The organism is Mesorhizobium sophorae, from assembly GCF_002270415.1.
GTDB classification, from domain to species: Bacteria; Pseudomonadota; Alphaproteobacteria; order Rhizobiales; family Rhizobiaceae; genus Mesorhizobium; species Mesorhizobium sophorae.
Window position 1 is genome coordinate 674,105 of sequence record NZ_NNRI01000022.1, and the last position, 56,751, is coordinate 730,855.

Below are 56,751 nucleotides of genomic sequence, written 5' to 3' on the forward strand. Positions count from 1 at the left end.
GCGCAACGCTGTGGCAGACCGGTAACGAAAATGCGGGCAGGCGATTGGTCTGCACACAACGACGGCAAGGAGAACATAGAAAAAAAAGCACTGTCACCGTAATTCGACAGTCGACAGATCAGTCAGGCCTGGGGTATGAAAATTTCGGACGGCAGCTTTACAAACATCTCTCTACCGACAACATCTTTAATATAGTTATCATCTAGCGGCAGGTCGCCGTTCTCGTAACTGCCCTTGATCGCCTTTATTCCGTCGATCCCAACTGTAACCAAAGCGATAGAGAAAGCGTTAAGTATAACTCCCGCCTTATCTCTAAATATTTCCGCTCCCTTTTTCGGGACAAGTGAGTAGAACTCGTCATAAGATATGTAGCTGTCTTCTATCTGAAGCCAATCAACATTAGACGACACTTTCCACCAGCCAACATTTTTTTCAATTCCTATAGTATTAGATCCGGCCAGCATCAAATCGCTCACGAATCTCGCAATGAGATTTTCTGGAACGTACGTATCTCCGATATACATCCTTGGATTGCTGGCTATATGTCCTAGCGCGTCCGTTATTATTTTCAGGTCAGATTCTGAATACGATTTGACCACCGGACGGCTCCACCTATGTCTCACGTTTATACCCCCAACGGGGAATTACGGTGACAGTGCACTATTTTCTTGTTCAGTGCCGACTTAGGCTCAGCGTACCGTCGCTGTAGATCATGCGGCCGGCGCGGAAGGTGGCGCGGACGCGTGCTACCGGGTGGCGGTCGGCGACGGCGAGATCGGCCAGAAGTCCCGTCTCGATGGCGCCTCGGTCGTCTAGTCCCAATGCCTTGGCCGGATTGGTGCTGGTCAGTGCGGCCGCCGCCACCAGGCCACCTTCATCCAGCGCCGCCAGGCTGAGAACAGCCGGCAGGATCGAGGCCGGGTGGTAGTCGCTGGCCAGCATATCGAGCAGTCCCGCCTCGTAGGCGTGCCGGGCGGAAAGATTGCCGGAATAGGAATTGCCGCGCAGTGCATTGGGCGCGCCCATGACGGTGTGCATTCCGAGCCTGCGGGCTTCTTGCGCCGCCTCCAGGGTCACCGGGAATTCGCTGAGCGCAGCACCCAGGCCATGGACAAATTCCACTTTCTCCAGCGTGTCGTCGTCATGCGAGGCGAGCACGATGCCGCGGGCGCGGGCAAATGCCGACAGGTCCTGCAGCGTGCTGAGGACGTCGCCATGTCCGTTTCGGCCGGCGATGCGCTGGCCGACGATCTCGGATGCCTCGGCAACGGACATGCCGCGCTCCTTGGCGATGCGGGCGATGTAGAGTTCGACGTCGCGGTACTGCCCTTGTCCGGGTGTATGATCCATCAGCGAGATCAGGTGCAGCTTGCCGGCGTCCATCAGCCTTTGCAGCACGCCGATGGCCGCGGCGAAAGTCACCTCGAACCGCGCATGGATGCGATGATCGACCAAAAGGTCGTCCTTCAGTCCAGCGATGGTCTCGATGATATCAGACGAATGCTCTTCCGAACGCAGCACGCCGCTGGTGACGCTGGCGCCGATGAAGGAGAGCGCGGCATAGGCCGTGGTCACGCCGCAGGAGGCCAGCTTCTTGTCGAGCTCGGCAATGCCGATCGTCATCGGCATGTGGACGCCGAGGCGCGGCTCCACTTCCCTCTCCACCATGTCGCCATGCATGTCGATGAAACCGGGCAGCAGCAGGCGGCCTCCACCCACGATATCGGCGTTCTCGACAGGCTCGTCGCGGACCTCTTCGATGCGGCCGTTTTCGATCCGGATGGCGCCATTGGCAATGACGCGGTCGCGCAGGACGATTTCGAATTCACTCAGCCACATCTCGTCTCTCTTTGGCTCTATCTCTGGGTTTGAGCATGATCTTCCCCGAAACGGATTCGCTTTGCGGGATCAAGCTCCAGGTCGGCGCGTTGCTGGGCACAGGGGTGGTGCGGGTCCTGGAAGACCTGGTCGGCCCCTGTTCCACCACAAGCCCCTGCGCAGGCATAACCCGGTCGGCTATCGTTCTGATGACACAGAAATCATGCGAGGCCAGGGCCATGGTGGTGCGGCAGTGCAGCCGTTTCAGCTTGCCATGCGCAGCGAATGTTGCGCTCGCCGGGTTATCCCGCATTGCACAATTCCTTCGCTTGGGCACAATGCAGGCATGGTCCGAACCGCACTCGCCGTCCTGGTGATCGATGAAAACCGCATCCGCGCCGCGATCATCGAGGCGGGGTTGCGCGAGGCCGGCCATGAGCGGGTCACCGTCATCCATGATGTGACCGGCATTGCACGGCGGATCGCCGAGATCGAACCCGACGTCATCGTCATCGATCTCGAAAACCCGAACCGCGACATGCTTGAAAACATGTTCCAGCTGTCGCGCGCGGTGAAGCGGCCGATCGCCATGTTCGTCGACCGTTCCGACCAGGCCGCGATCGAGGCGGCGGTCGATGCCGGCGTTTCGGCCTATGTCGTCGACGGCCTGCGGCAGGAGCGCGTCAAGCCGATCCTCGACATGGCGGTCAGCCGTTTCAACGCCTTTTCGCGCATGGCGCGCGAACTGGAAGAGGCGCGCAGCGAGCTCGAGAGCCGCAAGGTGATTGATCGCGCCAAGGGCATCCTGATGAAATCGCGCGGCCTCAGCGAAGAGGCCGCCTACACGCTGCTGCGCAAGACGGCGATGAACCAGAACCGCAAGATCGGCGACATCGCCCAGAGCCTGGTGACTGCCGCCGGCTTGCTGGGACCGGCGGAGGACGAATGAGCATGGGCGCCGAGCATCAGATCACCGCCGGCTTCATGCCGCTGTTCGACAGCGCCGTGCTGGTCGCGGCAGGCGAGCTTGGCTTTGCCGCGCGCGAAGGCATCGACCTCACGCTGCACCGCGAGACCTCCTGGGCCAACATCCGCGACCGCATCGCCATCGGCCACTTCCATCTCGCGCATATGCTGGGACCGATGCCGCTCGCCTGCAATCTTGGGCTGACGCCGCTCGCGTCAGAGACCATCGTGCCGTTCTCGCTCGGTCTCGGCGGCAACTGCGTCACCATTTCCAATGCCGTCTGGGCCGGCATGGCAGCGCATGGCGCCGAGCCCGATCTCGATCCGGCGCGCGCCGGTGCCGCACTTGGCGCGCTCATCCGCGAGCGCGCCGCTGCGGGGCGCGACCCGCTGCGCTTCGCCGTCGTGCATCCGCATTCCGGGCACAATTACGAACTGCGCTACTGGCTCGCCGCCTGCGGCATCGATCCAACGCGCGAGATCGAGATCGTCATCGTGCCGCCGCCCTTCATGGCCGACGCGCTGGCCACTGGGCGGATCGACGGCTACTGCGTCGGCGAGCCCTGGAACAGCGCGGCGGTGGCCGCCGGCACCGGCCACATCGTCACCGTCAAGGCGCAGATATGGCGCAACAGCCCGGAGAAGGTGATCGGCGTGCGCAAGGTCTGGGCCGAGCAGTCGCCCGACGCGTTGGCGGCGCTGCTGCGCGCGCTGCACCACTCGGCGCGCTGGTGTCAGGATCCGGCCAACCATGGCGAACTGGCCGCGGTGATGGCGCAGTCCGGCTTCCTGGGCCTGCCTCCCGCGGTCCAGATGCCGATCCTGACCGGCCATCTCCAATTGGGTGGCGGAGCGGCGCTGGATATCGAAGACTTCTTCCTGCCCTTCGACAAGGCAGCGAACTTTCCGTGGAAGAGCCATGCGCTGTGGTTCTACACGCAGATGGTGCGCTGGGGGCATGTCGAACACACGCCTGGCAATCTCGCTATTGCCCGCGACTGCTACCGCCCAGATCTCTACCGTTCGGCGCTGAAGCCGCTTGGCGTCGCACTGCCTGGCGCCAATTCGAAGGTCGAGGGTGCACTGCGCATAGCCACCGCCGTCGGCGCGACAGGCGCCGGCCTGGTGCTCGGTCCCGATGGTTTCTTCGACGGCCAGATCTTCGATCCCGACGAGATCGAAGGCTACATTGCCGCCCAGCAATCAGCCCGCGCGGAAGTCTGATTATTTCCGCGCCATTCTTGTGCATTGCACAAAAATTGTGCGTGCGATTGCTCTAATGAACAATCTTTGGCCTGCTCGCCATATCGTCTGTTGCGTAGGCGAACGGCGCGTTTCATTGATTTCATTGTTATTTTTCCTTTCTCTCGAAACTGGCATGGTTCATGCTTTGAAATAACCAGGCCTCCTTGGGGTCACGGAATAGGCGTCCAATGACGGGCGCCCACAGGCAAAGCTGCCGCTCAGGTCAAGACGCGATCCGGATTTCCGGACGCGAAGGCCTGGCCGGCGGCTTTTTTGTTTTCACGCAATCGGTGGCACCGATCCCAAGCGGTGCCAGGCGGAGACGACGATGACAATACGGATCGGAACGGCCACGACGCTGAAGGATTTCACCCGCCGCGACTTTCTCGTCAGCAGCGCGCTGACGGCGGCGCTGTTCACCGCCGCGCTCCTTTTATTTCCCGCCGGCGCCAACACCGAAAGCAAGGACCTGGCCGCGGCAGGCTCGGTCTCGTTGCACGCATCGGGCCGCACCGCTGATCATTGACCCACAAAACATCCGCGGCGCCTCCCACGCCGCAAACCGGAGCCAGACAATGACCGCAAATCCCCCAGCCGCGCCCAGCCAGGACAGTGCTCCCCGGCAGGCGCTCGTGATGTCCACCATCGCCTTCACCGTCTGCTTCGCGGTGTGGACGATCTTCTCGATCATTGGCGTGCGCATAAAGCAGGAACTCGGGCTGAACGAGACCGAGTTCGGCCTGCTTGTCGGCACGCCGATCCTGACCGGCTCGCTCGTGCGCATGGTGCTCGGCGTCTGGACCGACCGCTATGGCGGACGGCTGGTCTACACCGCGACCATGCTTGCCGCAGCGGTCGCGACCTTCCTGCTGGCTTTTGCGCACACCTATGGGCAGATGCTGGTTGCCGCGCTCGGCGTCGGGCTCGCCGGCGGCTCCTTCGCCGTCGGCGTGTCCTATGTCTCGCGCTTCTTCCCCGCGGACAGGCAGGGCACGGCTCTCGGCATCTTCGGCGCCGGCAATGTTGGGGCCGCGGTCACCAAGTTCCTGGCGCCCTTCGTGCTGCTCTCCTGGGGCTGGCAGTCGGTGGCGCTGATCTGGGCCGCCGCCCTCGTCGTCATGGCCGCCATCTTCTGGTTCACCACCGGCGACGATCCGGTCATCCGCGAACGACGCGCCGGCAAGGCGACACCCACGAGGAGCTTCTGGCAGGAATTCGCGCCGTTGAAAAACCTGCAGGTCTGGCGCTTCGCCTTTTACTACTTCTTCGTCTTCGGTGCGTTCGTGGCGCTGTCGCTGTGGCTGCCGCGTTACCTGATCGGCGTCTACGGTTTCGGCCTTGCGACCGCCGGCATGATCGGCGCCGCCTATTCGATTCCCGCGAGCGTCTTCCGCGCCTATGGCGGCGTGCTGTCCGACCGGATCGGCGCCCGCACCGTGCTCTACTGGACCTTCGCGGTCAGTGCCGTCGCGACTCTCGTTCTGTCTCTCCCCTCGGCAGACTACGTCGTGCGCGGCATTAGCGGGCCGATCGCCTTCCATTTCGAGATCGGCCCGCTCGCCTTCATCGCCGTCGCCTGCGTGCTCGGCTTCTTCATGAGCCTCGGCAAGGCCGCCGTCTACAAGCATATCCCCGCCTACTATCCGCAGAGCGTTGGGGCGGTCGGCGGCGTGGTCGGCATGATCGGTGGGCTCGGCGGCTTCATCCTGCCGATCGCCTTCGGCGCGCTCAACGACCTCACGGGCGTATGGTCGAGCTGCTTCATGCTGCTCTTCGTCATCGTCGCCACCTGCCTTGCCTGGATGCATGTCTCCATCCGGCGGATGGAGCGCACTGCATCCGCCGATGCTTCACCCCTTTCCTACGCGGCAGAGTGAGACCGGGCATGACCGAGAAACTCGTCATCATTGGCAACGGCATGGCGCCAGGGCGCATGCTGGAGCATCTGCTGGAAAAGGCGTCCGACCGATACGAGGTCACCATCTTCAACGCCGAGCCGCGCGTGAACTACGACCGCATCATGCTGTCGCCGGTGCTGTCGGGCGAGAAGGATTATGAGGAAATCATCATCCATGGTGACGGCTGGTACATCAAGCACGGCATCACCCTCTACAAGGGCCACAAGATCATCGCCATCGACCGGGCGGGGAAGACCGTCACCTCCGATCACGGTGTCACCGAACCTTACGACAAGCTCGTCATCGCCACCGGTTCGGTGCCCTTCATCATCCCGGTGCCGGGCCACAATCTGCCCGGCGTGCTGACCTATCGCGATCTGGACGACGTTCGGGCGATGATGCTTGCCGCCCAGTCCAGGGCCAAGGCCGTGGTCATCGGCGGCGGCCTGCTAGGCCTGGAGGCGGCAGCCGGGCTCAATGCGCAGGGCATGGACGTCACCGTGCTGCATGTCATGCCGACGCTGATGGAGCGCCAGCTCGATCCGGCCGCCGGCTACCTGCTGCAGCGCGCGGTGGAACAACGCGGTATCAAGGTCATCACCAAGGCCAACACGCAAGCGATCACAGGCAACGGCAAGGTCGAGCAGGTGGAACTCGCCGACGGCACCGTCATTCCGGCGACGCTGGTGGTCATGGCCGTCGGCATCAGGCCGAATGCGGCGCTGGCGAAAGAGGCGGGCATTGCCGCCAACAGAGGCATCGTCGTCGACGCCGGCATGCGCAGCAACGATCCCGACATCTACGCGCTCGGCGAATGCGCCGAGGTCAACGGCATGGTCTACGGACTGGTCGCACCGCTCTACGAAATGGCGCGTGTTGCGGCGAGCCAGCTTGCCGGCGACGAGACCGCTGCTTTCGTCCATTCGGACACGCCGACCAAGCTCAAGGTCACCGGCATCGAGCTGTTCTCGCTCGGCGACTTCGCCGATGGCGATGACCGCCAGGAGATCGTGCTGCGCGACGCCTCGGCCGGCGTCTACAAGCGCCTGGTGCTGAAGGACGACCGCATCATCGGCACGGTGCTCTATGGCGAGACGGCTGACGGCGCCTGGTTCAACGACCTCAAGAAGAAGCAGACCGATATTTCGCCAATGCGCGACACGCTCATTTTCGGCCAGTCCTACCAGGGGGGTGCCCCGCTGGACCCTATGGCGGCCGTTGCAGCCTTGCCGGATGATGCGGAAATCTGCGGCTGCAACGGCGTTTGCAAGAGCAAGATCACAGGTGCGATCACTGCCAAGGGCCTGACCTCGCTCGACGATGTGCGCGCTCACACCAAGGCGTCGGCCTCCTGTGGCTCCTGCACCGGGCTGGTCGAGAAGCTGATGGTGCTGACGCTCGGCGACACCTACAACCCTGCGGCCGTGCAGCCGATGTGCGGCTGCACCACGCTCGGCCATGACGAGGTGCGCCGGCTGATCAAGGCCAAGCACCTGAAGACCATTCCCGCCGTCATGCAGGAACTGGAATGGGCGACCTCCTGCGGCTGCGCCAAATGCCGGCCGGCGCTCAACTACTATCTCGTCTGCGACTGGCCGGACGACTATGCCGACGACTACCAGTCGCGCTTCATCAACGAGCGCGTCCACGCCAACATCCAGAAGGACGGCACCTATTCGGTGGTGCCGCGCATGTGGGGCGGAGTCACCAATGCGGCCGAACTGCGCGCCATCGCCGATGTCGTCGACAAGTTCGAGATCCCGATGGTCAAGGTCACCGGCGGCCAGCGCATCGACATGCTCGGCATCCGCAAGGAGGACCTGCCGGCGGTGTGGGCCGATCTCGGCCAGGCCGGCTTCGTCTCCGGCCATGCCTACGCCAAGGGCCTGCGCACGGTGAAGACCTGTGTCGGCTCGGACTGGTGCCGCTTCGGCACGCAGGATTCGACGGGCTTGGGCATCCGCATCGAGAAATTCATGTGGGGCTCGTGGACCCCGGCCAAGGTCAAGATGGCGGTGTCGGGTTGCCCGAGGAACTGCGCCGAGGCGACCTGCAAGGATGTCGGCGTCATCTGCGTCGACAGTGGCTACGAGATCCATTTCGCCGGGGCGGCCGGTCTCGACATCAAAGGCACCGAAGTGCTCGGCCTAGTCAGGACCGAGGACGAAGCGCTGGAGCATATCGTGGCGCTGACGCAGATGTACCGCGAGCAGGGCCGCTATCTCGAGCGCATCTACAAATGGGCCAAGCGCATCGGGATCCCCGAAATCAAGCGCCAGATCATGGACGACGATGCCAAGCGCAAGGCCTATTTCGACCGCTTCGTCTTCAGCCAGAAGTTCGCCCAGGTCGACCCGTGGTCGGAACGCGTGTCCGGCAAGGACAAGCACGAATTCCGGCCGATGGCGACTGTCGGTTTTGCGCAGGCGGCGGAGTAGGGCCGATGGAAGCGTTTCTTCCCACCCCCCTCTGGCCTGCCGGCCATCTCCCCCGCAAGGGGGGAGATCGGATGCTGTTTCGGCTTTCGCCAATCTCCAACGTTGCGGAGTGGGCGCTGTCAGTGCAACTGCCAATCTCCCTCCCTGCGGGGGAGATGGCCGGCAGGCCAGAGGGGGGTGGCTGGGCGCCTTCAGATCGAGCAAAGGCGAGGATGGCGACATGAACTGGATCGCAATAGGCTCCCTTTCGGACATCCCCCGCCGTGGCGCGCGCTGCGTCGACACGCCGGAAGGCAAGATCGCCATCTTCCGCACCGCCGACGATCAGGTCTACGCCATCGAAGACCATTGCCCGCACAAAGGCGGGCCGCTGAGCCAAGGCATCGTGCACGGGACGGCAGTGACCTGTCCCCTGCACAATTGGGTGATCTCGCTGGAGACGGGCAGGGCGCTCGGCGCCGATGAGGGCGCGGTGCGCACCATCCCGGTGCGGGTCGAAGGCGAGCGTCTGTTCATTGCGCTGGAAGCGCTGGCCAGCCGAGCGGCCTGACACATGGAGATTGACGCTGCGCGCGAGGTGAGGACCACCTGCCCCTATTGCGGGGTGGGCTGCGGCGTGCTGGCGAAGGTCGCCGCGGACGGGCAAGTGTCCGTCCGCGGCGACCCCGACCATCCGGCGAATTTCGGCCGGCTCTGCTCCAAGGGCTCGGCACTGGCCGAGACCATCGACCTCGACGGCAGGTTGCTTTATCCCGAAATCCACGGCCGTCGCGCCGGCTGGGACGAGGCGCTCGACCTCGTCGCCTCGACCTTCTCGCAAACGATCGCCGAGCACGGCCCCGATGCCGTCGCCTTCTACGTCTCCGGCCAGTTGCTGACCGAGGATTATTACGTCGCCAACAAGCTGATGAAGGGTTTTGTCGGCTCGGCCAACATCGACACCAACTCGCGCCTGTGCATGGCCTCGTCGGTCGCCGGCCACCGCCGCGCCTTCGGCTCCGACACCGTACCGGGAAATTACGAGGATCTGGAGCTTGCCGACCTCATCGTGCTGGTCGGCTCCAATCTCGCCTGGTGCCATCCCGTGCTCTACCAGCGCATCGCCGCGGCCCGGGAGAAGCGGCCGGAGATGAAGATCGTGCTGGTCGATCCGCGCCGCACCATGACATCGGACATCGCCGACATGCATCTGGCGATCGCGCCCGATGGCGACGTTGCTTTGTTCACCGGGCTGCTCGCCTATCTCGGCCAGCACAACGCGCTGGACCGCGCCTACATCACGGCGCACACAACCGGCTTCGGGCAAGCGCTTTTCGCAGCATCGGAACTCGACCTTGCCGGCATCGCCGCCGCTACGGGGCTGAGCGAGGACGACCTTGGCCGTTTCTACAGCCTGTTCGCCGCGACCTCCAAGACCGTGACCGTCTACAGCCAGGGGGTGAACCAGTCGTCTTCGGGCACGGACAAGGTCAACGCCATCATCAACTGCCATCTCGCCACCGGCCGCATCGGCAGACCCGGTGCCGGGCCGTTTTCGGTGACTGGCCAGCCCAACGCCATGGGCGGCCGCGAAGTCGGCGGCATGGCCAATATGCTCGCCGCCCATATGGAGATCGAGAATCCCGACCATCGTGACCGCGTGCAGCGCTTCTGGACTGCTCCGGCCATTGCCGAAAGGCCGGGCTTGAAGGCGGTCGAGATGTTTCAGGCGGTGGCCGACGGACGCATCAAGGCGCTGTGGATCATGGCCACCAACCCGGTCGATTCGATGCCGGATGCCGATGCCGTCGAAGCGGCGATCAAGGCCTGCCCGTTCGTCGTGGTGTCGGACGTGCTGGCCAGGACCGATACCATCCGCCACGCCCATGTCCGGCTGCCCGCCGCCGCCTGGGGCGAGAAGGAGGGCACCGTCACCAACTCCGAGCGCCGCATCTCGCGCCAGCGCGCGTTCCTGGACCTGCCCGGCGAGGCGCGGCCCGACTGGCAGATCGTCGCCGAAGTCGGCAAGCGGATGGGTTTTGCCGAGGCATTTTCCTATGCGTCGCCGTGGGAGGCGTTTGCCGAACATGCCGCGCTGTCGGGGTTCGAGAATGACGGCGCGCGGGATTTCGATATTGGCGCTTATGCCGGGACTGATGCGGACGGGTATGAGGAATTGGCCCCGTTCCAGTGGCCAGCGCCGAGCCCAGCCACCCCCCTCTGGCCTGCCGGCCATCTCCCCCGCAAGGGCGGAGATCGGATGTCGCACCGGCTTTCGTCAATCGCCAACTCTGGAGAAAGAGCAGGGACGCCGAAACTGCCAATCTCCCCCCTTGCCGGGGAGATGGCCGGCAGGCCAGAGGGGGGTGTTCAAGCTGGACATCAGCCAGAGGAGCGCGCTCAGGCCGCAAGTGGCTCTTCCAGCACCCGCTTCTTCGCCGACGGCAATTTCTACACACCCGACCGCAAGGCGCGCTTCATCGCCGTCCGTCCTGCCGTCGAGACCCGCACCAGCCCAGACTATCCGCTGATCCTCAACACCGGCCGCATCCGCGATCACTGGCACACCATGACGCGGACCGGGAAAAGCCCGCGGCTGTCCCAGCACATTGCCGAGCCCTTCGTCGAAATCCATCCGGCGGATGCGCAGCGCTTCGGGATCGGCGACGCCGACATCGTGCGCGTTTCCAGCCCGCGCGGCGACGTGCTGGTGCGCGCGCTGGTGACGGCACGCCAGCGCCGGGGCAGCCTGTTTGCGCCGATGCACTGGACGGATCAGTTCTCGGCAAAGGGCCGGCTCGACGCGCTGACCGCGCCGCTGACCGATCCGGTGTCCGGCCAGCCGGCGCTGAAGCATGTCGCCGCCCGCATCGAGAAATTCGCCGCAAAGGCCTTCGGCTTCGCGGTCATGCGGCAGAGGCCGGAACCTGATACCGCGACCTACTGGGCCGCGGCCAAATGCAAGGGCGGCTGGCGGGTCGAACTCGCCTTTGCCGATGACGAGATCGACTGGGCCGGCTTCGCCGGGTCCTTGTTCGGTGCGCGCCCGGGCGCCGAAATCCTCGCCTATCATGACCGCGATGCCGGCCAGCATCGCATCGCGGCTTTCGACGGCGATCACTTGTCCGGCGCCTTGTTCGTGGCGCCCGGCCCGGTCGCGGTGTCGCGCGGCTGGGCGGCGGACCAATTGAACGCCGATCATGTCGATCGGCGCGCCAGGCTGGCGATCGTGGCCGGGCGGCCGGGCGGGGTCGACGTCGATCGCGGCGCCATCGTCTGCTCCTGCTTCGGCGTCGGCGCCAATCAGATCGCGCAGGCGGTGCGAAGCGGCTGCGCCAGCGTCGAGGCGATCGGGGCAGCCCTGCATGCCGGCACGAATTGCGGCTCTTGCCGTGCCGAGATCAGGATCATCGTCGCCGCACAAATCCTTCAAGCCGCCGAGTGACCCGTGCCAGCCGTGCCGCGAAGGCGGTGCGGGGACCGCACACTGCGGGGCTCGAGCTGTTCCTGGCCAAATGGGCCTGCGCGATGGCGTCAATTGGGCTATGGTGGTGCCAAGCGTGCCGCCTCATCGGCGAGCATGAGTCGTCTTCCAGTCAGGGTCACCCAATGGCAAATCCCCCGCGCCGACCGACAAATCCGATGACGGCGGCCGAAGCCGCCTTCAAGCCAGTCAAGAAGCCGGTTGCTCCGCCTCGCGAGCCCGCGGCCGCTCCAGGTGTCAGGGAGCTTGTTTCGATCAGGATCGATCGAACCGTGCTGGACCATTTTCAGGCCGATGGCCCCGGCTGGCAGGACCGGATCAACGACGCATTGCGGCAGGCAATCGAAGGCAAGCCGGTCGCCAGCGGTTCGGACGACGACTAGAGCGGTTCACCGTTTCACGGAAACGCCGAACCGCTCTATCCCTTTGTTTTGACGCAATTCCGGACGGAAAACCGTTTCACACTTTTCCTGGAATTGCTCTAGCTCACGCCGCTTCGAAGTGCAGGATATAGAGTTTCCGCGTCGGTTCGTGGATCGTCCACTCGCCTTTCCAGCCTTTCGGCAGCACCAGCATTTCGCCGGCACTAACCTCCTTGCTATGGCCATCGGGACCATGCAGCGAGACCCGGCCCGACACGATGTGACAGGTTTCGGAATTCGTGTCGCGCGACGCGGTGAAACGGCCGGGCGTACACGCCCAGACGCCGACTTCCAGCGTCCCGTCCGGCGAGGTCCACAATGTCCTCGACGCTTCGAGCTGATCGCCGCTGATCGAGGTCGGCTTGGGCTCGGGCTCGCCGAGATCGATCGAGGCGAGATGGGCGAAGGTCTGGAAGTTGGTCATGGCAGTCTCCGGGCAGGCACTGAAATTTTCAGCTCGATATGCGAGGTCGCAGGGCTCAATGCCCGGTGATGCGGTCGGCGATGGCGGCCAGTTTCGAGGTGTGCTGGAGGCCGGCTTCCTCGCGCTCGTCGGCGACGCGGTAGAGCTGGTACATCGAGTGGACGCCGACCCAGCGCATCGGCTCGGGTTCCCACTTGCTGACCTGGCGGTTGACCCAGGGCAGGCGGGTCAGTTCGGTGTCGCGGCGCAGGATAAGGTCGCGCAGCGTCCGGCCCGAAAGGTTGGAGCTCGACACGCCGAGGCCGACATAACCGCCGGCCCAGCCGATGCCGGTCTCAAGGTCGAGGCCGGCCGTCGTGCACCAGTCGCGCGGCACGCCAAGCACGCCGCACCAGGCGTGGTCGATGCGAAGCTTGCTGGTCTGCGGCAGCAGGCGGGTGAGGATCGCGTGCAGGCTTTCGATGGTCGCCTGCTGTGTCTGGCCGCGCACATCCGTCTGCGATCCGTAGCGGTAGGGCACGCCGCGCCCGCCCATGGTGATGCGGCCTTCGCGGGTGCGCTGGGCATAGCAATAGGCGTGTGCTGCGTCGCCCAGGAGTTCGTGGCCGTCCCAGCCGATTTCGTCCCACAGCGATTGTGGTAGCGGCTCGGTGACGATCTGCGCGCTGTTGAGCGGAAGCCAGAGCCGCTCATTGCCTGATATTCCGGCCGTGAACCCCTCCGTGGCGCGGATGATGATAGGCGCGCGCACCGTGCCGCGATCGGTGGTGACCTTGCCCTTCTCAATACCCGTCACGGTCGTCTGTTCGTAGATCGGCACGCCGAGGCGCTCGACGGCTTCGGACAGTCCACGCACCAGCTTGGCCGGCTGCACGCGCGCGGTGCCGTGGTGGATGTAGCCGCCAAGCACGTTCCGGATGTTGATGCGGGCCTTGGCCTCTGCCTGGCCGATCAGGCTGACGCGGTCCTGAGGCACGCTCCAGCCGATTGCATCCGCATAGGCGGCCTTGATCCGCTCCAGCTGCGGCGGGTTGGTCGCAACCGTCAGATTGTCGACGCGGCGAATGTCGGCATCGATGCCTTCGGCCTCGGTCACCGCGATCACCTCGTCGACCGTGCCATGCATGGCGGTTTCCATGTCGATGACGGCGCCACGGGTAGATGTCTGCAGGTATTTCTCGCGCGCCCAGCTGAAGCCGCCGGACAGCCAGCCGCCATTGCGGCCGGACGCGCCGAAGCCGGCGAATTCCCGTTCCACCATGGCGATGCGGATCGAAGGATCGGCCTTCTTCAGATAGTAGGCCGTCCACAAGCCGGTATAGCCCGCGCCGACGATGCAGACATCGGCTTCGAGGTCGCCCGGCAGTGGCGCACGATAGGCTGGCAGGCCGATGTCGGCATACCAGAACGAGATGTTGCCGTTGACTTTGGCGTCCATGTCTAAAAATCCTGCGGGGGAAAGAGCGATCAGGTCATCGTCATGTCGGCGCGGTCGTCGTCGGCAAGAAGTTTTGCATCGACGACCGACCAACGCAGATCGACCGCGTCACCAATCGAGAAAGGCGTGGCCTCGAGCGTCGCGCGCACGATGGCCACGGAACCATCGCCCAATGTCACCTGGTATTTCGAACCCGAGCCCAGATAGATCGCTTCGCTGACCTGGCCAGTGAGGCTGTTCTGTCCGGCGGCTGCAGGCGTGTTGGTTCTGGCAAGCGAAAGCTTTTCCGGCCGCAGCAGGACCACCGGCTTCTGGCCGCCGGCGAGCTTGCCGCCGGCAACGACCTTCTGGCCGGCGATCGTCAGGCTGGTCTCGCCGCCCGACGTCTGGGCATCGCCACGCAAACTGGTCGATTCGCCGATGAACTTCGCCACGAACAATGTCGCCGGTTCGTCGTAGAGCTGACGCCCGGTTCCAACCTGTTCGATGCGTCCCTGGTTGAACACGGCGATGCGGTCGGACAGAACCAGCGCCTCTTCCTGGTCGTGCGTCACATAGACGAAGGTGGTGCCGAGCTCACGGTGAATGCGCTTGATTTCCAGCTGCAGCCATTCGCGCAGTTTCTTGTCGAGCGCGCCGAGCGGCTCGTCCATGAGTAGCAGCGGCGGATCGAAGACGATGGCGCGGGCCAGCGCCACGCGCTGCTGCTGGCCGCCGGAAAGCTCGGCGGGATAGCGATGCGCGAAGTCGGCCATCTTGACCATGTCCAGGGCGCGCGCCACGTGGCGATCGCGCGCCTGCTTGTCCATGCCGCGCAGGGTGAGCGGATAGGCGACGTTCTTACCGACGGTCATGTGCGGAAACAGCGCGTAGTGCTGGAAGACGACGCCGATGTTGCGCTTGTGCGCCGGCAGCGCGACGATGCTTTTGCCGCCGACGGCGAGGTCGCCTGAGGTCAGGTCGGTAAAGCCGGCCACGACGTTGAGCGTGGTGGTCTTGCCCGAGCCGCTGGGGCCGAGGAGCGTCATGAATTCACCCGGCTCGATGTGAAGGCTGACGTCGTCGAGCGCGGTGAAATTGCCGTAACGCTTGGTTGCGGCCTTGATGTCGATGGCCGCGCCACGTTCTTTGCTGTTGGACGCAGCCATCTCAACTCCTCGTCGATTTCGAGCTGATAATCAGCCCGGCACTGATCACCAGCGTCGTGGCAATGAAGATGATCGTTCCGACAGCCGTCACCGTCGGGTCGGCGTCGCGGGTGATGCTGGTGAAGATCTGCACGGGCAAGGTCTTCAAATAGGGGCTGGTGATGAACAGCGCGACGATGATTTCATCGAAGGAGGTGACAAAGGCAAACAGCAGCCCCGAAAGGATGCCGGGCGCGATCAAAGGCAAGGTCACGGTGCGGAATGCGGTGAAGCGGTCGGCGCCAAGGCTTGCCGCCGCCGTCTCCAGCCGCACGTCGAAGACTTCGAGGCTTGCCGACACGGCGATGATGACGAAGGGAATCGCCAGCATCGTGTGCGCGATGACGAAGCCGGTGGTGGTGCCGACGAGATGGTAGTCGAGATAGACGGCATAGATGCCGATCGCCAGGACCACGCCGGGCACGATCATCGGCGTGATCAGGATGGCGCGCAGCAGGCCGGCGCCGGAATGTTTCATGCGGCTGAGGCCGAGTGCCGCCAGCGTGCCGATCAGCGTGGCGGCGACGGCAACGAGGCCCGCGACCCTCAGCGAATTGAAGAAGCTGGTCAGCCAGTCGGGGTTGGTGAAGAAATTCTCGTACCACTGCCATGAGAAGCCGGATGGCGGGAAGGCAAGCGACTTCTTCTCGTTGAACGACATCGGGATGATGACCAGCGTCGGCATTACCAGCCACACGGCAACAAGCAGGCAGAACAGACCGAGCAGAATGCGGAACGGCGCCAGCCTCATGATCTGGACGCCTGTTTGTGGCGCTGGCGCATCAGCGGCGCGGCGAGCGCCAGAAGCACGAAGGTCGCGACCAGCAGCACGACACCCATGGCGCCGCCGCGACCCCAATTGAGCAGGCTGAGCACCTGGCTCTGCACCAGCGTCGACAGCATGGTGCTGCGGGGTCCGCCGAGCAAGGCCGGGGTGATGTAGAAGCCGAGTGACAGGATGAAGACGATGATGGCGCCGGCGAATACGCCGGGCAGCGACAGCGGCAGATAGATCTGCAGGAAAGCCAGCGAAGGCCGCGCGCCGAGGCTGCGCGCCGCCTGCACGAGGCGCAAATCGATGCCGCGCATGACCGAATAGAGCGGCAGGATCATGAACGGCAGCAGCACCTGCGCCATACCGATCACCACGCCGGTCTGGGTGCGGATCAGCTTCACGGTGTCAAGGCCGAACAGCCTGACGACGGAATTGATGATGCCGGAATCCTGCAGCAGGATGACCCAGGCCAATGTGCGCACCACGCCGCTGACCCAGAACGGCACCAGCACGCACAGGATGAGGACGAGCCGCATGCGCGGCCCGACCGCCGTCATCAGGTAGGCGTAGGGGTAGGCGGCGATAACGCAGACGATGGTGACCCAGGCGGCGATGGAAAAGGTGCGCCACAGAACCGTGACGTTCACCGGCGTGGAAAAGAACCAGACGTAGTTCTGCATTCCCCAGGCGGGGTCCGAGAAGCTGCGCAGCGTAACGGTCAGCAGCGGATAGCCCATCGCCGCGATGAGCAGGAGCAAGGCAGGCATCGCCAGCAGCGAAGGGTAGGCGGCAAGCCGCAGGCGCCGTTGCGGCCCCTGCACGCCACCCGTCGGCCGGGGATTGTCACCCCCGGCCGCCAGAGTATGTGATGTCTGGCTCACGCTTTTCGCCTTGGCGCTCGGCCGGCTCAGTTGCCGGCCATCAGCGCCGTCCACTTGTCGGACGCGGTGGCGAAATTGGCGACCCAGAACTTGATGTTCTGCTGGTAGCCCTGCTTGGCGTGTTCCGGCGTGTTGGTCAGGAAAGCGGCGACCGAAGCATCCACCTTGGGCTGCGCCTCGGTGTTGATCGGCGAGTAGGATGTCTGCTCGGTCAGGACCTCCTGCGACTTCTTGCCGAGATAGGCGTTGATCAGCGCATAGGAGGCGTCGGTGTCCTTGGCCCCGACCGGGATGGTCAGCTGATCCATGACGACCAGCCAGTCCTTCCACACCGGCGTATAGGCAGCACCGTTCTTGACCGCCGTCATGGCGCGACCCGTCCACATGATGATCATGTCGGCTTCGCCGGATTCTGCCAGCTGCTGGGACTCGGCGCCGGTCTTCCAGAAGATCGTGTCCGGACCGATGGCCTTGATCTTGGCAATGCCCTTGTCGATGTCGGCCGGCGTCATGTTGTCGACCGAGCCACCGTCGGCCAGAATGCCCTGTTCGATCAGACCGCCAATCGGGCTTCCGCTGCCATCGATGGCGCGCGTGCCGGGGAATTTCTCGGTGTCGAAGAAATCCTTCCAGTCCTTCGGCGGATTGTCCTTGTAGGTCGAGTTCTTGTACATCAGCACGGTGCCGTAGTTCATCGCCGGCACGCTGCACTCGCCGACCTGTCCGGCCGGGATGTGCGAAACGTCGAGCTTGGTCAGGTCGAGCTTCTGGAACAGCTTGCCGCAATGCACGAATGGCGGAAAGTCGTCGGTATCGACGACATCCCAGGTCACATTGCCGGACTCGACCTGTGCCTGAAGCTTGGCGATTTCGGTCGGGCCATCGTTCAGCAGCTTGACGCCGCTCTTGTCGACGAATTCCTTGAGGGCGGCGACCTGGCCGTCCTGGTAGATGCCGCCATAGGAGACGAAGGTCAGCGTCTTTCCTTTCAGCGAACCGTCCACCACGGTGCCGGCCGGCGGCGCGCTCTGCGCATGAGCCGCGGCGGCTGCAATCAAGGCCAGTGCGGCGGCGCCGACAAGCCCGGACACTATTGATCTGCTTCCCATTTTTTAACCCTCCGATGACTCGCTGTTTGATTTTGGCAGTCCGGGTGCGAGTGATTTCCGGGCCACATATTGGTCGAGATCGACGGCGCCGCTTGTCGACGGCGCGACGATCCACAGCACTTCGGCCACCATGTCGCCGACATTGATGGTCCTGTGCGGCGTCGAGGTCGAATATTCGATGCTGTCGCCCTCTTCGAGGATGAAGCTCTCGTCGCCCAACGTCAGCTGCAGCCGGCCGCGCAGCACGAGAAACATTTCGTGCGCGTTGCCATGTGTGTAGGGCAGGTCGCCGGTCGAGCCGCCAACGGCGAATTCGCCACAATAGACCTCCATCTCTCGGATTGGCCGGCGCGACAGCAGCGTCTTGCGATAGCCTTCGCTGGTCGGCAGCGCCGGTCGGTCGGCGCGTGTCAGCACCGCGTGCGGCGAGACTTCGCATTCGTCGAAAAGATCGGCGAGGCCGATACCGAGCGCATTGGCGATCAGCATAAGCGTGCTGGTGTTGGCTCCCGAAAGACCGCGCTCGAGTTGGCTCAGGAAACTGGCGGTGGTGCCGATCAAGTCGCCGAGCTGGCGCAGCGTCAGGCGTCGCGCGGTGCGATAGGCCTTGATGCGATCGCCCAACACCGTGGAGCGGCGGGCTTCCGCGCCGGTTGCGGCGTTGTCGTTGAGTGCGTGATCCGCAGCGGTTTTCATGGTGACCTCAGGGTTCACTTAACATGCTATTAAGTGAGGCTTCGTGGCAAGCGGATTCGCTTGGCCACCTGAAAATCACCGATGGGCCAGCCTATCTATCTCCTTGCCGGTGGAGGAATGTCGTCGAAAGCGCTTTGGTTTGGCGATCGAAAACGACGGCCAGCCCGTTCTTGACGGCAAGCGAGGCGACCATGTCGTCCAGTTCGCGATCGGAAATGGCGGGTTTGAGGATCTGCCGGATGGCCAGATAGGCCTGCTCGGTCGACACATAGTCGTAGCGCTTTTTGCGCGCTTCCACATATTGCTCGATGAGAATGCCCAAACGGCGGGCGGCGATGTCTTCTGGTTGCTGCACGGGAGCCTCCTCAAGCTCGATCGTCTCCAGCCCTCTAAGATGTAAAAACCACGCCGCGAAAGTTAAGGCCCGAAGCCAAAAAATCGGCTGTCATCGTCGACAAACCTGGTTATGTCGCCTTGCCGACTGCCGCGTCCAGTTCCAGCTCGCCTTCCGAAATGTCGTCGAAGGAAGCGTAGTTCATGTTGTAGAGGCGGGCGTAGAGGCCTTTTCGTGCCATCAACTGTTCGTGGTTGCCGCTTTCGACGATCTCGCCGTTCTGCAGGACGATGATGCGGTCGGCGCCGCGGATGGTGGCCAGCCGGTGGGCGATGACCAGCCCGGTGCGGCCTTCCAGCAGTTTTATCAGCGCTTTCTGGATCAGCATCTCGGTGTAGGAATCGATGCTGGCCGTGGCCTCGTCGAGGACGAGGATCTTGGCGTCGGCCACCAGCGCCCGCGCGAAGCTGATCAGCTGGCGCTGGCCGAGCGAGAGATTGCCGCCGCGCTGCTCGAGCTCGGTGTCGTAGCCATCAGGCAAGTTCTCGATGAAGTCGTGCGCGCCGACGGCCTGTGCGGCGCGGACCACCTCGTCGCGGCTGGCGCCGGTCTTGTGATAGCGGATGTTCTCCAGCACCGAGCCGGAAAACAGGAACGGTTCCTGCAGCACCATGGCCACCTGATCGCCGAGCGAATCCTGGGTCAGGTCACGCACGTCGTGGCCGCCGACCAGGACCTGGCCGGACCAGACATCGTAGAAGCGGTGCACCAGCGCCATCGAGCTCGACTTGCCCGACCCGGTCGGGCCGACCAGCGCGACGGTCTCGCCCGGATTGACGTGGAAGGAGATGTTCTCCAGCACCGGCAGGTTTTGCCGGTAGCCGAAGGTGACGTTCCTGAACTCGACCGAGCCGTCCATGTCGCGCGACAGCGCTACGGCACCATCCTTGTCGCTGACGTCCACCGGCACGTCGAGCACTTCGGAGATGCGCTGGCCCGAAGCCATGGCGCGCTGCATGACGCTGTACTGCATGGTCAGCGAGCGGATCGGGTCGAAGAAGCGCTGGATGTAGAACAGGAACGCCACCATGACGCCGACGTCGAGGCTGTGCGACAGCACCATCGAACCGCCGACGACGATGACGGTCGCCATGGCGATGCCGGTCAGCGTGTCGACGATCGGCACCATCACCTGAGCATATTTCGCCGACGTCAGGTGGGCATTGAGATTGGCCAGCACCTTCTCGTCGTAGAGGTCGAAATTGACGTGCTGGCGTTCGAGGCTCTGCACCGTGCGCACGCCGTGGATGCCTTCGGCCAGCGCGCCGTTGGCGATCGAGTTGGTCTCGTGCGCGGCCATGAAGGCGACCTTGGCGCGCGGCAGCCAGAACAGGCGCACGATGAACAGCACCGGCATGGTCGACAGCGTCAGCAGGCCGAGCCGGAAATCCAGCCACAAAAGGACGCTGACGATGCCGAACAAAAGCACGATGTCGCCCACCGACATCACCGACGTCTCGAGGAATTCCTGCATCGAATTGACGTCGCCCTGCAGGCGCGACATCAGGCGGCCGACCTCGGTCTTGTCCATGAAGCTCAGCGAGACCCGCTGCAGGTGGCTGAACATGGCGCGGCGCAGGTCCGACAGCACGTTCTCGGCGACCTTGCCGACGACGCTTTCCTGTACGTGGCTGGCGGCATAGTTGATGAGGATGATCAGCGTGAAGGCGCCGATTGCAGCGATCATCACCGACTGGTCGAGCCTGCCCGCCGCCATGCCGTGGTCGATGGCGTAGCGGATGACCAGCGGGATTGCGAGCTGCGTCAGCGTGAACACCAGCACCGCGGCGACCGAGATGAAAATCCGGCTCTGATACGGCTTCACGAAGCTCCATATACGCCGCACAATGCGCGGATCATAGGCCTTGCCGAAAACCTCTTCCTCGTCGCGGTGCGAGCCGACGACAGCCTTTGTCGGCCGTCCGCTGGTGTCTTCCTTCTCGTCGTCGCTCTGTGCGGACATCACGCGGCTCCCAGAGCCGTGGGCCGATCGTCGTCCGGCCGCAGCTGCAGGTCGTAGAGCGCGCGATAGCGCCCGCCGAGCGCCAGCAACTGCTCATGCGTGCCGCGCTCGACGATGCGGCCGTTCTCGACGAACAGGATCTGGTCGGCATGCATCAGCGAGCTCAGCCGATGCGAAATGATCAGCGTCACGCGATCCCTGGCGAAGCGTTTCATCGCCGCCCGGATGCGCTGCTCGGTGCCGGCGTCGATGGCCGCGGTGGAATCGTCGAAGACCAGCACCGATGGCCGCAGCATCAGGCTGCGCGCGATGGTCAGGCGCTGCCGCTGGCCGCCGGACAGCGACGCGCCGCGTTCGCCGACGACCGTGGTGTAGCCGGCGGGAAGCCCGATGATGTAGTTGTGCAACTGGGCGAACTCGGCTGCCTGCCCGATGCGGGTTTCGCGTGCCCAGGGATTGCCATAGGCGATGTTGTTCTCGATCGAGGTGGTGAACAGGAACGCGTCCTGCTGCACGACGCCGACGGCCTTGCGCAGCGATTGCAGCGTGACCTTGCTGATGTCCTGGCCATCGATGGTAATGCTGCCCGAGGTGACGTCGTAGAAGCGCGGGATCAGATGAGCGATGGTCGACTTGCCGCTGCCGGGCGGGCCGACGATGCCGATGGTCTCGCCGGACCTCGCCTCGAAGGAAATGCCAGACAGCGTCGGCCGGTCGCCCGCGCCGGCGTAGCGGAAGCCGACATTGTCGAAGCGCAGCACGCCCTCGGTGACGACGAGGTCCCTGGCGCCCGGCGCGTCCTTGATGTCCAATTCGGCGTCGAGCAGTTCGAACAGCCGGGTGCCGCAGGTCGAGGCGCGCGCGAAGGAATTGACCATCAGGCCGAGCTGGCGCACCGGCATCTGCAGGATGGTCATGAAAGTGAGGAACTGGGCCAGCGTGCCGACGCTGATTTGACCCGCAATGACCTTCTGGCCGCCGAACCACAGCACCAGGCCCATGGCGGCGAGGAACGAGAAGTTCATGGCGCTGGTGTTGCCGACGCGGATGTCGACGCGCTTGTTGGCGAGGTCCAGCGCATCCTGCTTGGCGCGGTCGAATTTCTCCAGCTCATGCCGCTGCGCCGCAAAGGCTCGCACGACACGCATGCCGCCGAGATTCTCATCCATCACCCGGCTCAGCACCGACAGGCGCTGCTGCAAGGTTAGCCAGGTGCTGCGCAGCGCCAGCTGGGTGACCGAGGAGCGCCAGGCGACGAACGGCACGAAGCTCAGGCTCAACAGCCCGAGCACCAGATCGGTGCTGATCAGCAGGTAGGCGCCGACGCCGATCAACACGCCGAGCAGGACGACGCGCAGGATGCCGGTGGAAAAGAACATGCGCACGCCGTCGAGATCGAGCAGGCCGAGCGTGATCAGATCGCCGGTGTGGACCCGGTCGTGGTAGGAGAAGCTCAGGCGCTGGATCTTCTCGTAGAAAGCCAGGCGCAGCTCATAGCCGGTGCGATGGCCGACGGCCTCGCCGTAGTAGTTCTGCGCCATGGTGAAGAGACCGCGCAGGATGCTGACGACGAGCAGCGTCAAGGCGGTGTTCCACAGCGCATGCTCCGCCGCGGCTCCGGCCCCGGCTGTCATGACGCCCTGCGCCTGGTCGATGGCGCGTCCCAGCAAGCGTGGAATGAAGAGCTGCAGCGTCGCGGCGATGAAGGTCGAGACGAGGGTGATCGCGACTTGCCAGGGATGGCGCAGCGTCATGCGCACGATCCGGAGCAAGGTGCTGAGGCCCTTGCCCCAGGAGGCTTCGGCCACATGGGCAAACGATTTGCCGCGCTCCGGCGCGCTGCCGATTGCTAGCGTATTCAAAGGAAAATATCCAACCCAATCCGGGCATTAGCCCGGACGAATAGAGCAGACTCAGTTCAGATGGCGTGATGTTACGCGGGTCCGGCTTGGCCGTTCAAGAGCCAATGACGGCATCGCACTGTGCCTGGACACAACATGCTGTTGCGCGTGTTCGGAACGCCGGCAATCCGTTCACGTACCCTGCCGCCAGCAGGCGATCAGGTGGCCGGGTGCGACCTGCCTGGCGGGCGGTTCGGCCTTTCTGCAGTCGGGCACGACCAGGGGGCAGCGATCGGCGAAGGAACATCCCTTGGTCTGCGTGCCGGCTGCCTCGATCTCCACCGGAGCGGATAGTTTCGGCGCGGCCTCATCGGAGGACGCGGCCAGGAGCAGTTGCGTGTAGGGGTGATTGGGGCCCCGGAAGATCTGGTCGGATGAACCGGTTTCGACCAGACGGCCGCGATAGAGCACGCCGATCCTGTCGGCCATGTAGCGTACGACCCTGAGGTCGTGGCTGATGAACAGATAGGTCGTGTCCTTGTCGCGCTGCAGGTCGTTGAGCAGGTTGAGAACCGTCGCTTGGACCGAGACGTCGAGCGCCGAGGTGGGTTCGTCGAGCACGACGACCTTCGGCACGCCGGCGAAGGCCCGCGCGATCGCGGCCCGTTGCCGCTGGCCGCCGGACAGCGATCGCGATTTCTGCTCGGCCGTGGTGCCGGGAAGGCGGACTGACTGCAAGAGATCGCTGACGCGTGCTCTCACCTCGCCGCGGCGCAGGCCGGCGAGCCGGCGCAGCGGACGGCCGAGGATCCTGCCGATCCGCTGGCGTGGGTTGAGCGTGCGATCGGGCGACTGGAAGACCATCTGCACGTCGCGCTGTTCGGCAAGGTTTCTCTTCTCGACGCGCGGCGCGACCGTCCTGCCGAACAGCTCGACCGATCCGGCGTCAGGCGTCTGCAGGCCGGTGACGATCCTTGCCAAGGTCGACTTGCCGGAGCCGGATTCGCCGATCAGCCCGAACGTTTCGCCCTGGCCTATGTCGAGGTCGATATCGCTGAGCACTGGCTGGCTGCCGAAGGAATGGCTGATGCCTTTGCAGGCGATCGCGATCCGGCGTTCTTTCCGCGCGCCGGCGTCTTCATCGTTGGGCGTCGGGTGCACTGCCAGACCGGCTCCGTCGGTCTCGGCCAGTCTGCCGTCCCGCTTGGTGTAGTTGAGGGCCGGGATCGAGGCGATGAGCGCCTTTGTGTAGGCGTGGCGAGGGTTGTCGAAGACATCAGTGGCGACGCCGCTTTCGACCACCGTTCCCGACTGCATCACCGCCACGCGGTCACAGGCGCGGCGGATCATGTTGATGTCGTGGCTGATCAGAAGCACGCTGGTTTTGTGATCCTTGCGCAGGTCGTGCAGGATGGCGATGATCTCCGACTGCACGCTGGCGTCGAGCGCCGTCGTCGGCTCGTCCAGCACCAGCAGCGACGGGTCGAGCGCGATCGCGATGGCGATGTTGGCGCGCTGCTGCATGCCGCCGGACAATTCGTGCGGATAGAGATCCAGCACCCGGTTCGGACGGCTTACCCTGACGCGCCCGAGCAGTTCGGCGGCGCGCGCGCGCGCCTTGTCGTGGCGAACCGGGCGATGCCGCATGATCGTCTCGGTGATCTGCCGGCCGATCGTCATGCTTGGATTGAGGGCGGCGCCCGAGTGCTGATAGACGGCCGCGATGTGGTTGCCCCGCAACTGGCGAAGCTGCTCGGCGGAGAGGTCGCGGATTTCGCGGCCCTGGAATTCAAGCGCCGATGCCGCGATGCGGGCATTTTTCGGCAGATAGCGCAGGATGGCGAGCGCCACCGAGCTTTTGCCCGATCCCGACTCGCCGACCAGGCCAAGCGCTTCGCCTTCGCCTATGTGCAGCGACACGCCGCTGACGGCGGGATGCGATCCGTTGCGTCCGTCATAGGCGATGGAAAGCTGTTCGACGTTGAGAACCGAGGAGGACATTGGGAGCTTGAAACCACTTTCTTCCAGCGCGGCGATCGAGGGCAATCGCTTCCGCTTTGGCAATACATAATCTCTATAAAATTACTCGAATTAAGCCGGAGCGCAATCTACCTTTCATCGCTCACGAGAGATTGTTGCCGTCTGCCAAAGCAGCGCGACGGTCTCCGGAGAGCAGATTTGGAAGGAGGCCGGCATGGCTCGAGATCACATGATCCTCAGCGCATTTTTCTTCAACCCGCAGGGCGATCACCGGATGTCCTGGCGCCATCCGCGCGCACCGGGCCGGGAGGTGCTGGACTTCGACTTCTACCGCGATCTCGTGCAGGCGGCCGAGCGGGCAAAGATCGACACCATCTTCGTCGCCGACCACGTGTCGATCTGGGATTCGGTCAAGAGCGGCGTCGCCCACCATGCCAATGCCCGCCTCGAGCCGCTGACGCTGCTGTCGGCGCTGGCCGGCGTGACCAGGCATATCGGCCTGATCACCACGGCTTCGAGCTCCTACAGCGAGCCCTACAATGTGGCGCGCATGTTCGCCTCGCTCGACCATATCAGCAAGGGCAGGGCGTCCTGGAACGTCGTCACCTCGGCCATGGACGAGGAGGCGCGTAATTTCGGCCGCGACGGCAATATCGAACATGCATTCCGCTCTGAGCGTGCAGCCGAATTCCTCGATATCGTCAAGGCGCTGTGGGACAGCTGGGAAGACGAGGCGCTGCTGATCGACAAGGCATCGGGCTATTTCGCCGATCCCGACAAGGTCCACCCGATCGATCACAAGGGAAAGCACTTCAAGGTGCGCGGACCGCTCAACGTCTCGCGGCCACCGCAGGGCCATCCGCTGATCGTCCAGGCCGGCTCGTCCGAGGACGGCAAGAACTTTGCCACCGCCCAGGCCGATGTGCATTTCGCCATCTTCAGCACCAGGGAAGACGGCATCAAGTATCGCCGGGACATCAACGAGCGTCTTGCCCGTCACGGCAGGCGGCCGGAGAGCTTCAAGATCCTGCCGGGCATCCTGCCGATCGTTGCCGCCTCCGAGGCGGAAGGCCGGGAAAAGCAGGAGTATCTGCAGACCTTGCTTCCCGACCAGGTCGGCATCGACCTTCTGTCGAGCTGGAGCGGTATCGATCTCTCCGCCTATCCGCCGGACGGGCCGCTGCCGCCGCTGCCGGACGAGAGCACCTTCAGTGGTGGACGCACATCGCTCAACCGGGTCCGGCAGTGGTCGAAGCAGAATCTCAGCCTGCGCGAGATTGCCCGCAAGCTCGCCAACAGCGGCTCGGTGCCGACCGTGGCCGGCACGCCGGCGCAGATCGCCGACCAGCTGCAGGATTGGTACGTCTCGGGTGCCGCAGACGGCTTCAACCTGATGTTCCCGCTGCTGCCGGAGGACTGGGTGAATTTCGCCGAGCAGGTGGTGCCGGAGCTGCAGCGCCGCGGCGTGTTCCCGACCGAATACGCGCCGGGAACGCTGCGCGACCGTTTCGGCCTGGCGCGGCCAGCCAACCGCTTCGCTGAGCAGCGCGACAATGCGCGCGCCGTGTCCTGACCCCGGAGATCGATGATGACCGCCGCCCCAAGACTGCAGCCGCGCGAAGCGACCGCGCCGCATCTCGTCAATGTCCTGCACAGCCCCAAGCGCGTGCGCGTCAAATTCGGCGGCCGCACCATCGCCGACAGCCGAAACGTGCTGGTGCTGCGCTCCAACCACTTCCTGCCGATCTACTTCTTCCCGGTGGCGTCGGTCGACGCGTCGGTGCTGAAGCCCTCGCTGCATCGCGAGCCGCACGCGGTCGGTGGCGAGACGGCCTACTGGGATATCGACACCGGCGACAGGCGCAGCGCCAACGCGGCCTGGTCGTTCGTGTCGCCGCCGGGTGAAGACCTGTCGCCGCTCGCCGGTCGCATCGCCTTCAGCTGGAAGCTCGTCGACCAGTGGTTCGAGGAGGATGAAGAGGTCTTCGTCCATGCCCGCGATCCCTATGCGCGCATCGATGTGCTGCAAAGTTCGAGCCATGTGCAGGTCTGGTTCGACGGCGAGCCGATCGCCGACAGCCGCCGCCCGGTGCTGCTGTTCGAGACGCATCTGCCGACGCGCTTCTACCTGCATCCGGATGACATCAATCTGGAGCGGCTGACGGCGTCCGCCACAACGACGCGATGTCCCTACAAGGGCATCGCTTCCTATTGGTCCGGGCTCTTGAGCGACGGTTCGGTGCGCCCGGACATCGCCTGGAGCTACCGCGACCCGATCGCCGAGATGCCCAAGATCAAGGGCCTCGTCGCCTTCTACCCGCAGGCCGTGGATCGCATCCATCTCGACGGCGAACCCGTCGCACAGAGCAGCTTTTCAATCTTCATTTCAGACAGGGGTTTAGAACATGACCAAACACAGAGATATCGACGCACTTCGCAATCTGTCGGGGGACATCTGGAATGTCGCAGTCGACGAATATCAGGGTGGCTTTCTCAAGCGCCGCGATCTGCTGAAATACGCAGCGCTGCTCGGCTTGACCGGGTTTGCCGCCTCGCAGGGACTTGGAGGCGCGCGCGCATCAGCAGCTGCCGGCGGTATCGTCCGCGTCGGCCTCGGCCAGCCGACCAAGGCGATCGATCCCGTATCGGTCACTGATCCGGCAAGCATCGGGGTGATCAGCCAGGTCGGCGAGTATTTGATCCTTGACGATCCCAAGGACGGGCTGCAGCCGAAGCTCGCCTTGTCCTGGGAGGCCGACGAGACCGCCAGCCGCTGGACCTTCAAATTGCGTCCGGGGGTGAAATTCCACGACGGCCGCACGGTCACCGCCAAGGACGTGGTGGCGAGTTTTGAGCGGCTTGTCGATCCGGCCAGCGGCTCATCGGCGCTGTCAGCCTACAAGGGCATCCTGTCCAAGGGCGGCGCCAAGCTGGTGGACGACGAAACCGTCGCCTTCGACCTCGACGGTCCCAACAGCAACTTCCCCTTCTATGTCTCCTCCGACGTCTACAACGCCGTCATCCTGCCGGCCGACTATGCCGGCGATTCGAGAAGACCTTCAACGGCGCCGGCCCGTTCAAGCTCGAATCCTTCCGTCCCAAGCTGGGCGCGAGCTTCGTGCGCAATCCGGATTACTGGGGCGACAAGGCGCTGCCCGACCGCGTCGAGATCAAGTTCTTCGACGGTGAGCAGGCCCAGGTTCTGGCGCTGCAGGCCGGCCAGCTCGACGTCATCCCGAGCACGACGCGGCTGGAACTGGCGATCGAGGGCAATCCCAACTTCAAGCTGCTGAGCGTGCAGGCAAGCTCGCATGACCAGGTGCACCTGCGGACCGACCAGGCGCCGTTCACCGACAAGCGCATCCGTCGCGCGTTGGCGCTGACGCTCGACCGCGAGGCGATCGTGAAGGGGCTGCTGAAAGGCCGCGCCATCGTCGGCAACGACACCCCGTTCGCGCCGATCTTCCCCTCCGCCGACGCGTCGGTGCCGCAGCGCAAGCAGGACATCGCCGAGGCCAAGCGGCTGCTGGGCGAGGCGGGTGTGCCGAATGGCTTCGAGGTGACGCTGACCACCGAGCGCGCTTATGACATTCCCGACTATGCGGTGATCATCCAGAATTTCGCCAAGAAGGCTGGCATCGACGTCAAGCTCAATGTCCTGCCGCAGGATGCCTATTACGGCTCTGCGACCTTCGGCAGCTCGCCCTGGCTGGATTCGGTTCTCGGCATCACCGATTACGGCCATCGCGGCACGCCCGACATCTTCCTCAACGCCACCCTGAAGAGTTCGGGGGCCTGGAACGCGGCGCATTTCAAGAACCCGGCCTACGATGCTCTGCTGCTCGACTACTCCAAGGCACGCGACCTCAACGCCCAGCGCCTTGCCGCCGGCAAGATCCAGACCCTCCTGCTTGACGAAACGCCGGCGATCATCAGCTACTTCTCGCAGTACAGCCGGATCACCAGCACCAAGGTCGAGGGCGTGCGCTTCACGGCGATTTCGCACCTGCTGCTCGACCGCGTTACCTTCGTCCAGGCATGATGCTCGAGCGGGGAGATAGCGTCCCATTCCAATTCCATCGAAATGGGACTGGTTCAAGGCGAGGCAGCAGGACGCGATGCTGAGTGGCCGCACTGTGTCGGCGCGCGCGGGCACACTTTTGCTCACGCTATGGCTGGTCAGCATACTGGTCTTCTTTGCTGGGCAGGTTCTGCCCGGCGATGTCGGTCGCGTCATGCTCGGGCCCTTTGCCGATGCGCAGGCGGTGGCGGAACTGAACAAGCGGCTCGGCGCCGACCAGCCGGTTCTCGTCCAGTACTGGCGCTGGTTCAGCAACGCGCTCACCGGCGATTTCGGCACCTCGCTGTCGATGGGCGGACCGGTGGCCCCGTTCGTGCTGGAAAGCCTCAAGCGCTCGGCGGCGCTTGCCGGCATCATCCTGGTTTTCCTTGTTCCGCTAGGGGTCGGCGCCGGCGTCATCGCCGGTCTCAATGCGGGCCGCTTCATCGACCGGCTGATCGTGATGGCGGGCGTTTCCTTCGGTATTGTCCCGGACTTTGTGTCCGGCCTGATGCTGCTTATCGTTTTCGGCCTGTGGCTGAACTGGTTCCCGATCTCGGGTGTCGCACCCGACGGTGCGGGCTTCTGGACGAATGGCTACTATTTGATCCTGCCGGCGCTGCCGCTGGTGCTGAACCTTGCCGGCTATATCGCCCGGATGACGCGGGCCGGCGTGATCGAGGCTATGGCCGCCGACTATACACGCACGGCCGTCCTGAAAGGGCTCGAGCGGCACGAGATCATTTTTCGACATGTGCTGCGCAATGCGCTGACGCCGACCATCGCGGTGCTTGCGACCCAGACCGGTTACATGCTTGGCGGGTTGGTGGTGATCGAAGCGCTGTTCGGTATCCAGGGCCTTGGCAATCTGGTTCTGAACGCGGCCAAGGCACGCGATTTCCCGATGCTTGAAGCCGGCGTGCTGGTGATGGCGGCAATATTCGTGCTGTCGGCGGCGGCAGGCGACCTCGTGCTGGCCTTGCTCGATCCGCGACAACGCCGAAGGGCTTTGTCATGACGGACCTGGCGGAGTTTCCCGCACCGCGGCGCGCGGCGGTCGGCTTGGCGGCGACGCGCAGGATCGGCAGCGCTTTTGCCGGACTGCCTCCGTCGGTCGTGGCCGGTTCGCTGGTGCTGCTGTTCTGGATCGCGTGCGCGCTGTTCGGCAATCTCTTCGTTCCCTACGATCCCTATGCCGAGGATTTTCTGGCGATGCTGACCCCGCCCGATGCCGTGCATTGGTTCGGCACCGACCAACTCGGCCGCGACGTGCTGTCCCGCATCGTCGTTGGATCGCGCGATATCCTGCTGGTTGCGCCGCTCGCCACGCTTGCCGGTGTCACAGCCGGCAGCATCATCGGGCTGGTGCTCGGCTATTTCGATGGACTGGTCGATGCCATCGGGGCGCGGCTGCTCGACACGCTGATGGCGTTTCCGTTCATCGTTCTCGCGACCATGACGCTTGTCGCGATCGGCCCATCAAACCTGACCGTCGTTCTGGTGATCGCCATTGCCTACGCGCCGCTGGTGGCGCGGACCGTTCGGGCCGCCGTGCGCGAGCAGAAGCAGCGCGATTATGTCAGCGCCGCCCGGCTCGGCGGGGAGGGTGCTGTCGCCATCATGTTCCTGGAGATACTGCCTAATGTTCGGGAAACGATCCTCATCGAGCTCGTCACCCGGCTGGGATACGCGTTCTTCTCTATCGCCACGCTGAGCTTTCTCGGCCTCGGCATCCAGCCGCCGTCCGCCGACTGGGGACTGGCCGTTGCCGACGGCTACGGCTTCCTGACCGGCGGCAAATGGTGGGTCGTCGTCTTCAATTCCGTGGCAATCGTCTCGCTGGTCATGGCGACCAACCTCATCGCACAAGGCATCGGTGCCTTCGAAAATAGCGATGTCTGAGCTTTGATGCTTCTCCGCCGGCGGCGGAGAGGGAAGCCATCCCATCACAATGATCGCCCTGTGGCACCTATGCGTTGAGCACCTGGCATGGGGCTCGACGCGATCCCTCAGCCTCGCGATCCAGGTCTTTCCGCCGACGAAACCCTTCCATCGTTGCCGCACGTTTCGACAGGGCGGGAGCGTGCTTCATGGGGATGGCCGAACACAGCCGTTGACGCTGGCCCCCTTTACCTCCTAGGATTAAATCAAATTGATTTACGTTACTCGCCCGAAGAGGCGGAAATGCCGATCAACAATGGGAGATGAAGTATGACTGACAGGCTGCCAGACCCGCATATGCGTTCCCTGCAAGACCCGTCGACGGCTGTTTCACGCCGGCGGTTGTTGATCGGCACGGCCTTCGTCGCCGCGACCATCGCCACGACTTTCTCCTTCGGCGCGCGACCGGCGTCCGCCGAATCGGTGCTCGCCATGCACATCGAGGAGCAGACGAGCTGGGTGCAGAACTTCAACCCCTTCGACCTTGGCGGGCGCCGCCAGAGCACGATGGATTTCGTCTACGAGCCGCTCGTCATCTTCAACGACTATGACAGCGGCAAGCCGATCTTCCGGCTGGCGACGGGCTACAAATTGTCCGACGATCTGAAATCGATCACCTACACGCTGCGCGACGGCGTCAAATGGTCGGATGGTCAGCCATTGACCTCGGCCGACATGAAATTCACGCTCGAGCTGATGCTGAAGAACCCGGCGGTCGACATTGTCGGCGTCGGCGGCAGCGTCGCCTCGGTCGAAGCGCCTTCGCCGACCGAAGTGAAGATCACTCTGAAGGATGTCGACACGCATTTCCCGGAATCGATGGCCGATTTCCCTGTCGTGCCCGAGCACATCTGGAAGGATGTCGCCGATCCGCTCGCCTTCAAGAACGAGAAGCCGATCGGCTCCGGCCCGATGACCGAGATCCGCCGCTTCACGCCGCAGGTCTACGAGCAGTGCCGCAACCCGAATTACTGGGACGCCGCCTCGCTGCATGTCGACTGCCTGAAGCTGCCGCAGATCTCCGGCAACGACCAGATGCTGGCATTGCTGCCGGAAGGATCGATGGACTGGATCGGCTCGTTCCTGCCCGAGATCGACAAGACCTATGTCGCGCTCGACAAGGACCACAATGGCTACTGGCAGCCGCCGGCGGAAACCATCGCCTTCCAGGTGAACTTCAAGACCGCCAACCCGGCGCTGGCCGAAGCCTTCAACGACATCAATTTCCGTCACGCTTTCAGCCTGGTCATGGACCGCACGGCGATGGTGGACATTGCCGGCTTTGGCTATCCGGTGGTCAACCTGCACGCCAGCGGCCTGCCGCCGCGCTTTGACGCCTGGCGCAACAAGGCGGCCGAAGGCGACAAGGACGTGTGGATGACCTACGACGTCGACAAGGCCAACAAGGTGCTTGACGACGCCGGCTACAAGAAGGGCGCCGACGGCATGCGCACCACGCCGAAGGGCCAACCGATCGCCTTCTCGATCATCGTTCCCAATGGCTGGACCGACTGGATCGACGCCGTGCAGATCGCCACCGAAGGCCTGCGCAAGGCGGGCATCAACGCCTCGGTGGCGACACCGGAATACGAGCAGTGGCAAAAGCAGATTCTCGACGGCTCGTTCGATGCGGTCATGAACTCCCGCGCCGACGGTCCGACGCCGTTCCGCGGCTACTACCAGTCGTTGTCGACGGCCTTTGCCGGGCGCATCACCAGTGCGCCGTCGCGCTACTCCGATCCGGAGTTGGACAAGGTGTTCGACGCCTACCGCAAGGCGACCACCGACGAAGACCGCAAGAAGCTGTTCGACCAGGTGCAGGTGATCATCGCCGACAATTTCCCGGTGGTGCCGGTGTTCAACGGGCCGACCTGGTATCAGTATTCGACCAAGCGCTTCACCGGCTGGGTGACCAAGGACGAACCGGTGATGAACCCGGAGAACCACGACAACAACCGCATGCGGTTGATGCATTTGCTGCGCCTGAAGCCGGTACAATAAGTCTGACGCAACGCCCTTCTCCTTCGTGAGGGGGAAAAGGGTTCCGTGTCCCAAATCCTGGCTTCGGCGGCGGTCGCCGCGAGGCCGGATGCCGGACAGGGACAGACGCCTGCAGCCGCTTCTTCGTCCGTCGCCTTTGGCGACAGCTTCTCCGCCGAACGGAGAAGGCAACCGAGCACAAGGAATAGCCGATGCGGATTCCTCTTCGACGGCTTGGGGTCTATTTCGTCGCCTTCCTGTTTGCCATCGTGATGAATTTCACCGTTCCCCGGCTGATGCCGGGAAGCCCGGTCGACGGCATGATCGCGCAGCTCGGGCCGCGCGCGACACCAGCGGCGATCGAGGCGATCAAGGCCCGCTTCGGTGCCGTCGAACAGCCGATCCTGGGACAGTTCGTCGACTACATCACCGGCCTCGCCCGGTTCGATCTCGGCGTGTCGGTAAAATATTATCCGCAGACCGTCACCCAGGTGCTTGCCCGTTCGGCCGGCTGGACCGCCTTCCTGGTCACCACGGCGATCATCTTTTCCCTCTGCGTTGGAGTCTCCCTCGGCGCAGTGGCAGCCTGGCGGCGAGGCGGACGCTTCGATGCGTTCGTCTCGCCGTTTTCTGTCGTGCTGATCGCAATCCCGCCGGTTATCATCGGACTGGCGACCTTGTTCACCTTTGGCGTGACGCTGCGCTGGTTCCCGGTCGGCTATGCCTACAATCCCGACCTCGATCCGGGCCTGAACTTCACTTTTTTCGGCAGCGTCTTCTGGCACGCGGTGATGCCGGTGCTGACGCTGTCGCCCTATCTGATCGGTGAATTCCAGACGACGATGCGCTCCTCGATGATATCGGTGCTCGGCGAGGACTATGTCACCATGGGCCGCGCCAAGGGGCTCGGCGAGACCGCGGTGATGTTTTCCTATGCGGCGCGAAACGCGATGCTGCCGGTGCTGACCAATCTGGCGTTGATGCTGGGCGCGGTGTTCGGCGGCTCGATCGTCACCGAAATCGTCTTCAACTATCCGGGCCTGGGGCTGACGCTGTTCACTGCAAGCGTGGCGCGCGACTATCCGGTCATCCAGGGGCAGCTGCTGCTGATGACGATGGCGACGCTCGGTGCCAATCTGCTGGTCGACATCCTCTACGGTGTCGTCGATCCGCGCATCCGGGAGGAACGGGCATGAATTTCGGTTGGCAACTTCTGTGGCGGCAGAAGAAGGCCGTCGCCGGCCTGATCATCGTCGCCGCGCTCTGCCTGATGGCGCTCTTCGCACCCATCCTGGCGCCGACCGATCCGGGCGAGCGTGTCGGCCGCTCGCACCAGCCGCCGACCGTCGAGCATTATTTCGGCACCACCAAGATGGGCCGCGACGTCTATGCGCAATTCGTCTGGGGCGCGCGCCCGTCGCTGGCGGTCGGTTTTGCCACCGGGCTGTTCATCACCGCACTTGGCACCATCATCGGGCTGGTCGCCGGTTATTTCGGCGGCCGCACCGATGCGACGCTGGACCTGATCACCAATGCGGTGCTGGTCATCCCCAATATCCCGCTCTTGATCCTGCTTGCCTCCTTCGCCGGCACGGTCGGTCCGGTCGCCATCATGATGATCATCGCTCTGACTTCGTGGCCGTGGGGCGCGCGCATGACGCGGTCGCAGACGATGGCGCTTCGCAACCGCGAGTTCGTCACCGCGGCGCGCATGGTCGGCGAGCCGTCCTGGCGCATCATCTTCGTCGAGATCCTGCCCAGCCTGGTGCCGCTGATCGGCATCAACATCGTCGGCTCGATCATCTACGCCATCGTCGCGCAGACGACGCTCGAATATCTCGGCTTCGGCGACCCGCTCAACGTCACCTGGGGCACGATGCTCTACAATGCGCAGAACTCCTCTGCCATCATCGTCGGTGCCTGGTGGGACATCAGCGCGCCGGCCGCCGGCATCGCGCTGGTCGGCCTCGGCCTCGCTCTGTTGAACTTCACCTTCGACGAGATCGCCAATCCGCAGTTGCGCTCCGGTCCGGCGCTCAGCCGCTGGCTGCGCCTCAGCCGTCTGCGCAAGCGCGAACTGGAGGCGGCACGGTGAACGAGGCGCTGCTGCAAATCCGCGACCTCAGCGTCGACTATTTCCTAGACAAGGGCGCCTTCCGCGCTGTCAAGAACGTGTCCTTCGACATCGGCCGCGGCGAATTGTTCGGGCTCGCCGGCGAATCCGGCTGCGGCAAGAGCACGATCGCCTACGCCATCACACGGCTGGCCAAGGCGCCGGCCTGGGTGGCGGTCGGCGAGATCCTGCTCGACGGCCAGGATCTTTTGAAGCTGCCGGAAAGCCGGCTGCAGGAGGTGCGCTGGCGACGGATCGGCATGGTGTTCCAGAGCGCAATGAATTCGCTCAATCCGCTGATGCGGGTCGAGGCGCAGTTCCACGACGTGCTGCGCCGGCATACCGGCTCGTCGCGCGAAAAATCGCGGGCGCGCGCCGAGGAGATGTTCAAGCTGGTCGGCATTCCGGCCAGCCGGCTGACCGACTATCCGCACCAGTTCTCGGGCGGCATGCGCCAGCGCATCGTCATCGCCATCTGCCTGGCGCTGAAGCCGGAGCTGATCATCATGGACGAACCGACGACGGCACTCGACGTGGTCGTGCAGCGCGAAATCCTCGAACAGGTCATCGACCTGCAACGCGGCTATGGTTTCTCGGTGCTGTTCATCACTCATGATCTGCATTTGATGGCGCAGCTCTGCCACCGTATCGGGGTGATGCTGAGGGGCGAACTGGTCGAGGTCGGCGATGTCAGGCAGGTCAGCCGCGCACCGGCGCACGACTACACGCGAAAGCTCTGGGGCGCGATCCCGCAACTGCCCGGCCATCCTCCGGTGAAGGACGCGATCGCATGAATGCCGTGATGACTGTTCCCCCAGCAGCCATCGCGGCCGAGCCGATCGTCAGGCTGGACGGCATCGAGCGCAGCTTCGGCCTGGTGCAGGCGTTGCGCGGTGTGTCGCTGTCGCTGAAGGGCGGCCATGCGCTGGCGCTGGTTGGAGAATCCGGCTGCGGCAAGACCACCTGCGCCCGCATCATCGCACGCATGGATACGCCGACCGGCGGCGAGATGCTCTATCGCGGCCGCAACATCACGCGGACCGGCACGGCCGCCGAGGAAAAGGCCTACCGCCGCGCCGTGCAGATGGTGTTCCAGGATCCGTTCGCCTCGCTCAACCCGGTGTTTTCGGTACAGCATCATCTGGCGCGCCCGCTGGCGCTGCACGGCCACGCAAGGAGTAAAGCGGAGCAGGTGAAGGGCGTCGCCGATCTCCTCAACTGGGTCGGCCTCGAGCCGTCGCTGACCGCGCACAAGTTTCCGCATGAACTGTCGGGAGGCCAGCGCCAGCGCGTCAACATTGCGCGAGCGCTCGCCGTGCAGCCCGACGTGCTGGTCGCCGACGAGCCGACCTCGATGCTCGATGTTTCGATCCGCCTCGGCATCCTCGAACTCCTGGCGCGCATCAAGCAGGAGCGGCAACTGGCGCTGCTCTACATCACGCATGACATCGCCACCGCCGCCCATGTCGCCGAAGAGGTGATCGTGATGTTCGCCGGCCAGATGGTCGAGTGGGGTGATACACTCTCGGTGATCGGCCATGCCCGCCATCCCTACACGCAATTGCTGCTTTCGGCGGTGCCGGATCCCGATCGGCCGTTCGTGGCTGGAGACAGCGCCCGCTTTCTCGGTCACGCCGAGGAGGTGCGACGCTTGAGCCGGCCATCCTCGACTGAGGTCAACAAGGTCGGCCCCAACCATTTCGTGCGTGCGCTGGGCGCGATGTCCTGAAATCAACGCCATAGGGTCTCCATGGATTATCTGGTCAATCTTTCGCTGCTTTCACCCGATCCCGAACTCGATGCGCGTGTCGGCCGTGCCGCCGTCACCATTCGCCGGGCGTTGGCGCCGGAACTCGAACTGGTGACTGGCTGGGTGCGGCAAACCTTCAACGCCGGCTGGTCGAGCGAGACGACGGTGGCATTTTCGCGCCAGCCGGCCTCGTGCTTCCTGGCGACACGCGACGGCGAGCTGGTCGGCTTTGCCGTCTATGATTCGATCGCGCGTGGCTTCTTCGGCCCGACCGGCGTCGGCGAGGCCGCGCGCGGCGCCGGCATCGGCCACGCGCTGCTGCTGGCAACGCTGCTCGACATGCGCGTCATGGGCTATGGCTACGCCATCATCGGCGATGTCGGTCCGTCCGAATTCTATGAGCGCACCGTCGGCGCGACGCAGATCCCGGACTCCGAACCCGGGGTCTATGCCGGCTTGCTCAACACCCATCCCTGATCTCTCGTTCGAAAGCTTGTCATGACGCTTCAATCCAAATCCGCATTCCGTCTGGAAACGACCTGGGCACCGGCCACCGCCACCGACAAGCTCGCCTATTCGCTGACGCTCACCAATTTGTCGTCGAAGGCCATCGAAGGTTTTCGGCTCTGCGTCAGCGGCCCGGCCCGCATCGATCCGGCCGTCACCGTCGAAGGCGGCAGGCTTTCGGAACGGCTGTCCAACCATTCCGAATTCGCGCCGCCAGACGGCTTTGTGCTGCAGCCCCGTGAGACATGGACCGTCACCGCGCATGGGCTGAGCTATCCGCTACGGCACTGGACCGACGGCGCCACCGCTGCCTACCTCGCGCTTGCCGATGGCACCGTAGCTCCTGTTGCGTTGGGTCCGACCAAGGCGATCGGCGACAATGCGGTGCTGAAGCGCGGTGCCGAAATCTATCCGGTGCCCGCGCAGGCGCCCGTGCCGGTTTCAATCATACCGTGGCCACGCACCGTTGCGGTCTCCGGCCGACGCGCTGTTCCGCAAGGTTTGGCACTTCGGCCGAAGGGAACGGCAGCCGCCGATGCAGCCGGCGCGTTCGGTGACCTTGTCGACAGCCTGTTTGCCGTCGAAGGCATTGTGCGCAACGAGGCCGAAGGCGGCTTGCCGGTCGATCTCGGCATCGCGGACGGATTTGGCCCGGAAGCCTATGCGATCCGCTTTTCAGCTGATGGGGTCGCGGTTTCGGCGGGAACGAGAACCGGATTGTTCTACGGGCTGGTCACGCTCGGCCAGATCCTGCGCGGGGCGCAATCGCACCCCGAGACGTTTCTCTTCCCGGCCGAAGGCGAAATCCGCGATGAGCCAGCGCTGGGCTGGCGCGGCACGCATCTCGACGTCGCCCGGCAGTTCTACGCAACGGCCGAGATCAAGACCTTCCTGCGCATCCTTGCCTGGAACAAGCTCAACCGGTTCCACTGGCATCTGTCCGACGACGAGGCGTGGCGGGTCGAGATATCAGCCTATCCCGACCTGACGAAAGTCGGCGCGTGGCGCGGCCATGGGTTGCCGGTGCCGCCCCTGCTGGGCTCGGGCCCCGAGCCGAGCGGTGGCTATTACACCAAGGCTGCCGTGCGCGAGGTCGTTCAACTGGCCGGCCAACTCGGCATCGAAGTCGTGCCTGAGATCGATGTGCCGGGGCATTGCTATGCGATGCTGCAGGCGATGCCGGAGCTGCGCGATCCCGGCGAGAGCGGTGAGTATTTCTCGGTGCAGGGGTTTCCCAACAATTGCATCAATCCGGCGCGGCCGGAGACCTACTTTGTGCTGGAGAAAATCCTCGACGAACTGATCGAACTGTTTCCGTTCAAGACCATCCATGTCGGCGCCGACGAGGTGCCGCTGGGCGCCTGGTCCGGTTCGCCGCAAGCGCTGGCTCGGCTCACCGAGGTTGGCGGCGAGGGGCTGGCGGCCGCGCATGCCAAGCGCCTCAACGTGGTCACCAACACACACGGCGCCGATGAGATCGACGGCTCGGGCGCGGCGGTGCTGCAGGCCGAGTTTCTCAAGCGGATACAATCGTTCCTTGCGTCTCGCGGCTGCGTCACCGGCGGCTGGCAAGAGGCGGCGCACGGCAATGTCATCGACAAGCAGAAAAGCTACCTCTGCGGCTGGCGAACGGTCGAAGCCTCGGCCGCACTTGCGGGCGAGGGCTATGCGATGGTGGTGTGCCCCGGCCAGGTCTATTACCTCGACATGGCCAACAGTCCGGCCTGGTCGGAACCGGGTGCGGCCTGGGCCGGCTGGTCCGATCCGGAAAAGCTGTACGGCTTCGATCCTGTCGAGAGCTGGACGGACGCGCAGGAGACGAAACTGCTCGGCGTGCAGGCCTGCATCTGGTCGGAGCCGATGACCGACCGCGCCGTCTTCGACCGGCTGGTGTTTCCCCGCATCTCGGCGCTGGCGGAAACAGGCTGGACACAGCCGGAGAAAAAGTCCTGGGAACGGTTCAAGGCGCTCGCCGGGCTGATGCCGGTGCTCTACGGGGCGACCTAGGAACCTCCCGTTCGCCTAGCCGGCGTGCGGCTTTTGCAGGACGTCGAACTGCGGGTTGGTCTCGGAGAAGATCGGCAGTGCGGCGGCACCAAGAACCGAGGTGTCCTTGCCGGCGGCGCCGACAAGGACCCGCGGCACGGTGCGGGCGCTGGTCGAACTGACAGAGAGGTACAAGGGGTCGAGCCGGCTGGCCAGGAGCTCAATGACGCCGACCGGCATGAAACCGCCGAGGACCACGGTTTCGGGATCGAGCGCGAGTTCGAGCATGTTGATCGCCTGGCGCAGCGGATCGACTGCCTGGACGACCCACGCTTCCAGACTGTCGCCATTGGCCAGCAATGCCTGGAGCAATTCCGGCGAGGCATGATCGGGATCGGGGATTTCCAGGCACTCATAGGCGGCGCGCAACGAGACATAGCGTTCGAGACAGCCGCGCTTGCCGCAGCCGCATTCGAGGCCGCCGGGCTTGACGATCATGTGGCCGATCTCGCCGGCATTGTGGCGGCTGCCCTTGTAGAGATGGCCGTCCAGGAACAGGCCGGCGCCAAGGCCGGTACCGATGAACAAATAGACGAAGCTGCCGAGGTTGCGGGCAACGCCATAGAGCCGCTCGCCGATGGCGGCGGCGGTGGCATCGTTCTCGACCGTTACCGGAATGCCGGTCAGCCGCTGCAGCTCTTCGGCGACGGGGAAATCCTGCCAGCCAGGCAGCGCGGTCGGCCCGACCGAGGTCATGCCCTCGACGTCGAACGGACCCGGCATCGCCATGCCGATGCCAAGCAGGCGGCCGCGGTCGAAACGAAACTTGCGCATCAGGTCGCCGGCTATCGCGGCCAGCAGAGGCATCGCCTGCGCCGGTGTCGGCCGGTCGACCGGGCGCTCGATACGGGCGCGAACCGTGCCTGACAGATCGGTGATGACGCCGACCGCCAGCTGGTGGTCGAGCTGCAGACCGATCGAATAGCCGCCGTCGGGATTGATGGAGTAGGGGACCGCCGGCTGGCCGCGTGCGCCCTTCAGCGTGGCTTGCGCGCGAAGCAGCTGTTCCCGCTCGAGTTCCTCGACGATGTTGGAGATTGTCTGCGTGCTCAGTGCCGTCAGGCGCGCGATTGCCGCCCGCGACAAGGCACCGTTGGTCCTGATCGCTTCGATCACGACGCGGCGATTGTGTGACTTGGCCTGTTCGAGATTGGTGCCAGCGATGGCTTTTCTAGGGGGCATGTGCGCGTTACCAACGAACCTTCCGCAAAAACAAATCAAGTTGATTTAATTATACGCAATGGTAGCTACCACTTCTAGCGGGTTTCGCAATGGCAGCGCCATCTTGCCACGCGCGGATCAGCATTATTTGATGCCATCAGAGCAGCCGGCCGACGCCGAGATCGGCGAGCAACGGCTTTGCATTCCATCCGCCACTTCCATATATCGCAAGGCATGAAAAAAATCGGTTTCCTGTCATTCGGGCACTGGACGCCCTCATCGCAATCACAGACGCGGTCGGCATCGGACGCGCTGCTGCAGTCCATCGACCTAGCCGTCGCCGCCGAGCAACTGGGCGCGGACGGCGCCTATTTCCGTGTCCATCATTTCGCTCGTCAGCTCGCTTCGCCGTTCCCGCTGCTGGCAGCCGTCGGCGCGAAGACCAGCCGCATCGAGATCGGCACCGCGGTCATCGACATGCGCTACGAAAATCCGCTCTACATGGCCGAGGACGCCGGTGCTGCCGATATCATCGCCGGCGGCCGCCTGCAGCTTGGCATCAGCCGCGGCTCGCCGGAGCAGGTGATCGACGGCTGGCGCTACTTCGGTTACGCCCCGCCGGAGGGACAGAGCGACGCCGAGATGGCGCGGCATCACGCCGAGGTCTTCCTCGATACGCTGCGGGGCGAGGGGTTCGCCCAGCCCAATCCACGGCCGATGTTCCCCAACCCGCCCGGCCTGCTGCGGCTCGAGCCGCATTCTGAAGGCTTGCGCGAGCGGATCTGGTGGGGTGCGGCCACCAACGCCACTTCGGAATGGGCGGCGAAACTGGGCATGAACCTGCAGAGTTCGACGCTCAAATTCGACGAGAGCGGCAAGCCGTTCCACATCCAGCAGGCCGAGCAGATCCGGGTCTACCGCGAGGCCTGGAAGGCGGCCGGCCATCAGCGCGAGCCGCGCGTCTCGGTCAGCCGCAGCATCTTCGCGCTGGTCGACGATCGCGACCGCGCCTATTTCGGGCGCGGCAACCAGAGCAGCGACCAGATCGGCTTCATCGAGGAGAACACCAAGACGATCTTCGGGCGCAGCTACGCCGCCGAACCGGATGTGCTCATCAAGGAACTGGCACAGGACGAGGCGATCGCCGAGGCCGACACACTGTTGCTCACCGTGCCCAACCAGCTCGGCGTCGACTACAATGCCCATGTCATCGAGGCGATCCTGACCCACGTCGCTCCGGCGCTGGGCTGGCGCTGACACCGATCGATCATGGCGGATTGCTACAGGGAGGACAACATGCCGAAGAAAGCCTTGATTGCCTGGGGAGGTTGGCAAGGGCATACGCCGGAACAGAGCGCGAAGATCGTGCGCACCCTGCTGGAAGGCAACGGTTTCGACGTCACGCTCGGCGAGGGCACGGCGATGTTCGCCGATCCGAAGCTCAGCGCATTCGATCTCATTGTGCCCGTGATCACGATGTCGACGATCGAAAAGGCCGAACTTCAGAATTTGGTTCTCGCGGTTCGCCAGGGCAGTGGCCTTGGCGGCTTTCACGGCACGATGTGCGACAGCTTCCGCAGTGAAACCGATTATCAGTTCATGACCGGCGGCCAGTGGGTCGCGCATCCCGGCGACATCATCGACTATACGGTCGCCGTCACCAGGCCGGATGATCCGATCACAACCGGCGTCAGTGATTTCGCCTACCGATCGGAGCAGTATTACATGCATGTCGATCCGGGCAACGAAGTGCTGGCCACAACCACCTTCACTGACCAGCATTTTCCGGGAATAGGCGGCGTCGTGATGCCGGTGGTCTGGAAGCGTCGCTATGGGGCTGGAAAGGTGTTCTACAGCGCGCTGGGACACAATGCCGGCGAGTTCGCGGTCCCGGAAATGGCCTTGATCGTCGAGCGCGGCCTTGTCTGGGCCGCCCGCTAGGTTGGTTGCGGAAGGGAGGACGGGACCTTGACGGTATCGGTTAAAGACCTGCCCCTGCACACGCCGATCGATGGCCGGCACCGCAAGATGCTGATCGATGGCCTCTGGTGCGACGCGCTCGGCGGCCGGACTTTCGAGACGCGCAATCCCGCCACCGGCGCCGTGATCGGCACCGTGCCGCTCTCCGATTCAGGCGATATCGACCTCGCGGTGGCGGCGGCGCGGCGCGCCTTCGACGGACCATGGAGCCGGTTCAAGCCCTATGAGCGCCAGCTGCTGCTGCTCAGGATTGCCGACCTGATGGAGCGTCACTGGGAGGAGATCGCGCTTTCCGACACGACGGACATGGGCATGCCCATCGTGCGCACGCTCGCCAACAAGAACCGCGTGCTCGGCATGCTGCGCTTCTACGCCGGCATGGCGACGTCGATCCATGGCCACACGATCGGCAATTCGCTGCCGGGCGAGATCGTCTCCTACACGCGCAAGGAGCCGGTCGGCGTGGTCGGCGCGATCATTCCCTGGAATGCGCCGACAGCCGCGTCGATCTGGAAGATCGGCCCAGCGCTGGCGGCCGGCTGCACCATCGTGCTGAAGCCTTCCGAGGAAGCGCCGCTGACGCCGCTGTTGATTGGCGCGCTGATGATGGAGGCCGGGGCGCCTCCCGGCGTCGTCAACGTTGTCACCGGCACCGGCGCGGGAGCCGGCGCGCCGCTCGCCGCCCATATGGACGTCGACAAAATCGTCTTCACCGGCTCCACAGTGACCGGCCAGAGCATCCTGCGCGCCTCGGCCGGCAACATGAAACGTGTTTCGCTGGAGCTTGGCGGCAAGTCGCCGGTCATCGTATGTGCCGACGCCGATCTTGAGCGCGCCGTGCCGGTAGCGGCAATGTCTGTGTTCGCCAATTCCGGCCAGATCTGCATCGCCGGGTCACGGCTGTTCGTCGAACGGCCGATCTACGAGGAGTTCGTCGAGCGGGTCTCGGCCTATGCGGCAAAACTCAGGATCGGCGACGGCGCCGACCCTGAAACCGAGATCGGGCCGCTGATTTCGCCCAAGCAGCTCGAACGCGTCACCGGCTACATCGAGGACGGCACGAGGCAAGGTGCCCGGCTGGTCACAGGCGGCAACCGCATCACCGAAGGCGGGCTCGGTGCGGGCAATTTCATGGCGCCCAGTGTGTTCTCAGGCGTTACCGATGACATGCGCATTGCCCGCGAAGAGATCTTCGGCCCGGTCATCTCGGCGCTGCCCTTCGACACGCTGGACGAGGTGGTGCGGCGCGGCAACGACACGCCCTATGGGCTGGGTGCCGGCGTGTTCACCCGCGACGTCGGCAAGGCGCACCAACTGGCGAACCGCCTGCGCGCCGGCTCGGTCTGGGTCAATACCTATCACGCCATCGACCCCGCGGTGCCCTTTGGCGGCTACAAGATGAGCGGCTACGGACGCGAAGGTGGCGCCGAGCATCTCGACGAATATCTCAATACCAAGGGCGTCTGGATCAGGACGGACTAAGGGGTCGTTTCGAACTCTACTGCTACGGTCATGGTAAGATGGCGCTCTATGGCGCCCCCCTCTGTCCTGCCGGACATCTCCCCCACACGGGGGGAGATTGGCCGTCACCACGGCCTTCGCGAATCTTCAACGTGGCTGGAAGAGAGCTGGCGCCGAAACTTCCAATCTCCCCACCCGTGGGGGAGATGTCCGGCAGGACAGAGGGGGCGCGAAGGAACTCGACAGCGGGTGCCGGCTTCTTCACCCCTCCGCTCACTCGATACCACCCGTGACCGCATAGGCGCCGGCGGTGCGGCCATCCTCCAGCCGCACCACCGCTGTCACCATCGAGCCATACGAGCCGCGCCAGACGCTGTGGAAGCGGTGATGCTCGGCGGCCGGCACAAGCGCACTCCCGCTGAAGTGGGCGCCGCTTTGCTCCATGTCGACGGCCTCTCCGTTGACGTGCAGCTGGATGCTGGCCGTATCGGTCGCTTCGCCAGGCAGGTCGAGCGTGATGACAATCTCGTCCTGATCACCCGAAGGCCGCGTCTCGGCGGCAAGCGTGATGGCGAGCGGGGGCGCCTTGCTGTTCGGGGTTTGGCCGGGACGGCTTGGAAAGACATCGGCGGCCAATTCGGGCGTGCGCGGAGGACGGGTGCGGCGCTGAGTGGAGCGCTCGAAATCGCCGGCCATGCGCAGCAGCTTTTCGTCGTCATAGGCCTTGCCGGCAAAAGTGAGGCCGACCGGCATGCCGATGTCGGCCATCGTTCCCATCGGCACGGTGACGGTCGGAATGCCGAAATGGCGCCAGACCAGATTGCCGTTGGCGACCCAGGTGCCATTGCGCCAGGCAAGCGCGGCGGATGCCTCGTCGATGTCGGCATCGGCCGGCCCGACGTCGGCAGCGGCAGGCAGCACCACGGCGTCGATGCCGTGTAAGTCCAGCCAGTCCTCGAAATCGATCCGCCTTGTCGTTTCGAGTCCCTTCAGACCGTCCTCGAGCGTCGGAATCTCCGTCACTGATGTGACGCCGGATCGCGCACGCTCCACGTATTCCGAAAGGTCGAAGCCGCCCTCATAGCGGTCGGGCAGCGTGCCCGGCGGCTGTGGAAAGATCTTTGCGCCATCGACCGAGATGAGATCGGGAAGCGCGGGGTCGGCATTGGCGCGCAGAAAATCGTCCCAGCCCCAGATGCAGAGATCCCAGATTTCGCGGTCGGCGAATTCTTCTGGCACCAGGCCGCGCTCGGCCATGGTGCGCGCGCTGGGGCGGTCGCGCTCGTAGTTGGAGACGACGGGAAAATCGACCTCAATCACCTCGGCGCCTAGCCGCGTGAGATCCGCCGCCGCCTGTTCCCACAGGGCAAGCACCGAGGCGCGGGTCTCGATCGGCCGATCCGCCCCGCTGTCGCGGCCGATATACATTTTGGGCACGCCGAGCCGCATGCCTTTCAGCGACTCCTCAAGCGCCAGATCGGTATAGCGTTGCGGCCGCACATCGGAGCTTTTCGGCAGCTTGACCCAAGGCTGAGCGCGCCAGAAATCGCCTCTCGTCTCGGGATCGTCGGCGACGACCACGTCGAGCAGTTCGAGCATGTCGGGCACGCTGCGGGTATGCGGCACCACGACATCCATGGTCGGCACCAGCGGCCAGTTGCCGCTCACCGAAATGACGCCGCGCGACGGCGTGTAGGCGACCAGCGCGTTGTTGGTGGCCGGCGCCCGGCCGGACGACCAGGTTTCCTCGCCCAGCCCGAAGGCGCAGAAGCTGGCTGATGTCGCCGTGCCGGAGCCGTTGGATGAGCCCGACGCGAAAGCGGCGGTCAGATAATCCGCATTGTAGGGGCTTTCGGCGCGGCCATAGACGCCGCGCTGCATGCCGCCATTGGCCATCGGCGGCATGTTGGTGAGGCCGATCAGCACGGCGCCGCCGGCGCGCAGCCGGGCGATGGTGAAGGCATCCTCGTTGGCAACGAGATGCTCGAAGGCCGGCGAGCCGGCGGCCACCGTCAGACCGGCGACCTTGTAGCTGTCCTTGGCGGTGTAGGGGATGCCGTCGAGCGGTCCGAGCGTGGCACCGTTGCGACGTCGCTGGTCGGACGCGGCGGCCTCCTCGAACATCGCTGGATTGAGCACCGGGACCGCGTTGAGGGTAATGCCGTGGCGGTCGAAATGCGCGATGCGCCTGAGATATGCCCCGACCAGCTCGACGCTGGTGACAGCGCCGCCATCGAGCGCGTGGCGCAATTGCTCGATCGTCGCTTCGACTAGATAAAGGCTGGTATCGGTCATCACTGGTTCCAAGCTGTCGTTGCAATCCCATGGATGAGCGAGGCCGTCGGCTTCGGCAAGAGCCAATCGTGATGGGTATTCGACGGCATTTGGTATCCTGCGGCTCGTCGTCCGGCTGGGCTTACACAACCGCGCGGTTTGGGAACTTTTGTCCGGCTGGCGATTTTGGATGTATGGTGTGATTCAGAATAGCCAGGAGGGTGTTGCCGATGACCACGAAATGCTTTGCGATCTTGGCTCTCGCTATCGCGATAGGCTCAGGCCTTTCTGGTTCGGCGTTCGCCGGCGACCGGCATCACCACCCCCAGGCCCAATCCGAACGGTACGTCCCTGCCGATGACGACCTCATCAACTTCCTGTTCGGCGGCCCGCGTTATTATGACCAGCAGTTGGTCACCACGGCGGCCGGACCGTGCTCCTACAACCGCGTTGGGCCCGACGCGAATGCGCTGAACAAGATCAACGATCATCATTGCGGCAAATAGGCCGCTCAGCCTGTTTGGAACCTCCATTCTGGCGGCCATCTGAAGGCGTTTCTGCGCTTCCCAACAGCGCATTCCTGGGCTTGCGGCATACAGCCCACCCCGTGCGCTACGGCCATCGAAGCCATCCAGCCCGGCAACGAGCCGTTGCTGCCGTCCGCTTGAGCACCGCCGCGGATGTGGCGTCAAAAAATCATACCGTAAGAGAAACCACGCCCTGTCGTGCGCGGGTGAGGCATGGGGAGCATGAGGGAGGCTGCATGGGAGGTGACACGATGTCTGATCGGGATGACCTGATCCGCACGGCCATCGGGCGGCTGCTTTCCGAGAAAACCGGTGCCGCCGTCATATCGATGAGAGAGTGCATTGCCGAGCTCTTGGCGCGGACCGGTGCCGTGCTGGACGAAAACCTGCAGGACCTGCTCCTGGAAATGGCCGAAGTCCGCGGCATGATCTTCACTCTCGATCTTTAGAACAACCCCAGGCGCCGGGCTTCGGCGAGATCGTCAAGGTGTGGCAGCCGCGGACTTGGCGCGCCTTCCTAGTGCTGCTGGATCAGCGTCCGCGCCACATCTTTCCCCGCCGCAAGAATACGATCCGACAATTCGGTTCCTTCCACCGCGCGGGCCAGTTGCAGCGCGCCGATGAGCGTCGCAAAGACACCCAGTGCGGTGCCTTCCGGGTCCTTGGCCTGCGGCAGTGCTGCAGCCAACTGGCGCACCAAGGTCAGCAAGTGGTCGGTATAGACTTCGCGCGTTTCAGGTGGCTGACGCGCGAGCTCCGGTAGCAGCGCGGCGGACGCGCAGCCCTTTCCCGGATTGTCCCGGTGCTCGGCGGACAGATATGCCTCTATGCCCATCTCCGGGCCACCTGAGGCCAGTGCTTCTGCCAGTTGCTGCGACTGAATCTCCATAGCCGCCGCCACGCTTTCGCGGACAAGCTCCGCCTTTGATTGAAAGTGCGGATAGAAGGCGCCGTTGGTCAGCCCGGCGTCGCTCATGATGGTTGCCAGTCCGGATGCCGCTATGCCGTCACCGCGAAAACGGTCGGCGGCGACCTCCATGATCCGGCCCCGTGACGCGTCCTTTCGGCCCTTTTCGTAACGCATGGCTGCGATTCCTTTCCACTATTGCATTATGATCATAATTTGATATTATGAGTGTAATTCAACTGACGCGACAAAGCTAGCCCTCATGAGTTTGGAGCACGAAATGAATATGAATTCCGGAAAAACCGCTGTCGTGACGGGAGCCTCCTCGGGCATTGGCCGTGCCACCGCCGAGGCCTTGGCGCGGGCAGGGTTCACCGTCTTCGGCACGAGCCGCCGCAAAGCCAGCAACGGCCCAGACGACGTGACCATGCTGGTTTGCGATGTGACCGACGGTGAGGCCGTCGCTGCGCTCATTTCGACTGTGCTCTCACAGACCGGCCGGATCGATCTCCTGGTCAACAATGCCGGTGTCGGCCTGCTTGGCGGCGCGGAGGAATCCTCGGTGGCACAGGTGCAATCCCTGTTCGACGTCAATCTGTTCGGCGTCATGCGCGCGACCAATGCGGTGTTGCCGTCGATGCGGGGGCGCGGCGAAGGGCGCATCATCAACATCGGCTCGGTGCTGGGACTCGTACCGGCACCGTATGCCGCGCACTATTCGGCGGCCAAGCACGCGCTCGAAGGCTATTCGGAATCGCTTGATCACGAGGTTCGTGCCTTCAATATTCGCGTCTCGGTCATCGAGCCGGCATTCGTGCGCACCGTCTTCGACCAGAACGGGATTGAGCCGGATTCCTTGTTGAAAGAATACGATCTGGCCCGGGCCGGGGTCGACGCTCTGCTTCGTGATGTGATGCCCAAGGCCGATCGGCCGGAAGTGGTGGCGGAGGTGGTCGTCAGGGCCGCGACCGATGCTCGCCCGCGACGCCGCTACACCGCCGGCAGGGCTGCGCGGCAGGTCAGCATCCTGCGCCGTTTTGCGCCCGCGGCGATATTCGACAAGAGCTTGCGCAAACAGTTCCGCCTGCCGGTCTGAACATCGGCGGGGCAAGAGATTTGACGCCCATGAGAAACACCAAAATCCCTTTCAGAAAGTCCCTGCCATGAAGGCATTCGTCGTCGATAAATATAACAAGAAGGGCATTCTTCGGCTGGCCGAGATGCCCGAACCGGAGCTCGGGGACAACGATGTTCTGGTCGAAATCCATGCCGCAGGGGTGAACCTCCTGGATGCCAAGATCAAAACCGGGGAGTTCAAACCGATCCTGCCGTATCGCCCTCCGTTCATCCTGGGCCACGACGTGGCCGGGAAGGTGATCCGCGCGGGATCAAAGGTCCGCAAGTTCAAATCCGGCGACGAGGTCTACGCGCGGCCGCGCGATGGCCGGATCGGGACATTCGCCGAGTTCATCGCTATCAACCAAGCCGACGTGGCCTTGAAGCCCGAGAATCTCAGCATGGAAGAGGCGGCCTCGATCCCCCTGGTCGGTCTGACCGCCTGGCAGGTGCTTGTCGAAAGGGCAGGTTTGAAGAAGGGGCAAAAGGTCTTCATTCAGGCTGGCTCCGGCGGCGTGGGGACATTCGCCATACAGCTGGCGAAGCATCTCGGCGCGACGATTGCCACAACCGCTGGTGCGGCGAGTGCCGATCTGGTCAGGGGTCTCGGCGCCGATGTCGTTGTCGACTACAGGAAAGACGATTTTGAGAAAGCCCTGTCGGGCTACGACGTCGTCTTGAACAGCCAGGACGCCAAGACGCTTGAAAAATCCCTGAATGTGCTGAAACCGGGTGGGAAACTCATCTCAATCTCCGGCCCACCGGATCCGGAATTTGCCAGGGAAAAGGGTCTGAATCTGATGCTGAGATTGATACTGCGTCTGTTGAGTCGCGGTATTCGGACCAAGGCCAGGCGCCGTGGGGTGACGTATTCGTTCCTTTTCATGTGGGCGCAGGGTGATCAGCTGGGCAAGATCACCTCCCTCATCGAATCCGGAACCATCCGCCCGGTTGTCGATCGGGTCTTTCCATTCGAAGCGACCAATGAGGCTCTGGCTTACGTCGAAAGTGGGCGTGCGAAGGGCAAGGTCGTCATCAAGGTGAGATAGCGCTACATCTTTCCTGCGGTGCCGGTGCTCGGCCAACGCCTGGGACACGGCGTGCGCGACATTCGTGCGGATTTGCGCAGAGGACAAGAACGAGCGGAGAGCTGGCGTTGGCGTTGATCGACGGCCGGTCTCCGGCCGCCGTATCCACCGCTGCAGCTACTCGTTTTTACGCAATTGCGCTGTCCAGTTTTCCTGGACTTGCTTCATTGATTGATCTCGGGTTCGACGAGTCTTGCCAGGTTCCTAAGCGACTCCTGCCAGCCGAGATAGCAGGCCTCGACCGGAATGACGTCCGGAATGCCTGCCTGGGTGATGTCAACTTCGGTGCCGACCGACACTTTTTTCAAGATTACGGTCACCTGGATCTCGCCGGGCAGGTTGGGATCGTCGAACCTGTCAGTGTAGCGCAGGCGTTCGGCCGGAACGAGTTCGAGATACTCGCCGCCGAAGGAATGGCTGTTGCCGGTCGTGAAGTTGCGGAAGGACATCTTGAACGTGCCGCCGACCTTTGCCTCGAAGTGATGGACAATGCAGGTGAAGCCGTTCGGCGGAAGCCACTTCGCCAGCGCGTCCGCTTCAACGAAGGCGCGATAGACCTTCTCCGGGCTGGTCGTCAGAACGCGATGCAAACGTACGGTGCCGGGCATATCCTATTATCCTTTCACGATGGCTGTTCGATGTTCCTAGGACGAACGAGACTTGGCCAGTCCGACACACGCTCTCGGATTTTGAGGGCCTGGCCGCAAGCCTGTCCGGCTGCGCACGGCCTGGCGTACGCCGGTCGAGGTTGATGTGGGACTCGATTTTGCGGCGCCTGGCCTAATCTACGCAAATGCGGAACCGGATAGCCATTATGAGGAGACTGTTTATAACGGTTCGCTGAGATCGCGAAGACCAAGGGGAGACGATGCGCTACATACGTCCGCTTTCAATCGAAGATGCCGTTGGCCTGCTGGCCGGGTCGACAGGTACGGCCGCCATTCTTGCGGGGGGCAGCGACCTGCTGGTGAGGATGAAGGGCGGCTTTGTCGAACCCGACCTGATCGTCGACATCAAGGCGATTGAGGCTTTGAGTGAAATCAGGGAAACGGCCGACGGCTTCAGCATCGGTGCGGCTGTTCCCTGCGCCGTCCTCGGCGAGAGCACTGCCCTGAAGAAGGCATGGCCCGGCGTTGTCGAAGCGGCCAAGCTTATCGGCTCGAAGCAGGTGCAGGGACGCTGCACGATAACAGGCAATCTCTGCAACGCCTCGCCGGCTGCCGACAGCGTGCCGGCGCTGGTCGCGGCCGGCGCCAGGGCATCGGTCGTCGGGCCTGGGGGCAGGCGCACGATTCCCGTGGGGAGCGTGCCGACCGGGCCGGGCAAGACGTCGCTGGCCAAAGGCGAGATCATCGAGGCGATCCTGCTCGACAAGCGCGCACCACGCTCGGGCGATGCCTATCTGCGCTTCATACCCCGTACGGAAATGGATATCGCGGTGGTCAGCGCCGGCGTGAACCTGACACTCGACGAACGGGGCGTCGTCACAGCGGCCCGTGTGGCGCTGGGCGCCGCGGCACCCACGGTGCTGCTGGTGGAAGAGGCGGCCGAGGCCATTATCGGCAGGACGCTGGACGAAGCCGCGCTTGAAAGGCTCGCCAAGGTTTGCTTTGGCGCCTGCCGCCCCATCGACGACAAGCGGGGCACGATCGAATTCAGAAGGAAAGTTGCGGGTGTGCTGGCCAAGCGGGCCGCCACGACCGCCTACGCTCGTGCAGGAGGCAAGTGATGGCTGGTGTAGCAGTCTCAACCACAATCAACGGCGACAGCGTCGAGTACCTTTGCCAGCCGGACGAGACGCTGCTCGACGTCTTGCGCGATCGCCTGGGGCTGACTGGCGTCAAGGAAGGCTGCGGCACCGGCGACTGCGGCGCCTGCAGCATCATCCTCGATGACCGGCTGGTGTGTTCGTGCCTGGTGCTCGGCGCGGAAGCCGAGGGCCGCCGCGTCGAGACCGTCGAGGGCATGGCGCATGGCGACAGCCTGCACCCGCTGCAGCAAAAATTCCTGGAGCATGCAGCACTTCAATGCGGCATCTGCACGCCTGGCTTCCTGATCGCGGCCAAGGACCTGCTGGCCAAGAACCCCGATCCGACCGAGGAGGAAATCCGCTTCGGCCTCGCCGGGAACCTCTGCCGCTGCACCGGCTACGACAAGATCGTGCGTGCCGTTCAGGACGCGGCAAACGTAATGAAGGGAGCATGACGATGAATTTCGATCCGCGTTACTCCACTCGCAACTTCGCCTCCGTCGGCACACGTCCTATCCGCCCCGACGGCGTCGACAAGGTGACGGGCCGCGCGCGCTACGGCGCGGATTTCAACATGGCCGGCCAGTTGGTCGGGCGTGTTCTCAGAAGCCCCCACGCCCACGCCACGATCCGGAAGATTGACACGTCGAAGGCGGAGAAGCTCCCCGGCGTAAAGGCGGTGATCACCGCTGCCGACCTGCCAGACCTCACCGATGGCGATGCCGCCATGTACGACATCCTCGACAATTGCATGGCGCGCACCAAGGCGCTCTATGACGGCCATGCGGTGGCCGCGGTGGCAGCCGTCGACGTCCGCACGGCAAGGCAGGCGCTGAAGCTGATCGAGGTCGACTACGAGCTTTTGCCGCATGTCACCGATGTCGACGAGGCGATGAAGCACTCCGCACCCCTCATCAACGACGCCATCTTCACCGAGGGCCTCGAGGAAAAGCCGGTAAAGCCGTCCAACGTCACCAAGCGCAGCCAGTTTGGCCATGGCGACGTCCACCAGGGTTTCGGGCACGCCGATTTCATCGTCGAGCGGTCGTTCAAGACCGAGCAGACGCACCAGGGCTATATCGAGCCGCATGCCTGCGTGGCGAGCGTCAGCTCCGACGGCACCGCCGACCTTTGGGTCTGCACGCAGGGGCATTTCGTCTATCGCCAACACTGCGCCCAGCTGCTTGGCATGGAGGCCTCTAAGCTGCGCGTCACCTCCTCGGAGATCGGCGGCGGCTTCGGCGGCAAGACCCATGTCTGGGCCGAGCCGGTGGCGCTGGCGCTGTCGCGCAAGGCGGGGCGCCCGGTCAAGCTGGTGATGACCCGCGACGAGGTGTTCCGCGCCTCGGGCCCGACCAGCGCCACCTCGATCGACGTGAAGATCGGCGCCCGCAAGGACGGCACCATCACCGCCGCTGAAGCGACGCTGCGCTATTCCTGTGGTCCGTATCCGGGCTCCTGGGCCGAGATCGGCGCCATGACGGCGTTCGCCTGCTACAGGCTCGAGAACGTCAAGACGGTCGGCTACGAAGTGCTGGTCAACCGGCCGAAGACGGCGGCCTATCGCGCGCCCTCCGCACCCATGGCGGCGTTCGCGGTGGAAAGCGCGGTCGACGAACTGGCCAAGGAGATCGGCATGGACCCGGTCGACTTCCGCATCAAGAACGCAGCGCAGGAAGGCACCAGGTCGTCCTACGGCCCGGTCTATGGCCCGATCGGCATCGGCCCGACGCTGGAGGCGGTGAAGAACCACCCGCACATGAAGGCGCCGCTCGGCAAGAACCAGGGCAGGGGCATGGCCTGCGGCTTCTGGTTCAACTTCGGCGGCCAGACCTGCACCGACCTCAACATCGGCATGGACGGCTCGGTCTCGCTTGCCGTCGGAACGGTCGATGTGGGCGGTTCCCGCGCCTCGCTGTCGCTGGTGGCGGCGGAGGAGCTCGGCATCGCCTACGAGCAGGTCAAGGCGATCGTCGCCGACACCTCCAGCCTCGGCTACAACGACATGACCGACGGCAGCCGGGGCACCTTCTCGTCCTCCATGGCGACCATCTCGGCCGCCCGCAACGCGATCAAGATCCTGCGCGAACGCGCCGCGCAGATGTGGGACATTGCCGTCGACGACGTGGTCTGGGAACAGGGCCACGCGGTTGCCAAGGGCGAGAAGCACGGCAATCTCGGCAAGCTGTCGCTGAAGGAGATTGCCGCCGCGTCGGGCACGACCGGCGGACCAATCGCCGGCCACAGCGAACTCGTCGCCGACGGTGCCGGCGTCTCCTTCGCCACCCATATCTGCGATATCGAGGTCGACCCCGAGACCGGCGCCACGAGAGTGTTGCGCTACACGGTGGTGCAGGATGCCGGCAAAGCGGTGCACCCGACCTATGTGGAGGGACAGTATCAGGGCGGTGCCGCGCAAGGCATCGGCTGGGCGCTCAACGAGGAGTATATCTACGGCAAGGACGGGCGGCTGCAGAACCCCGGCTTCCTCGACTACCGCATCCCGGTCTGCTCGGACCTGCCGATGATCGACACGCAGATCCTCGAGATCCCCAACCCCAACCACCCCTACGGGGTGCGCGGCGTCGGCGAGACGTCGATCGTGCCGCCGCTGGCGGCGATCGCCAATGCGGTCTCAAATGCAGCCGGCGTGCGGATGGCGCATATTCCCATGTCGCCGCCACGCATCCTGGCGGCGATCGAGGCGGAACGGGCAGGCTGATGGTCGAAGTGACGCTCTGGGGATCGCTTGGCGCGGCCGCCGGAGGCAAGAACAAGGTCGAGATCGAGGCCAAGGACATAAGGGAGCTGTTCAGGAAACTGGCTGAACAGTATCCCGGCATCGAGCCCTTGATCGACCGCGGCATCGCCGTCGCCATCGACGGCACGATCTATCGCGACACCTGGTCGAAGGAATTGCCAAAGGGCTCGGAGATTTTCCTGCTGCCGAGGCTGGCAGGGGGATAATTGGACAAGCGTCTCGCTGCTGTCGCTTAGCAACGAGCCCGACACCATGCCGCAGGCATCGACGCGACGGGCGCCGAGGGCCGTACCCGACTCTATGTTGCCTTCACGATTCTCGGTTTGGTCGGTCGGCGGGATTGAGCCGCGCTCTCGAGGGCCAAGGCTAACCGCTTCTCGTCTTCGATGGCGCGGTCGACTGCCTCAATTTCCTCTTGGAGCGCCTTTAACTCGGCTCCGTAGCTGGAGCCGTCGCTATCCCCGATCTGAAAGCCACTTGCCCGCATTGCGTCGCGGGTATGGTGCACGTTACGGACTCCTTCGCGTCGAGTCGCGACCAGGATTTCCCTGAACTCTCCAAGACGTTCAACGTGATTGCGAGTCATTGCGTTCTCCTTACAGCGTAGAAGGTTTGAATGACTACAGGAGATACTCTCGACAAAGCATGAGTGCGAAAGCTCAAATTTGAACGTCTTGCAATAACGTGGAGCGCAGCAGCCGGAAATTGGCTTGGGACCCAGGTGTTAGACTCTTCCGCCGAGCGCGTCTGCTGCTCGGCTCGCTTGCTCGTCGGCGCGCTTGCTGGTCCATCCAGCTGCGGTTCTGGATCGCGAGAGTGCGTTTCTGAGCGCACAGCGACGCTGGTCTCAATGTCCGAAAAGAGGCGCAAGGCGGACCTGCCCGATGTTTCATGCGCGAACGCCTGAGGTGCGAGCGCCGCCATTAACCATCGATTAACTATCCGGTCGCCTTTAATTCAAATTTGCAGCATACTGATTTGGGTAGCGAGGCTATTCAAGGAGACTGGAACAAGAGGTAATTCTCCTTTTCGCGCACACCTGCCACTCGCGACAGTCGAAATTGAAAAGGAACGACGGAACACCGTCGTCTCATAGGGAGGCGCCAGCATCATGTTTGATGAGGAGCGCCAGAATGAAGATCGAAGATGCAGTTACGGCAGTGACGTCAGAGGCGAGCGCGCTCATGTCTTGCCTCGGCCAGCCCGTTATCGCTTACCACGTCACGGAAATCATGAGAGAGGCAGACCTTGCACACGCCCGCGAGATGCAACTCGCGCTGCTGCGACGAAGCATCGAAGCTCTTGTCGATGACGGCCTGGAAGGCGTCGCCGCCGAACATTTTGCATCCCAGTTCGACGGCCGCATCGGCTTGACCTGGAGACTCCTGCACGCATCCGACGGCGTGGCGCATTGATCAAGACCAGAGCGGTAGGTCGCGCCGCGGCGCGCCGGAGCGCAGAACCCAGTAAGTTCCATTCAGCACGCGCCGATCATCAACGCGTGGCGGCGAAATCGCTTTCGTCCAACCCGCGGGCCGATAGCCGACAATCCACAAATCCACCAATCTCGATCATTTCCCGGTTTATGGGTTCACGGCCTAGATCAGTAGCGTGTGGTGTTCCTCACATCGGAAGCTCCGGGCTATTCTCAGCAAAGTATTCGTGATTATCAGCGTTTGATGTGGCTCTAGGCGGGTTTTCGGCCGCGAGTACCTTGGCGGCATCCTGACCATAGACATAGTCGTTTGTTGATGCGACGATGAAAAAGTGACTTATTTCATGTATAATCGTTCCAGACCTTGAATCCGTTCCTTTCAGAGCGGCTAGCCAGAACTTGGGACAAACAAAGATACTGTAAGGTTGATTACGGTACACATATGCATAGTCTCCCGATTCGCAGTCGCTGCCGTGGCATCCAAACGATATTGCTTTGTTTGCAAGAGCATCCGCAATCTTCGAGAAATTTCCAGTGGCCTTTGCGTACAGTCCTACGGTATGCGCCCCAAACCATGTCAGATATCGTTGGGAATTCGGTTGCTGGGCCGAGGGCGTGGCCTGCAAAACCTGCAGGGCAGCCGATGCTATGTTATTTGCTTCCGCCAGCGCAGCGCCAATATCATCCTGTTGAGGGCTGTCACACTGGTCGAATTTGGGAGCCGAGAGCGGTATCCGTTCCGGAGGAATCCGACCTGACAGAAGCCTGAACGTGGCGGCGTTGCTCAAAACTGCTGCCCGTCTCAGGGCACCTGGACGGCCAATCAGCAGACCCACTCCCTCTGTATCGTAGGTAACCGCATAGTTCCCTGCTTCATAGATGGCGTAGTACAATGACAGATCGACGGGCACCGAAATCGATTGTCCGGGTTCAATATTGATAAAATCAGCCTCAGT

Annotated in this window: 50 protein-coding genes and 2 pseudogenes (1 of these 52 running past the window's edge); 32 read left to right on the top strand and 20 right to left on the bottom strand. The window is 63.8% G+C overall.

Going from position 1 to position 56,751, the window contains the following annotated elements; translation table 11 throughout:
* Positions 1-122 precede the first annotated feature (122 nt).
* From CGZ66_RS34335 to CGZ66_RS34345, 3 genes are all read right to left on the bottom strand, one after another.
* The gene (locus tag CGZ66_RS34335; RefSeq protein ID WP_143748937.1) at positions 123-599 is read right to left on the bottom strand and encodes a hypothetical protein; all 477 of its coding nucleotides are present in this window, start codon (positions 597-599) and stop codon (positions 123-125) included.
* Between the two features lie 73 nt (positions 600-672).
* Positions 673-1,839 (bottom strand): alpha-D-ribose 1-methylphosphonate 5-triphosphate diphosphatase, encoded by a 1,167-nt coding sequence (locus CGZ66_RS34340; RefSeq protein WP_095091079.1) that lies wholly within the window; start codon positions 1,837-1,839, stop codon positions 673-675.
* Complete coding sequence (locus CGZ66_RS34345; protein WP_095091080.1) at positions 1,826-2,131, bottom strand: hypothetical protein; 306 nt, start codon at positions 2,129-2,131, stop codon at positions 1,826-1,828. Before CGZ66_RS34345 ends, CGZ66_RS34340 begins: the two co-directional genes overlap by 14 nt.
* Positions 2,132-2,164: 33 nt before the next feature.
* Between CGZ66_RS34345 and CGZ66_RS34350 the strand changes: the two genes are divergently transcribed.
* From CGZ66_RS34350 to CGZ66_RS34385, 8 genes are all read left to right on the top strand, one after another.
* Complete coding sequence (locus CGZ66_RS34350; RefSeq protein ID WP_095091081.1) at positions 2,165-2,767, top strand: ANTAR domain-containing response regulator; 603 nt, start codon at positions 2,165-2,167, stop codon at positions 2,765-2,767.
* Positions 2,768-2,769: 2 nt separating this feature from the next.
* Positions 2,770-4,008: a CmpA/NrtA family ABC transporter substrate-binding protein gene (locus CGZ66_RS34355; protein WP_167392409.1), complete on the top strand. Its 1,239-nt coding sequence runs from the start codon at positions 2,770-2,772 to the stop codon at positions 4,006-4,008.
* Positions 4,009-4,357: 349 nt separating this feature from the next.
* A complete protein-coding gene (locus tag CGZ66_RS34360; protein WP_095091083.1) occupies positions 4,358-4,555 on the top strand; it encodes a twin-arginine translocation signal domain-containing protein in 198 nt (65 codons plus the stop codon).
* Positions 4,556-4,604: 49 nt separating this feature from the next.
* Positions 4,605-5,906, top strand: a complete 1,302-nt coding sequence (locus CGZ66_RS34365) for an MFS transporter (protein WP_095091084.1) — start codon at positions 4,605-4,607, stop codon at positions 5,904-5,906.
* Positions 5,907-5,914: 8 nt separating this feature from the next.
* Positions 5,915-8,365 (top strand): nitrite reductase large subunit NirB, encoded by a 2,451-nt coding sequence (gene nirB / locus CGZ66_RS34370; RefSeq protein WP_095091085.1) that lies wholly within the window; start codon positions 5,915-5,917, stop codon positions 8,363-8,365.
* Between the two features lie 220 nt (positions 8,366-8,585).
* Positions 8,586-8,915 (top strand): nitrite reductase small subunit NirD, encoded by a 330-nt coding sequence (gene nirD, locus CGZ66_RS34375; RefSeq protein WP_095091086.1) that lies wholly within the window; start codon positions 8,586-8,588, stop codon positions 8,913-8,915.
* Between the two features lie 3 nt (positions 8,916-8,918).
* On the top strand, positions 8,919-11,789 hold the full coding sequence (locus tag CGZ66_RS34380) for a nitrate reductase (RefSeq protein WP_095091087.1): 2,871 nt from the start codon (positions 8,919-8,921) through the stop codon (positions 11,787-11,789).
* A gap of 164 nt (positions 11,790-11,953) precedes the next feature.
* A complete protein-coding gene (locus CGZ66_RS34385) occupies positions 11,954-12,211 on the top strand; it encodes a BrnA antitoxin family protein (RefSeq protein WP_095091088.1) in 258 nt (85 codons plus the stop codon).
* 103 nt (positions 12,212-12,314) lie between these two features.
* On the opposite strand, the gene CGZ66_RS34390 is transcribed toward CGZ66_RS34385, so the two are convergent.
* The 11 genes from CGZ66_RS34390 to CGZ66_RS34440 all read right to left on the bottom strand — a co-directional run bounded on the left by CGZ66_RS34390 (position 12,315) and on the right by CGZ66_RS34440 (position 25,022).
* Positions 12,315-12,674 carry a cupin domain-containing protein gene (locus tag CGZ66_RS34390; RefSeq protein ID WP_095091089.1) on the bottom strand — a complete coding sequence of 120 codons (360 nt, stop codon included), beginning with the start codon at positions 12,672-12,674 and terminating at the stop codon, positions 12,315-12,317.
* Between the two features lie 55 nt (positions 12,675-12,729).
* Entirely contained in the window at positions 12,730-14,112 is a 1,383-nt protein-coding gene (locus tag CGZ66_RS34395; RefSeq protein ID WP_095091090.1) for an NAD(P)/FAD-dependent oxidoreductase, read from the bottom strand.
* 29 nt (positions 14,113-14,141) lie between these two features.
* Entirely contained in the window at positions 14,142-15,260 is a 1,119-nt protein-coding gene (locus CGZ66_RS34400) for an ABC transporter ATP-binding protein (RefSeq protein WP_095091091.1), read from the bottom strand.
* 1 nt (position 15,261) lies between these two features.
* The gene (locus CGZ66_RS34405) at positions 15,262-16,050 is read right to left on the bottom strand and encodes an ABC transporter permease (protein ID WP_095091092.1); all 789 of its coding nucleotides are present in this window, start codon (positions 16,048-16,050) and stop codon (positions 15,262-15,264) included.
* Positions 16,047-16,955: an ABC transporter permease gene (locus tag CGZ66_RS34410; RefSeq protein ID WP_095091735.1), complete on the bottom strand. Its 909-nt coding sequence runs from the start codon at positions 16,953-16,955 to the stop codon at positions 16,047-16,049. Before CGZ66_RS34410 ends, CGZ66_RS34405 begins: the two co-directional genes overlap by 4 nt.
* A gap of 26 nt (positions 16,956-16,981) precedes the next feature.
* Positions 16,982-18,064, bottom strand: a complete 1,083-nt coding sequence (locus tag CGZ66_RS34415; protein WP_095091093.1) for an extracellular solute-binding protein — start codon at positions 18,062-18,064, stop codon at positions 16,982-16,984.
* A 3-nt stretch (positions 18,065-18,067) separates the two neighbouring features.
* Positions 18,068-18,760, bottom strand: a complete 693-nt coding sequence (locus tag CGZ66_RS34420) for a helix-turn-helix domain-containing protein (protein WP_095091736.1) — start codon at positions 18,758-18,760, stop codon at positions 18,068-18,070.
* Between the two features lie 91 nt (positions 18,761-18,851).
* On the bottom strand, positions 18,852-19,115 hold the full coding sequence (locus CGZ66_RS34425) for a hypothetical protein (protein WP_167392359.1): 264 nt from the start codon (positions 19,113-19,115) through the stop codon (positions 18,852-18,854).
* A gap of 109 nt (positions 19,116-19,224) precedes the next feature.
* Complete coding sequence (locus CGZ66_RS34430) at positions 19,225-21,117, bottom strand: ABC transporter ATP-binding protein (protein ID WP_095091094.1); 1,893 nt, start codon at positions 21,115-21,117, stop codon at positions 19,225-19,227.
* A complete protein-coding gene (locus CGZ66_RS34435; protein ID WP_095091095.1) occupies positions 21,117-22,979 on the bottom strand; it encodes an ABC transporter ATP-binding protein in 1,863 nt (620 codons plus the stop codon). The genes CGZ66_RS34430 and CGZ66_RS34435 overlap by 1 nt, the downstream gene beginning before the upstream one ends.
* Before the next feature lie 171 nt (positions 22,980-23,150).
* Positions 23,151-25,022 carry a dipeptide ABC transporter ATP-binding protein gene (locus CGZ66_RS34440; protein WP_245331349.1) on the bottom strand — a complete coding sequence of 624 codons (1,872 nt, stop codon included), beginning with the start codon at positions 25,020-25,022 and terminating at the stop codon, positions 23,151-23,153.
* A gap of 130 nt (positions 25,023-25,152) precedes the next feature.
* On the opposite strand from CGZ66_RS34440, the gene CGZ66_RS34445 reads away from it, so the two are divergent.
* The 12 genes and pseudogenes from CGZ66_RS34445 (at position 25,153) to CGZ66_RS34500 (ending at position 39,296) form a co-directional block, all read left to right on the top strand.
* Positions 25,153-26,511, top strand: a complete 1,359-nt coding sequence (locus tag CGZ66_RS34445) for an LLM class flavin-dependent oxidoreductase (protein WP_095091096.1) — start codon at positions 25,153-25,155, stop codon at positions 26,509-26,511.
* A 15-nt stretch (positions 26,512-26,526) separates the two neighbouring features.
* A pseudogene (locus CGZ66_RS34450) lies at positions 26,527-27,246 on the top strand (DUF427 domain-containing protein); the annotation flags it as partial.
* A 97-nt stretch (positions 27,247-27,343) separates the two neighbouring features.
* Positions 27,344-28,980: pseudogene (locus CGZ66_RS41920) on the top strand (ABC transporter substrate-binding protein).
* A 76-nt stretch (positions 28,981-29,056) separates the two neighbouring features.
* The gene (locus CGZ66_RS34460; protein WP_095091097.1) at positions 29,057-30,016 is read left to right on the top strand and encodes an ABC transporter permease; all 960 of its coding nucleotides are present in this window, start codon (positions 29,057-29,059) and stop codon (positions 30,014-30,016) included.
* The gene (locus tag CGZ66_RS34465) at positions 30,013-30,900 is read left to right on the top strand and encodes an ABC transporter permease (protein ID WP_095091098.1); all 888 of its coding nucleotides are present in this window, start codon (positions 30,013-30,015) and stop codon (positions 30,898-30,900) included. The genes CGZ66_RS34460 and CGZ66_RS34465 overlap by 4 nt, the downstream gene beginning before the upstream one ends.
* 309 nt (positions 30,901-31,209) lie before the next feature.
* Positions 31,210-32,940, top strand: a complete 1,731-nt coding sequence (locus CGZ66_RS34470) for an ABC transporter substrate-binding protein (RefSeq protein ID WP_245331351.1) — start codon at positions 31,210-31,212, stop codon at positions 32,938-32,940.
* 191 nt (positions 32,941-33,131) lie between these two features.
* Complete coding sequence (locus CGZ66_RS34475) at positions 33,132-34,115, top strand: ABC transporter permease (protein ID WP_095091099.1); 984 nt, start codon at positions 33,132-33,134, stop codon at positions 34,113-34,115.
* The gene (locus tag CGZ66_RS34480; protein WP_095091100.1) at positions 34,112-35,014 is read left to right on the top strand and encodes an ABC transporter permease; all 903 of its coding nucleotides are present in this window, start codon (positions 34,112-34,114) and stop codon (positions 35,012-35,014) included. The genes CGZ66_RS34475 and CGZ66_RS34480 overlap by 4 nt, the downstream gene beginning before the upstream one ends.
* Positions 35,011-35,826 carry an ABC transporter ATP-binding protein gene (locus CGZ66_RS34485; protein ID WP_095091101.1) on the top strand — a complete coding sequence of 272 codons (816 nt, stop codon included), beginning with the start codon at positions 35,011-35,013 and terminating at the stop codon, positions 35,824-35,826. Before CGZ66_RS34480 ends, CGZ66_RS34485 begins: the two co-directional genes overlap by 4 nt.
* Complete coding sequence (locus CGZ66_RS34490) at positions 35,823-36,761, top strand: ABC transporter ATP-binding protein (RefSeq protein ID WP_095091102.1); 939 nt, start codon at positions 35,823-35,825, stop codon at positions 36,759-36,761. Before CGZ66_RS34485 ends, CGZ66_RS34490 begins: the two co-directional genes overlap by 4 nt.
* 21 nt (positions 36,762-36,782) lie before the next feature.
* Positions 36,783-37,259 carry a GNAT family N-acetyltransferase gene (locus CGZ66_RS34495; RefSeq protein ID WP_095091103.1) on the top strand — a complete coding sequence of 159 codons (477 nt, stop codon included), beginning with the start codon at positions 36,783-36,785 and terminating at the stop codon, positions 37,257-37,259.
* Between the two features lie 21 nt (positions 37,260-37,280).
* Complete coding sequence (locus CGZ66_RS34500) at positions 37,281-39,296, top strand: beta-N-acetylhexosaminidase (protein ID WP_095091104.1); 2,016 nt, start codon at positions 37,281-37,283, stop codon at positions 39,294-39,296.
* 15 nt (positions 39,297-39,311) lie between these two features.
* Here the strand turns inward: CGZ66_RS34500 and CGZ66_RS34505 are convergent, their stop codons facing one another.
* Positions 39,312-40,517 carry an ROK family transcriptional regulator gene (locus tag CGZ66_RS34505; protein WP_095091105.1) on the bottom strand — a complete coding sequence of 402 codons (1,206 nt, stop codon included), beginning with the start codon at positions 40,515-40,517 and terminating at the stop codon, positions 39,312-39,314.
* Between the two features lie 213 nt (positions 40,518-40,730).
* On the opposite strand from CGZ66_RS34505, the gene CGZ66_RS34510 reads away from it, so the two are divergent.
* From CGZ66_RS34510 to CGZ66_RS34520, 3 genes are all read left to right on the top strand, one after another.
* A complete protein-coding gene (locus CGZ66_RS34510) occupies positions 40,731-41,753 on the top strand; it encodes an LLM class flavin-dependent oxidoreductase (protein ID WP_095091106.1) in 1,023 nt (340 codons plus the stop codon).
* A gap of 39 nt (positions 41,754-41,792) precedes the next feature.
* Positions 41,793-42,437: a ThuA domain-containing protein gene (locus CGZ66_RS34515; RefSeq protein WP_095091107.1), complete on the top strand. Its 645-nt coding sequence runs from the start codon at positions 41,793-41,795 to the stop codon at positions 42,435-42,437.
* A gap of 87 nt (positions 42,438-42,524) precedes the next feature.
* Positions 42,525-43,958: an aldehyde dehydrogenase family protein gene (locus CGZ66_RS34520; protein WP_095091739.1), complete on the top strand. Its 1,434-nt coding sequence runs from the start codon at positions 42,525-42,527 to the stop codon at positions 43,956-43,958.
* 252 nt (positions 43,959-44,210) lie between these two features.
* Here CGZ66_RS34520 and CGZ66_RS34530 read toward each other — a convergent pair whose 3' ends face one another.
* The gene (locus CGZ66_RS34530) at positions 44,211-46,232 is read right to left on the bottom strand and encodes an amidase (protein ID WP_095091108.1); all 2,022 of its coding nucleotides are present in this window, start codon (positions 46,230-46,232) and stop codon (positions 44,211-44,213) included.
* Positions 46,233-46,441: 209 nt separating this feature from the next.
* On the opposite strand from CGZ66_RS34530, the gene CGZ66_RS34535 reads away from it, so the two are divergent.
* Both CGZ66_RS34535 and CGZ66_RS34540 read left to right on the top strand, forming a co-directional pair.
* On the top strand, positions 46,442-46,717 hold the full coding sequence (locus CGZ66_RS34535; RefSeq protein WP_095091740.1) for a hypothetical protein: 276 nt from the start codon (positions 46,442-46,444) through the stop codon (positions 46,715-46,717).
* Positions 46,718-46,989: 272 nt separating this feature from the next.
* Positions 46,990-47,187 carry a hypothetical protein gene (locus CGZ66_RS34540; protein WP_095091109.1) on the top strand — a complete coding sequence of 66 codons (198 nt, stop codon included), beginning with the start codon at positions 46,990-46,992 and terminating at the stop codon, positions 47,185-47,187.
* Between the two features lie 68 nt (positions 47,188-47,255).
* On the opposite strand, the gene CGZ66_RS34545 is transcribed toward CGZ66_RS34540, so the two are convergent.
* Positions 47,256-47,822 carry a TetR/AcrR family transcriptional regulator gene (locus CGZ66_RS34545; RefSeq protein ID WP_095091110.1) on the bottom strand — a complete coding sequence of 189 codons (567 nt, stop codon included), beginning with the start codon at positions 47,820-47,822 and terminating at the stop codon, positions 47,256-47,258.
* 103 nt (positions 47,823-47,925) lie between these two features.
* On the opposite strand from CGZ66_RS34545, the gene CGZ66_RS34550 reads away from it, so the two are divergent.
* Positions 47,926-48,741 carry an oxidoreductase gene (locus tag CGZ66_RS34550; protein WP_095091741.1) on the top strand — a complete coding sequence of 272 codons (816 nt, stop codon included), beginning with the start codon at positions 47,926-47,928 and terminating at the stop codon, positions 48,739-48,741.
* Positions 48,742-48,808: 67 nt separating this feature from the next.
* Positions 48,809-49,810 (top strand): NADP-dependent oxidoreductase, encoded by a 1,002-nt coding sequence (locus tag CGZ66_RS34555; protein ID WP_095091111.1) that lies wholly within the window; start codon positions 48,809-48,811, stop codon positions 49,808-49,810.
* 203 nt (positions 49,811-50,013) lie between these two features.
* On the opposite strand, the gene CGZ66_RS34560 is transcribed toward CGZ66_RS34555, so the two are convergent.
* Positions 50,014-50,457 carry an SRPBCC family protein gene (locus CGZ66_RS34560; protein WP_095091112.1) on the bottom strand — a complete coding sequence of 148 codons (444 nt, stop codon included), beginning with the start codon at positions 50,455-50,457 and terminating at the stop codon, positions 50,014-50,016.
* A 260-nt stretch (positions 50,458-50,717) separates the two neighbouring features.
* Here CGZ66_RS34560 and CGZ66_RS34565 point away from each other — a divergent pair, with 260 nt between their 5' ends.
* Genes CGZ66_RS34565 through CGZ66_RS34580 form a run of 4 tightly spaced genes read left to right on the top strand, consistent with a single transcriptional unit; the run spans position 50,718 to position 54,566 of the window.
* The gene (locus CGZ66_RS34565) at positions 50,718-51,578 is read left to right on the top strand and encodes an FAD binding domain-containing protein (RefSeq protein WP_095091113.1); all 861 of its coding nucleotides are present in this window, start codon (positions 50,718-50,720) and stop codon (positions 51,576-51,578) included.
* Positions 51,578-52,054 carry a (2Fe-2S)-binding protein gene (locus tag CGZ66_RS34570; protein WP_095091114.1) on the top strand — a complete coding sequence of 159 codons (477 nt, stop codon included), beginning with the start codon at positions 51,578-51,580 and terminating at the stop codon, positions 52,052-52,054. The genes CGZ66_RS34565 and CGZ66_RS34570 overlap by 1 nt, the downstream gene beginning before the upstream one ends.
* Positions 52,055-52,056: 2 nt before the next feature.
* Entirely contained in the window at positions 52,057-54,321 is a 2,265-nt protein-coding gene (locus CGZ66_RS34575) for a xanthine dehydrogenase family protein molybdopterin-binding subunit (RefSeq protein ID WP_095091115.1), read from the top strand.
* Positions 54,321-54,566: a MoaD/ThiS family protein gene (locus CGZ66_RS34580; protein WP_095091116.1), complete on the top strand. Its 246-nt coding sequence runs from the start codon at positions 54,321-54,323 to the stop codon at positions 54,564-54,566. Before CGZ66_RS34575 ends, CGZ66_RS34580 begins: the two co-directional genes overlap by 1 nt.
* 92 nt (positions 54,567-54,658) lie before the next feature.
* Here the strand turns inward: CGZ66_RS34580 and CGZ66_RS34585 are convergent, their stop codons facing one another.
* Positions 54,659-54,946 carry a hypothetical protein gene (locus tag CGZ66_RS34585; RefSeq protein ID WP_095091117.1) on the bottom strand — a complete coding sequence of 96 codons (288 nt, stop codon included), beginning with the start codon at positions 54,944-54,946 and terminating at the stop codon, positions 54,659-54,661.
* Between the two features lie 547 nt (positions 54,947-55,493).
* Between CGZ66_RS34585 and CGZ66_RS34590 the strand changes: the two genes are divergently transcribed.
* On the top strand, positions 55,494-55,775 hold the full coding sequence (locus CGZ66_RS34590) for a hypothetical protein (protein WP_245331352.1): 282 nt from the start codon (positions 55,494-55,496) through the stop codon (positions 55,773-55,775).
* 208 nt (positions 55,776-55,983) lie between these two features.
* Here CGZ66_RS34590 and CGZ66_RS34600 read toward each other — a convergent pair whose 3' ends face one another.
* Positions 55,984-56,751, bottom strand: the 3' portion of a protein-coding gene (locus CGZ66_RS34600) for a M35 family metallo-endopeptidase (protein WP_095091120.1). It continues 297 nt past the right edge of the window; 768 of the gene's 1,065 nt are visible here — the last part of the coding sequence; the start codon falls outside the window, past its right edge; the stop codon is at positions 55,984-55,986.

What these genes read in the sequence shown, in the direction of transcription:
- CGZ66_RS34340 (WP_095091079.1), bottom strand. Translation starts at nt 1,839, where the DNA reads ATGTGGCTGAGTGAATTCGAAATCGTCCTGCGCGACCGCGTCATTGCC.
- CGZ66_RS34345 (WP_095091080.1), bottom strand. Translation starts at nt 2,131, where the DNA reads ATGCGGGATAACCCGGCGAGCGCAACATTCGCTGCGCATGGCAAGCTG.
- CGZ66_RS34350 (WP_095091081.1), top strand. Translation starts at nt 2,165, where the DNA reads ATGGTCCGAACCGCACTCGCCGTCCTGGTGATCGATGAAAACCGCATC.
- CGZ66_RS34355 (WP_167392409.1), top strand. Translation starts at nt 2,770, where the DNA reads ATGGGCGCCGAGCATCAGATCACCGCCGGCTTCATGCCGCTGTTCGAC.
- CGZ66_RS34360 (WP_095091083.1), top strand. Translation starts at nt 4,358, where the DNA reads ATGACAATACGGATCGGAACGGCCACGACGCTGAAGGATTTCACCCGC.
- CGZ66_RS34365 (WP_095091084.1), top strand. Translation starts at nt 4,605, where the DNA reads ATGACCGCAAATCCCCCAGCCGCGCCCAGCCAGGACAGTGCTCCCCGG.
- nirB (WP_095091085.1), top strand. Translation starts at nt 5,915, where the DNA reads ATGACCGAGAAACTCGTCATCATTGGCAACGGCATGGCGCCAGGGCGC.
- nirD (WP_095091086.1), top strand. Translation starts at nt 8,586, where the DNA reads ATGAACTGGATCGCAATAGGCTCCCTTTCGGACATCCCCCGCCGTGGC.
- CGZ66_RS34380 (WP_095091087.1), top strand. Translation starts at nt 8,919, where the DNA reads ATGGAGATTGACGCTGCGCGCGAGGTGAGGACCACCTGCCCCTATTGC.
- CGZ66_RS34385 (WP_095091088.1), top strand. Translation starts at nt 11,954, where the DNA reads ATGGCAAATCCCCCGCGCCGACCGACAAATCCGATGACGGCGGCCGAA.
- CGZ66_RS34390 (WP_095091089.1), bottom strand. Translation starts at nt 12,674, where the DNA reads ATGACCAACTTCCAGACCTTCGCCCATCTCGCCTCGATCGATCTCGGC.
- CGZ66_RS34395 (WP_095091090.1), bottom strand. Translation starts at nt 14,112, where the DNA reads ATGGACGCCAAAGTCAACGGCAACATCTCGTTCTGGTATGCCGACATC.
- CGZ66_RS34400 (WP_095091091.1), bottom strand. Translation starts at nt 15,260, where the DNA reads ATGGCTGCGTCCAACAGCAAAGAACGTGGCGCGGCCATCGACATCAAG.
- CGZ66_RS34405 (WP_095091092.1), bottom strand. Translation starts at nt 16,050, where the DNA reads ATGAGGCTGGCGCCGTTCCGCATTCTGCTCGGTCTGTTCTGCCTGCTT.
- CGZ66_RS34415 (WP_095091093.1), bottom strand. Translation starts at nt 18,064, where the DNA reads ATGGGAAGCAGATCAATAGTGTCCGGGCTTGTCGGCGCCGCCGCACTG.
- CGZ66_RS34420 (WP_095091736.1), bottom strand. Translation starts at nt 18,760, where the DNA reads ATGAAAACCGCTGCGGATCACGCACTCAACGACAACGCCGCAACCGGC.
- CGZ66_RS34430 (WP_095091094.1), bottom strand. Translation starts at nt 21,117, where the DNA reads ATGTCCGCACAGAGCGACGACGAGAAGGAAGACACCAGCGGACGGCCG.
- CGZ66_RS34445 (WP_095091096.1), top strand. Translation starts at nt 25,153, where the DNA reads ATGGCTCGAGATCACATGATCCTCAGCGCATTTTTCTTCAACCCGCAG.
- CGZ66_RS34460 (WP_095091097.1), top strand. Translation starts at nt 29,057, where the DNA reads ATGCTGAGTGGCCGCACTGTGTCGGCGCGCGCGGGCACACTTTTGCTC.
- CGZ66_RS34465 (WP_095091098.1), top strand. Translation starts at nt 30,013, where the DNA reads ATGACGGACCTGGCGGAGTTTCCCGCACCGCGGCGCGCGGCGGTCGGC.
- CGZ66_RS34470 (WP_245331351.1), top strand. Translation starts at nt 31,210, where the DNA reads ATGACTGACAGGCTGCCAGACCCGCATATGCGTTCCCTGCAAGACCCG.
- CGZ66_RS34475 (WP_095091099.1), top strand. Translation starts at nt 33,132, where the DNA reads ATGCGGATTCCTCTTCGACGGCTTGGGGTCTATTTCGTCGCCTTCCTG.
- CGZ66_RS34480 (WP_095091100.1), top strand. Translation starts at nt 34,112, where the DNA reads ATGAATTTCGGTTGGCAACTTCTGTGGCGGCAGAAGAAGGCCGTCGCC.
- CGZ66_RS34490 (WP_095091102.1), top strand. Translation starts at nt 35,823, where the DNA reads ATGAATGCCGTGATGACTGTTCCCCCAGCAGCCATCGCGGCCGAGCCG.
- CGZ66_RS34495 (WP_095091103.1), top strand. Translation starts at nt 36,783, where the DNA reads ATGGATTATCTGGTCAATCTTTCGCTGCTTTCACCCGATCCCGAACTC.
- CGZ66_RS34500 (WP_095091104.1), top strand. Translation starts at nt 37,281, where the DNA reads ATGACGCTTCAATCCAAATCCGCATTCCGTCTGGAAACGACCTGGGCA.
- CGZ66_RS34505 (WP_095091105.1), bottom strand. Translation starts at nt 40,517, where the DNA reads ATGCCCCCTAGAAAAGCCATCGCTGGCACCAATCTCGAACAGGCCAAG.
- CGZ66_RS34510 (WP_095091106.1), top strand. Translation starts at nt 40,731, where the DNA reads ATGAAAAAAATCGGTTTCCTGTCATTCGGGCACTGGACGCCCTCATCG.
- CGZ66_RS34515 (WP_095091107.1), top strand. Translation starts at nt 41,793, where the DNA reads ATGCCGAAGAAAGCCTTGATTGCCTGGGGAGGTTGGCAAGGGCATACG.
- CGZ66_RS34520 (WP_095091739.1), top strand. Translation starts at nt 42,525, where the DNA reads ATGCTGATCGATGGCCTCTGGTGCGACGCGCTCGGCGGCCGGACTTTC.
- CGZ66_RS34530 (WP_095091108.1), bottom strand. Translation starts at nt 46,232, where the DNA reads ATGACCGATACCAGCCTTTATCTAGTCGAAGCGACGATCGAGCAATTG.
- CGZ66_RS34535 (WP_095091740.1), top strand. Translation starts at nt 46,442, where the DNA reads ATGACCACGAAATGCTTTGCGATCTTGGCTCTCGCTATCGCGATAGGC.
- CGZ66_RS34540 (WP_095091109.1), top strand. Translation starts at nt 46,990, where the DNA reads ATGTCTGATCGGGATGACCTGATCCGCACGGCCATCGGGCGGCTGCTT.
- CGZ66_RS34545 (WP_095091110.1), bottom strand. Translation starts at nt 47,822, where the DNA reads ATGCGTTACGAAAAGGGCCGAAAGGACGCGTCACGGGGCCGGATCATG.
- CGZ66_RS34550 (WP_095091741.1), top strand. Translation starts at nt 47,926, where the DNA reads ATGAATATGAATTCCGGAAAAACCGCTGTCGTGACGGGAGCCTCCTCG.
- CGZ66_RS34555 (WP_095091111.1), top strand. Translation starts at nt 48,809, where the DNA reads ATGAAGGCATTCGTCGTCGATAAATATAACAAGAAGGGCATTCTTCGG.
- CGZ66_RS34560 (WP_095091112.1), bottom strand. Translation starts at nt 50,457, where the DNA reads ATGCCCGGCACCGTACGTTTGCATCGCGTTCTGACGACCAGCCCGGAG.
- CGZ66_RS34565 (WP_095091113.1), top strand. Translation starts at nt 50,718, where the DNA reads ATGCGCTACATACGTCCGCTTTCAATCGAAGATGCCGTTGGCCTGCTG.
- CGZ66_RS34570 (WP_095091114.1), top strand. Translation starts at nt 51,578, where the DNA reads ATGGCTGGTGTAGCAGTCTCAACCACAATCAACGGCGACAGCGTCGAG.
- CGZ66_RS34575 (WP_095091115.1), top strand. Translation starts at nt 52,057, where the DNA reads ATGAATTTCGATCCGCGTTACTCCACTCGCAACTTCGCCTCCGTCGGC.
- CGZ66_RS34580 (WP_095091116.1), top strand. Translation starts at nt 54,321, where the DNA reads ATGGTCGAAGTGACGCTCTGGGGATCGCTTGGCGCGGCCGCCGGAGGC.
- CGZ66_RS34585 (WP_095091117.1), bottom strand. Translation starts at nt 54,946, where the DNA reads ATGACTCGCAATCACGTTGAACGTCTTGGAGAGTTCAGGGAAATCCTG.
- CGZ66_RS34590 (WP_245331352.1), top strand. Translation starts at nt 55,494, where the DNA reads ATGAAGATCGAAGATGCAGTTACGGCAGTGACGTCAGAGGCGAGCGCG.